Origin of the sequence: Nocardia cyriacigeorgica, assembly GCF_029868385.1 — a bacterium.
Lineage (GTDB): Bacteria > Actinomycetota > Actinomycetes > Mycobacteriales > Mycobacteriaceae > Nocardia > Nocardia cyriacigeorgica_F.
This window is the reverse complement of record NZ_JARWNX010000038.1, coordinates 1-57241: the sequence shown is the minus strand read 5'-3', so window position 1 is coordinate 57241 and position 57241 is coordinate 1. Positions and strand designations below refer to the sequence as shown.

At 67.2% G+C, this 57241-nt stretch carries 54 protein-coding genes and 1 pseudogene (1 of these 55 cut by a window edge); 38 read left to right on the top strand and 17 right to left on the bottom strand.

Going from position 1 to position 57241, the window contains the following annotated elements:
* From QH168_RS08635 to QH168_RS08605, 7 genes are all read left to right on the top strand, one after another.
* Window positions 1–1424, top strand: the 3' portion of a protein-coding gene (locus QH168_RS08635) for an FHA domain-containing protein (RefSeq protein WP_280234004.1). It extends 1081 nt beyond the left edge of the window; the window shows 1424 of its 2505 coding nt (coding positions 1082–2505); its start codon lies beyond the left edge, outside the window; its stop codon occupies window positions 1422–1424.
* Between the two features lie 73 nt (window positions 1425–1497).
* A complete protein-coding gene (locus QH168_RS08630; protein ID WP_280234003.1) occupies window positions 1498–3102 on the top strand; it encodes a hypothetical protein in 1605 nt (534 codons plus the stop codon).
* Between the two features lie 142 nt (window positions 3103–3244).
* Complete coding sequence (gene rplM, locus QH168_RS08625) at window positions 3245–3688, top strand: 50S ribosomal protein L13 (protein ID WP_280234002.1); 444 nt, start codon at window positions 3245–3247, stop codon at window positions 3686–3688.
* On the top strand, window positions 3685–4200 hold the full coding sequence (gene rpsI / locus QH168_RS08620; protein ID WP_280234001.1) for a 30S ribosomal protein S9: 516 nt from the start codon (window positions 3685–3687) through the stop codon (window positions 4198–4200). The genes rplM and rpsI overlap by 4 nt, the downstream gene beginning before the upstream one ends.
* Window positions 4201–4457: 257 nt before the next feature.
* Complete coding sequence (gene glmM, locus QH168_RS08615; protein ID WP_280234000.1) at window positions 4458–5855, top strand: phosphoglucosamine mutase; 1398 nt, start codon at window positions 4458–4460, stop codon at window positions 5853–5855.
* A 390-nt stretch (window positions 5856–6245) separates the two neighbouring features.
* Window positions 6246–6560, top strand: coding sequence for a hypothetical protein (locus QH168_RS08610; protein ID WP_280233999.1), 315 nt, complete (start codon window positions 6246–6248; stop codon window positions 6558–6560).
* Window positions 6557–6757, top strand: a complete 201-nt coding sequence (locus QH168_RS08605) for a DUF6186 family protein (RefSeq protein WP_280233998.1) — start codon at window positions 6557–6559, stop codon at window positions 6755–6757. The genes QH168_RS08610 and QH168_RS08605 overlap by 4 nt, the downstream gene beginning before the upstream one ends.
* A gap of 49 nt (window positions 6758–6806) precedes the next feature.
* Here QH168_RS08605 and QH168_RS08600 read toward each other — a convergent pair whose 3' ends face one another.
* Together QH168_RS08600 and QH168_RS08595 are read right to left on the bottom strand one after the other, a co-directional pair.
* On the bottom strand, window positions 6807–7976 hold the full coding sequence (locus tag QH168_RS08600) for a hypothetical protein (protein ID WP_280233997.1): 1170 nt from the start codon (window positions 7974–7976) through the stop codon (window positions 6807–6809).
* Between the two features lie 169 nt (window positions 7977–8145).
* Window positions 8146–8622, bottom strand: coding sequence for a hypothetical protein (locus tag QH168_RS08595; RefSeq protein ID WP_280233996.1), 477 nt, complete (start codon window positions 8620–8622; stop codon window positions 8146–8148).
* Window positions 8623–9255: 633 nt separating this feature from the next.
* On the opposite strand from QH168_RS08595, the gene QH168_RS08590 reads away from it, so the two are divergent.
* The 6 genes from QH168_RS08590 (at window position 9256) to QH168_RS08565 (ending at window position 13956) form a co-directional block, all read left to right on the top strand.
* The gene (locus QH168_RS08590) at window positions 9256–9834 is read left to right on the top strand and encodes a DUF3558 domain-containing protein (protein WP_280233995.1); all 579 of its coding nucleotides are present in this window, start codon (window positions 9256–9258) and stop codon (window positions 9832–9834) included.
* A gap of 40 nt (window positions 9835–9874) precedes the next feature.
* Complete coding sequence (locus tag QH168_RS08585) at window positions 9875–10318, top strand: hypothetical protein (protein WP_280233994.1); 444 nt, start codon at window positions 9875–9877, stop codon at window positions 10316–10318.
* On the top strand, window positions 10315–11532 hold the full coding sequence (locus tag QH168_RS08580; protein WP_280233993.1) for a hypothetical protein: 1218 nt from the start codon (window positions 10315–10317) through the stop codon (window positions 11530–11532). Before QH168_RS08585 ends, QH168_RS08580 begins: the two co-directional genes overlap by 4 nt.
* Window positions 11533–11776: 244 nt before the next feature.
* Window positions 11777–12556 carry an ESX secretion-associated protein EspG gene (locus tag QH168_RS08575; protein ID WP_280233992.1) on the top strand — a complete coding sequence of 260 codons (780 nt, stop codon included), beginning with the start codon at window positions 11777–11779 and terminating at the stop codon, window positions 12554–12556.
* A gap of 312 nt (window positions 12557–12868) precedes the next feature.
* Window positions 12869–13753 (top strand): helix-turn-helix domain-containing protein, encoded by an 885-nt coding sequence (locus tag QH168_RS08570; RefSeq protein ID WP_280233991.1) that lies wholly within the window; start codon window positions 12869–12871, stop codon window positions 13751–13753.
* Entirely contained in the window at window positions 13750–13956 is a 207-nt protein-coding gene (locus QH168_RS08565; RefSeq protein WP_280233990.1) for a DUF397 domain-containing protein, read from the top strand. The genes QH168_RS08570 and QH168_RS08565 overlap by 4 nt, the downstream gene beginning before the upstream one ends.
* 200 nt (window positions 13957–14156) lie before the next feature.
* Here QH168_RS08565 and QH168_RS08560 read toward each other — a convergent pair whose 3' ends face one another.
* Window positions 14157–15782 carry a serine/threonine-protein kinase gene (locus QH168_RS08560; protein ID WP_280233989.1) on the bottom strand — a complete coding sequence of 542 codons (1626 nt, stop codon included), beginning with the start codon at window positions 15780–15782 and terminating at the stop codon, window positions 14157–14159.
* Between the two features lie 93 nt (window positions 15783–15875).
* On the bottom strand, window positions 15876–17516 hold the full coding sequence (locus tag QH168_RS08555; protein WP_280233988.1) for an ABC-F family ATP-binding cassette domain-containing protein: 1641 nt from the start codon (window positions 17514–17516) through the stop codon (window positions 15876–15878).
* A gap of 145 nt (window positions 17517–17661) precedes the next feature.
* Here QH168_RS08555 and QH168_RS08550 point away from each other — a divergent pair, with 145 nt between their 5' ends.
* From QH168_RS08550 to QH168_RS08530, 5 genes are all read left to right on the top strand, one after another.
* Window positions 17662–17853: a PspC domain-containing protein gene (locus tag QH168_RS08550; protein WP_280233987.1), complete on the top strand. Its 192-nt coding sequence runs from the start codon at window positions 17662–17664 to the stop codon at window positions 17851–17853.
* Window positions 17854–18022: 169 nt separating this feature from the next.
* A complete protein-coding gene (locus tag QH168_RS08545; RefSeq protein WP_280233986.1) occupies window positions 18023–18334 on the top strand; it encodes a DUF6802 family protein in 312 nt (103 codons plus the stop codon).
* A 194-nt stretch (window positions 18335–18528) separates the two neighbouring features.
* Window positions 18529–18849, top strand: coding sequence for a hypothetical protein (locus tag QH168_RS08540; protein ID WP_280233985.1), 321 nt, complete (start codon window positions 18529–18531; stop codon window positions 18847–18849).
* A 56-nt stretch (window positions 18850–18905) separates the two neighbouring features.
* A complete protein-coding gene (locus tag QH168_RS08535; RefSeq protein WP_280233984.1) occupies window positions 18906–20561 on the top strand; it encodes a hypothetical protein in 1656 nt (551 codons plus the stop codon).
* 42 nt (window positions 20562–20603) lie between these two features.
* Window positions 20604–20987: a hypothetical protein gene (locus tag QH168_RS08530; RefSeq protein ID WP_280233983.1), complete on the top strand. Its 384-nt coding sequence runs from the start codon at window positions 20604–20606 to the stop codon at window positions 20985–20987.
* Here the strand turns inward: QH168_RS08530 and QH168_RS08525 are convergent.
* Window positions 20984–22006, bottom strand: a pseudogene (locus tag QH168_RS08525) (IS481 family transposase). The gene QH168_RS08530 and the pseudogene QH168_RS08525 sit on opposite strands and share 4 nt — an antisense overlap.
* Complete coding sequence (locus QH168_RS08520) at window positions 22006–22566, bottom strand: MarR family winged helix-turn-helix transcriptional regulator (protein WP_280233982.1); 561 nt, start codon at window positions 22564–22566, stop codon at window positions 22006–22008. The pseudogene QH168_RS08525 and the gene QH168_RS08520 overlap by 1 nt, the downstream one beginning before the upstream one ends.
* Before the next feature lie 51 nt (window positions 22567–22617).
* Here QH168_RS08520 and QH168_RS08515 point away from each other — a divergent pair, with 51 nt between their 5' ends.
* Window positions 22618–23337, top strand: coding sequence for an SDR family NAD(P)-dependent oxidoreductase (locus QH168_RS08515; protein ID WP_280233981.1), 720 nt, complete (start codon window positions 22618–22620; stop codon window positions 23335–23337).
* A 484-nt stretch (window positions 23338–23821) separates the two neighbouring features.
* Here the strand turns inward: QH168_RS08515 and QH168_RS08510 are convergent, their stop codons facing one another.
* On the bottom strand, window positions 23822–24685 hold the full coding sequence (locus QH168_RS08510) for a chlorophyllase/cutinase-like alpha/beta fold protein (protein WP_280233980.1): 864 nt from the start codon (window positions 24683–24685) through the stop codon (window positions 23822–23824).
* 36 nt (window positions 24686–24721) lie between these two features.
* Here QH168_RS08510 and glmS point away from each other — a divergent pair, with 36 nt between their 5' ends.
* Entirely contained in the window at window positions 24722–26605 is a 1884-nt protein-coding gene (gene glmS, locus QH168_RS08505) for a glutamine--fructose-6-phosphate transaminase (isomerizing) (protein ID WP_280233979.1), read from the top strand.
* Between the two features lie 151 nt (window positions 26606–26756).
* On the opposite strand, the gene QH168_RS08500 is transcribed toward glmS, so the two are convergent.
* The gene (locus QH168_RS08500; RefSeq protein WP_280233978.1) at window positions 26757–27974 is read right to left on the bottom strand and encodes an MFS transporter; all 1218 of its coding nucleotides are present in this window, start codon (window positions 27972–27974) and stop codon (window positions 26757–26759) included.
* A gap of 135 nt (window positions 27975–28109) precedes the next feature.
* On the opposite strand from QH168_RS08500, the gene QH168_RS08495 reads away from it, so the two are divergent.
* The gene (locus QH168_RS08495; RefSeq protein ID WP_280233977.1) at window positions 28110–28592 is read left to right on the top strand and encodes a MarR family winged helix-turn-helix transcriptional regulator; all 483 of its coding nucleotides are present in this window, start codon (window positions 28110–28112) and stop codon (window positions 28590–28592) included.
* 3 nt (window positions 28593–28595) lie between these two features.
* Here the strand turns inward: QH168_RS08495 and QH168_RS08490 are convergent, their stop codons facing one another.
* Window positions 28596–29012: a cupredoxin domain-containing protein gene (locus QH168_RS08490; protein ID WP_280233976.1), complete on the bottom strand. Its 417-nt coding sequence runs from the start codon at window positions 29010–29012 to the stop codon at window positions 28596–28598.
* Window positions 29013–29072: 60 nt separating this feature from the next.
* Here QH168_RS08490 and QH168_RS08485 point away from each other — a divergent pair, with 60 nt between their 5' ends.
* The 7 genes from QH168_RS08485 (at window position 29073) to tsaD (ending at window position 36199) form a co-directional block, all read left to right on the top strand.
* Window positions 29073–30509, top strand: a complete 1437-nt coding sequence (locus QH168_RS08485) for an NAD(P)H-hydrate dehydratase (RefSeq protein WP_280233975.1) — start codon at window positions 29073–29075, stop codon at window positions 30507–30509.
* A 276-nt stretch (window positions 30510–30785) separates the two neighbouring features.
* The gene (alr, locus tag QH168_RS08480; protein ID WP_432421062.1) at window positions 30786–31988 is read left to right on the top strand and encodes an alanine racemase; all 1203 of its coding nucleotides are present in this window, start codon (window positions 30786–30788) and stop codon (window positions 31986–31988) included.
* Window positions 31985–33067, top strand: a complete 1083-nt coding sequence (locus QH168_RS08475) for an alpha/beta fold hydrolase (RefSeq protein ID WP_280233973.1) — start codon at window positions 31985–31987, stop codon at window positions 33065–33067. The genes alr and QH168_RS08475 overlap by 4 nt, the downstream gene beginning before the upstream one ends.
* Window positions 33060–33542: a tRNA (adenosine(37)-N6)-threonylcarbamoyltransferase complex ATPase subunit type 1 TsaE gene (gene tsaE / locus QH168_RS08470; RefSeq protein ID WP_280233972.1), complete on the top strand. Its 483-nt coding sequence runs from the start codon at window positions 33060–33062 to the stop codon at window positions 33540–33542. Before QH168_RS08475 ends, tsaE begins: the two co-directional genes overlap by 8 nt.
* Window positions 33543–33918: 376 nt before the next feature.
* Window positions 33919–34641, top strand: a complete 723-nt coding sequence (tsaB, locus tag QH168_RS08465) for a tRNA (adenosine(37)-N6)-threonylcarbamoyltransferase complex dimerization subunit type 1 TsaB (protein ID WP_280233971.1) — start codon at window positions 33919–33921, stop codon at window positions 34639–34641.
* Between the two features lie 23 nt (window positions 34642–34664).
* Window positions 34665–35159: a ribosomal protein S18-alanine N-acetyltransferase gene (gene rimI / locus QH168_RS08460; RefSeq protein ID WP_432421064.1), complete on the top strand. Its 495-nt coding sequence runs from the start codon at window positions 34665–34667 to the stop codon at window positions 35157–35159.
* Entirely contained in the window at window positions 35156–36199 is a 1044-nt protein-coding gene (gene tsaD / locus QH168_RS08455) for a tRNA (adenosine(37)-N6)-threonylcarbamoyltransferase complex transferase subunit TsaD (protein ID WP_280233969.1), read from the top strand. The genes rimI and tsaD overlap by 4 nt, the downstream gene beginning before the upstream one ends.
* 402 nt (window positions 36200–36601) lie before the next feature.
* On the opposite strand, the gene QH168_RS08450 is transcribed toward tsaD, so the two are convergent.
* On the bottom strand, window positions 36602–38188 hold the full coding sequence (locus QH168_RS08450; protein WP_280233968.1) for an Hsp70 family protein: 1587 nt from the start codon (window positions 38186–38188) through the stop codon (window positions 36602–36604).
* Window positions 38189–38796: 608 nt separating this feature from the next.
* On the opposite strand from QH168_RS08450, the gene groES reads away from it, so the two are divergent.
* Complete coding sequence (gene groES / locus QH168_RS08445) at window positions 38797–39099, top strand: co-chaperone GroES (protein WP_163827378.1); 303 nt, start codon at window positions 38797–38799, stop codon at window positions 39097–39099.
* A 106-nt stretch (window positions 39100–39205) separates the two neighbouring features.
* Complete coding sequence (groL, locus tag QH168_RS08440) at window positions 39206–40816, top strand: chaperonin GroEL (protein WP_280233967.1); 1611 nt, start codon at window positions 39206–39208, stop codon at window positions 40814–40816.
* A 129-nt stretch (window positions 40817–40945) separates the two neighbouring features.
* On the opposite strand, the gene QH168_RS08435 is transcribed toward groL, so the two are convergent.
* The 3 genes from QH168_RS08435 to QH168_RS08425 form a co-directional block, all read right to left on the bottom strand.
* Window positions 40946–41197: an RskA family anti-sigma factor gene (locus tag QH168_RS08435; RefSeq protein ID WP_280233966.1), complete on the bottom strand. Its 252-nt coding sequence runs from the start codon at window positions 41195–41197 to the stop codon at window positions 40946–40948.
* Window position 41198: 1 nt separating this feature from the next.
* A complete protein-coding gene (locus tag QH168_RS08430) occupies window positions 41199–41774 on the bottom strand; it encodes a sigma-70 family RNA polymerase sigma factor (RefSeq protein ID WP_280234120.1) in 576 nt (191 codons plus the stop codon).
* Window positions 41775–42132: 358 nt separating this feature from the next.
* Entirely contained in the window at window positions 42133–42426 is a 294-nt protein-coding gene (locus QH168_RS08425; RefSeq protein WP_163827384.1) for a WhiB family transcriptional regulator, read from the bottom strand.
* A 690-nt stretch (window positions 42427–43116) separates the two neighbouring features.
* Here QH168_RS08425 and QH168_RS08420 point away from each other — a divergent pair.
* From QH168_RS08420 to QH168_RS08410, 3 genes are all read left to right on the top strand, one after another.
* Window positions 43117–44019: a hypothetical protein gene (locus tag QH168_RS08420; RefSeq protein ID WP_280233965.1), complete on the top strand. Its 903-nt coding sequence runs from the start codon at window positions 43117–43119 to the stop codon at window positions 44017–44019.
* Between the two features lie 164 nt (window positions 44020–44183).
* A complete protein-coding gene (locus QH168_RS08415) occupies window positions 44184–44762 on the top strand; it encodes a sigma-70 family RNA polymerase sigma factor (protein WP_280233964.1) in 579 nt (192 codons plus the stop codon).
* Window positions 44755–45858: an anti-sigma-D factor RsdA gene (locus QH168_RS08410; protein ID WP_280233963.1), complete on the top strand. Its 1104-nt coding sequence runs from the start codon at window positions 44755–44757 to the stop codon at window positions 45856–45858. The genes QH168_RS08415 and QH168_RS08410 overlap by 8 nt, the downstream gene beginning before the upstream one ends.
* A gap of 242 nt (window positions 45859–46100) precedes the next feature.
* Here QH168_RS08410 and QH168_RS08405 read toward each other — a convergent pair whose 3' ends face one another.
* Window positions 46101–46514 (bottom strand): DUF5319 domain-containing protein, encoded by a 414-nt coding sequence (locus tag QH168_RS08405; protein WP_036533470.1) that lies wholly within the window; start codon window positions 46512–46514, stop codon window positions 46101–46103.
* A 233-nt stretch (window positions 46515–46747) separates the two neighbouring features.
* Here QH168_RS08405 and guaB point away from each other — a divergent pair, with 233 nt between their 5' ends.
* The gene (gene guaB, locus QH168_RS08400; protein ID WP_280233962.1) at window positions 46748–48292 is read left to right on the top strand and encodes an IMP dehydrogenase; all 1545 of its coding nucleotides are present in this window, start codon (window positions 46748–46750) and stop codon (window positions 48290–48292) included.
* 440 nt (window positions 48293–48732) lie between these two features.
* Entirely contained in the window at window positions 48733–49893 is a 1161-nt protein-coding gene (locus tag QH168_RS08395) for a GuaB3 family IMP dehydrogenase-related protein (protein WP_280233961.1), read from the top strand.
* 7 nt (window positions 49894–49900) lie between these two features.
* Here the strand turns inward: QH168_RS08395 and QH168_RS08390 are convergent, their stop codons facing one another.
* Window positions 49901–50707, bottom strand: coding sequence for an alpha/beta fold hydrolase (locus QH168_RS08390; protein ID WP_280233960.1), 807 nt, complete (start codon window positions 50705–50707; stop codon window positions 49901–49903).
* Window positions 50708–50806: 99 nt separating this feature from the next.
* Between QH168_RS08390 and guaA the strand changes: the two genes are divergently transcribed.
* The gene (gene guaA, locus QH168_RS08385; RefSeq protein ID WP_280233959.1) at window positions 50807–52381 is read left to right on the top strand and encodes a glutamine-hydrolyzing GMP synthase; all 1575 of its coding nucleotides are present in this window, start codon (window positions 50807–50809) and stop codon (window positions 52379–52381) included.
* 8 nt (window positions 52382–52389) lie between these two features.
* Here the strand turns inward: guaA and QH168_RS08380 are convergent, their stop codons facing one another.
* Complete coding sequence (locus tag QH168_RS08380) at window positions 52390–52608, bottom strand: hypothetical protein (protein WP_280233958.1); 219 nt, start codon at window positions 52606–52608, stop codon at window positions 52390–52392.
* Complete coding sequence (locus QH168_RS08375; protein WP_432421061.1) at window positions 52601–54325, bottom strand: PspC domain-containing protein; 1725 nt, start codon at window positions 54323–54325, stop codon at window positions 52601–52603. The genes QH168_RS08380 and QH168_RS08375 overlap by 8 nt, the downstream gene beginning before the upstream one ends.
* A 231-nt stretch (window positions 54326–54556) precedes the next feature.
* Between QH168_RS08375 and QH168_RS08370 the strand changes: the two genes are divergently transcribed.
* Together QH168_RS08370 and QH168_RS08365 are read left to right on the top strand one after the other, a co-directional pair.
* On the top strand, window positions 54557–56092 hold the full coding sequence (locus QH168_RS08370; protein WP_280233956.1) for a PspC domain-containing protein: 1536 nt from the start codon (window positions 54557–54559) through the stop codon (window positions 56090–56092).
* Between the two features lie 163 nt (window positions 56093–56255).
* A complete protein-coding gene (locus QH168_RS08365) occupies window positions 56256–56891 on the top strand; it encodes a response regulator transcription factor (RefSeq protein ID WP_280234119.1) in 636 nt (211 codons plus the stop codon).
* Window positions 56892–57241 lie beyond the last annotated feature (350 nt).

Below are 57241 nucleotides of genomic sequence, written 5' to 3'. Positions count from 1 at the left end.
GTCAGCTCACCGTGCGGCAGGCGCTCGGCTTCGCCGCCGAACTGCGGCTGCCGCCCGATACCTCGAGTGCCGACCGGCAGCAGGTCATCGACGGTGTGCTCAAGGAACTCTCGCTCACCGAGCACGCCGACACCAGGGTGGACCGGCTGTCGGGCGGTCAGCGCAAGCGTGCCTCGGTGGCGCTGGAACTGCTGACCGGTCCGTCGCTGCTGATCCTGGACGAGCCGACCTCGGGTCTGGACCCGGCGCTGGACCGTCAGGTCATGGTGATGCTGCGCGAACTGGCCGATGCGGGCCGTGTCGTCATCGTGGTCACCCACTCGGTGGCCTGCCTGGACATGTGCGATCAGGTCGTGCTGCTGGCGCCGGGCGGTAAGACCGCCTACGCGGGCAACCCCGCCGGTGTGGGCGGTGCGCTCGGGACCAGCGACTGGGCCGAGATCTTCGCCAATGTCGCGGCCAACCCCGATCAGGCGTTCGCGGCGTATCGCTCGCGGCAGGCGTTCATTCCGCCACCACCGCCGCCCGCGCCGATGCGGTACGGGGCGATGGGCAGCCCGCCCCAATCGAGTGGCTGGCGGCAGTTCTCCACTCTGGTGCGGCGCCAGGTCCGATTGATCCTGGCCGACCGCGGCTATCTCGCGTTCCTGGTGATCCTGCCGTTCGTGCTCGGCGTGCTGACGCTGGTGGTTCCCGGTGACAACGGGTTCGGGGCCGGACCGCAGGTGCCGGTTCCCGGACCGAACGGTGAGCAGATATTCGTCCATCAGGGTGGCGGTGAAACCCAGCAGCTGCTGGTCGTCCTCGTGCTCGGCGCCTGCTTCATGGGTTCGACGCTGACGGTGCGTGACCTGGTCGGCGAGCGGACCATCTTCTACCGCGAGCGGGCCGTCGGTCTGCTGCCCTCGGCATACGCCATGGCCAAGATCGTGGTCTTCAGCATCGCCGCGCTGCTGCAATCGGCCGTGCTCATCGGCATTGCGCTGGCAGGTAAGAATCCGCCGGGTGCGGGCGCGCTCATACCGTCCGGCAGCCTCGAGCTGTACTTCGGCGTCGCGCTGACGGCGGTGTCGTGTGTGGTGGTCGGTCTGGCGTTGTCGACCCTGGCGAAATCCAATGAGCAGGTCATGCCGCTGCTGGTGGTGACGATCATGGTGCAGCTGGTGATGGCGGGCGGCATGATCCCGGTGACCGACCGGGTGGTGCTCGAACAGGTGTCGTGGCTGTTCCCGTCGCGGTGGGGTTATGCCGCCGCCGCCTCGACCGTCGATATCAAGACCCTGTTCGCCAATGCCCAGCCCGATAATCTCTGGGAGCACAGTCCGGGCATCTGGTTGCTGAACGTGACCATGCTGCTGGTGGTGACCGCGGTCCTCTCGGCGCTCACCTGGCATCGGCTGCGACTGAAGAAGTCCGCGTCGTGACCGGGCGTGTCCTCGCCGGTAACGGCCGGTCCCCCGGTGCGGCGAGCGTGTCGCGCGCACAACAGGCACACTGATGCCTGTGACGGTGCGAGTAGGGGCGGTACATCTCGGGTGGGATGTGGTGTCCGTGGCCGCAGGCGGTGGGGGCACCCCGATCCGCCCGGTGAAGGTCGATGGAAGCTATACGACTCCGGCGTATCTGCTGGCCGACGCCTCCGGGCGGCTGCATACCGCCGGTGTGGACCGTCAACGTCCCGATCTCGGTATGGCCATCGCCGATGTGCGTGACATCCTCGGACATCAGCAGATCGTCATCGCCGGGGCGACCTGGCCCGCCGAGCTGGTGTTCCGGGCCCGGCTCTACAACCCGCTGGCCTCGGTCGGCAAATACCTGAGCGGTAGACCCGATGTGGTGGCGCTGCCGTATCCGGACGGCTGGCCGGATGAGAAGGTCGACGCCTATTGCGAGCTGGTCGAGCAGCTCGGCGTCACCGTCGAACCGCTGCCGGAATCGGTCGCGCTGTCGGGCTATGTGCGCGCGCTCGGGCTGGTCCGTCCCCCGGATCGGATCAACCGCAGGGGCGTCGGCGCCACCGGCGTGTACTCGGATGGACGCACCATGCTGGTGGTCGCGGTGCACGGCGACGACGAACAGCCCACCGAATCGGTCGACGTCGCGATCTCGCCCGAAGCCACCCGTGACGCGCGCTCCGCCGACGACGCCGTGATCGAGGTCATGGCTGCCGCCCGCGCGATCGGCGCCGATACCTCCACGGTGCTGCTGGCCGGAAACGTGTGCTTCAACGATCCGATCCGGTTTGCCTTCCAGAATCATCTCGGCCAGCGGCTGCACAGCGCGGACCATCCCATGCACGCCCTGGTGCTCGGCGCCGCGCATCTGCTGCTGAGCGAGAGCGACGGAACGGAACCGGACTCCGGCGCCAGGTCTGCCGAGCCCGCGCCGCGGCCCGAACCGGCGCCGCGTCCTGCCGCGCCGCCACGTCAGGAACCGCCACGTCAGATGCCGCAGCAGCCCGCCGCGCAGCGTCCGCCGATGCCGCAGGGGCACGCACCCGAGCCGCCGCGGCCGCAGACCTCGCAGCTGGGAGACCGGCCGCCGATGACCGAGGGCAGGCATCGGCAGAGCGCCGCACCCGGCGACGCCGATATCGCGAGGAGTGGCCAACCCGGTGGACGTCCGACGCCGGATCGCCTCGAGCCGGGCAGCCGATTCACCCGCCCGCCCGAGCCGGTGGAACAGTCCGGTCGGCCACCGGCCGCGCACTCCGGGCCGCCGCCCTACGCGTCGCCCGGCGGGGACCGGGTCGGCGCCTCGGACAGCCAGGCCGACCACCCGGACCGCAAGGCCAAGATGTGGAACAAGATGACGGGCACCGTGTTCGGCGCCCAGGCGGTGGCCGGTGCGGTGGCCCTCGCCGCATTCGCGATGGCGCCCGGTGCCGGCGCGGTCGAACTCGTCGCGGTCGACGCCGGAGTGGCGCCGACGGCCTGTTCGCGCACCCCGGAAGCGGTCCTGGAACCCCAGTCGGGAATCTCGTCGGTACGTGGCACCCCGCATGCCGAATCCGAATGTGGGCAGCCGGGCGTCAACACCCTGCGCTACCTGCTGCCCGGCCCGCCGGGCGCCGCCGACTTCGGGCCGCCGGTCGACATCTGAGCCGGTTTCGCCGCCGCCATACCCGACTGGTATCGTGGCTGGCTGGTGTGTGGCATGCCGAGGCCCGGGTCTCAACCGGCCGCCGGGAACGACCTCGACCGCACACCAGGCCGGCAGCACCGACGACAGACAGGGAAGCACTGTGCCTACGTACAGCCCGAAGGCGGGTGACGTGACCCGTAAGTGGTACGTCATCGACGCCACTGACGTAGTGCTCGGCCGTCTTGCCGTTCAGGCAGCGAATCTGCTGCGTGGCAAGCACAAGCCGACCTACGCTCCGCACGTCGATGGTGGCGATTTCGTCATCATCATCAACGCTGACAAGGTTGCCATCAGCGGCAACAAGAAGCAGGACAAGCTCATCCACCACCACTCCGGACATCCGGGCGGCCTCAAGTCGCGCACTGTCGGTCAGGTGCTGGAGTCGCGGCCCGATCGTCTCGTGGAGAAGGCCGTCAAGGGCATGATCCCGAAGAACAAGCTGGGTAACGCGATCGCGGGCAAGCTGAAGGTGTACGCGGGCCCGAACCATCCGCACACGGCTCAGCAGCCCGTTCCGTTCGAGATCAAGCAGGTGGCCCAGTGACCGCTCCCGAGGAATTCAACGAGGAATACGTCGTCGAGGACACCACCGTCGAGGTGGTCGAGGACGGCGCCGGTTACGAAGAGGCCGGTTTCGAGTCCGATGTGGCCTACGCCCCGGTCGTCATCGACCGTCCGGTGCAGACCGTCGGCCGCCGCAAGGAGGCCGTCGTCCGCGTCCGGCTGCTGCCCGGCACCGGTAACTTCGTGCTCAACGGCCGCACCATCGAGGACTACTTCCCGAACAAGGTGCACCAGCAGCTGGTGAAGTCCCCGCTGGTCACGGTCGAGCGCACCGAGAACTTCGATGTGCACGCCCGCCTGGTCGGCGGCGGCCCGTCGGGTCAGGCCGGCGCGCTGCGCCTGGCCATCGCCCGTGCGCTGATCGAGGTCACCCCCGAGGATCGCCCCGCCCTGAAGCGGGCCGGCTTCCTGACTCGTGACCCGCGCGCCACCGAGCGTAAGAAGTACGGTCTGAAGAAGGCCCGTAAGGCGCCTCAGTACTCGAAGCGCTGATTTTCGCATCGTCGACTGTTCGCTTCCGGCACCGTGCAGGTGCCGGAAGCGGTACTGTCGGCGCGGCACCTGTACGAGAGCAGGCATCCAGCATTGCTGGGCGCCTGCTCTCGTGCTGTATTGGATAGCGGCGTTCGCGGACCTTCCGTGGTCGCGCGGGCTGCCTCCTCCGGGGCCGTCGCGCACGCCGTAGAGATCTGGCTGCTGTGTGCGCGGGGTGGTCGCCGGAGCAGGATTCATCGATCGAGGGACGAGGTATGGGACGTCTGTTCGGCACCGATGGGGTTCGCGGGCTGGCCAACGAGTCGTTGACACCGGAGCTGGCGCTGCGGGTTTCCGGAGCGGCGGCGCAGATTCTGAGCCGCGGTAAGAAGCGGGCGCTTGCCGTCGTCGGGCGAGATCCGCGGGCCAGTGGTGAGATGTTGGAAGCCGCCGTCACGGCGGGGTTGACCGCCGCCGGGGTCGATGTGCTGTCGGTCGGTGTGCTGCCGACCCCTGCCGTCGCCTACCTGACCGGTCTGTACGACGCGTGTCTCGGCGTGATGATCTCCGCCTCGCACAATCCCATGCCGGACAACGGGATCAAGATCTTCGCCGCCGGTGGACACAAGCTCGACGATGCGATCGAAGACCGGATCGAAGCCGTGATGGCCGAGGCCACGGTGCGTCCGACCGGGGCGAGCATCGGGCGGGTGCTCGGTGCGTCCGGCGCCCGCGATCACGGCCTTGCCATACCCGATCAGTACAGCGTCGCCGGAACCCACGAGCGCTACGTCGAGCATCTGGTGGAGGCGACCGGCCAGGAGTTGAACGGGCTCACCGTCGTCGTGGACTGCGCGCACGGCGCGGCGTCGGAAGTCGGTCCGGCCGCATATCGCGAAGCGGGCGCGAACGTCATCGCGATCAATGCCGACCCCGACGGCCTCAATATCAACGACGGCTGCGGCTCCACCCACCTCGACCAGGTACGTCGCGCGGTCGGTGAGCACGGCGCCGACCTCGGCCTCGCCCACGACGGCGACGCCGACCGCTGCCTCGCCATCGACGCCGACGGCAATGTCGTCGACGGCGACGCCATCCTCGCGATCCTCGCGCTCGCCATGCGTGATGCCGGTGAACTCGCCGAGAACACTCTCGTCGCCACCGTCATGAGCAATCTCGGCCTGCACATCGCCATGCGCGAGGCCGGAATCACCATGCGCACCACCGCGGTCGGCGATCGTTACGTTCTCGAGGAGCTGCGCCGCGGCCGATTCACCCTCGGCGGCGAACAGTCCGGCCATGTGGTGTTCCCCGCCCATGGCACCACCGGCGACGGTATCCTCACCGGCCTGAAGCTCATGGCTCGGATGGCCGCTACCGGTCGCACCCTGGCGGAGTTGGCGTCGGTGTTGCAGACCGTTCCGCAGATCCTGGTGAACGTTCCCGTCAGCGATAAGGCCGCCGTCATGGCCGCTACCGACGTCCTCGACGCGGTCGCCGAGGCCGAACGGGTACTCGGTGAGTCCGGTCGAATCCTGCTGCGACCCAGCGGGACCGAACAGCTGGTTCGGGTGATGGTCGAAGCAACCGATCTCGCCCAGGCGCAGCGGTTGGCCGATGATCTGGCCGAACGGGTCGCGGCGGTTCAGCGGGTTTCGGCGCCGTCACACTGAGTGTTGCCGTCGTCTGCCCACCGGTGTCCCGGCATACCCGCGGCGCGATCGCAATGAACATGGCCGTTGTGCCGCATTCCGCTGGTCTGTCGGTCGGTCGGCCGTATCCTCCGACTCATGGCGTATGAGCCGTCGCCCACTCGCCGCCCGATCTTCGGGCGTCGTGCTGTAGCTCTGGTATGCCTGGTCGGGCTGGCCATAGTAGGCACACTTACGCCCCCGTTTCACTGGGCCTCGACCACACTGGTGGTACTCATCGGCCTCACGGCGCTGATCCTGGCTCTTTTTCCGCGCTCGACCGTCCGATTCCCAGCGGTTGACCGGACGGACGGAGGCGATGTGGGCGGCACATCCGACCGCGGGTCGGCGCCGGTATCCGATCGACCCGGCATGTCGACTTCTGAGGCGCCGCGGCCAGAGCGAATAGCGGGCTCGGGTCCCGCTGAACCCGGATCGATCGAGGATGTGCCCAATTCGCTGCGGGCCAAGGCAATGCGCAGGGGAGTGGTGGTCTGGTCGACGTCGCTGGCGGCAATCCTCGCCTGGCAGGTGTACGCCTATGTGCGGCAACCGGATCGGTTGATCGCGCACTACGACTATCCGACGTTGTCGACTTTGCTGGATCCGGTCATGGAACAGGGGCCGCTGCGGTTGGCAGGGTGGTTGGCGTGGCTCGCGGCCGGCTGGTGGTTGGTGCGGCGATGAGCGACAGGACGGTGGTCATCACCGGTTTCGCGATCCTTCTCGGCATCGCGCTCACTCTCACCGTCGTGGCGCACGTACGCCGCGGCAGCCTCGTGCCGCTCGGTGCAGTCGTCGTCCTGGCGCTACGAACAAGGACCGCCCGCCTGCTCATTCTGCCGTTGTGGTTCTGGCTCGGCTGGCACTTCCTGGCGCGCTGACAACGCCCGGACCGGTGCATTCGAGTTGTACCGCTTCGGTGGGCTCGGTTCAGCGGTGCCCGCCGGAGTGATCGTGGGCGCAGGTGTCGGCGCGACGGCCGTTCGCGGCGGCCTGCCCCGCGCCGTGGCCTTCCAGGGCAGCGAACGGTCCGCACTGGTGCGCCGTGATCCAGACATGGACCATCGGGTTGCCCGCACCGGGATTGACCGAGTTGGGCGGGCAGTTGCCCTCGGCGTCGGTGACACCGGCGACCACCGGGCCGTTGTCACCGCGGGTCCAGCAGAGATTGTCGTGGACGTGCCACTGCATCAGCGGCCCGCCGTAATCCACCAGTTCGGGGTCGTCGATCTTCTTGTCGTTGGCGATGTACATGGCCGAGACCAAGGTGCGTTGGGCGCCGTCGACCCGGTAGACCAGCGATTCGGGGTAGGCGGGGTCCAGGAGTCGGTCGTCGCGGATGTAGTCGGAGTTGATGTAGTGCTCGTAGCCGGTGGCCGAATCGCCGATGGAGCGGAAGCCGAGTGCGCCGATGGAGTGGACGTCGGCGAATGCGGGCAGTTGGTCGAGGGTGCTGCGGATCAAGGCGGTCGCGCGCTGCTCCTGGGCCGGGGTCGCGCCAGGGACGCCGGAGACGTCGATCGGGTTCGCCGGATCCCACGGGCGCGGCCAGGTGTCGCCGGTGCTGTGCTCATGTTCACCGCCTGCGTGGGTGTGCTCGCCGCCCGCGGTGTGGGAGTGGTCGCCGTCGCCGTGGCTGTGCACATGTCCGGCGCCGCCGAGCATCGCGGCGACGGCGAGCACACCGGCCAGACCGGCCGCCGTCGCGGCCGGGGCCGTGGGCAGCGCCGCACCCGGACGCACCAGGGCGACGGTCGCACCGGCGATCGCGAGCACACCCAGCGCCGCACAGGTGGTATCGAGGAACTGCGGCGCCTCCGCGCTGTCGAGACCATCGGGCCACGGCAACCCGGCGAACCTGGTGTACCCCCAGACCGCCACCGCGACGAGATTCACGCCGATCACCATGACCGGCACGGCCTTTCGCGCACTCACCGACGCGAGCAGCCCGGCCACACACTGCGCGGCCGCCAGCACGACCATGAGCCGGGCGAGAGTCGCGTGTTCGGTGTGCAGACCCGCGGCGAACAGGTGTAACGCCCCCGCTCCCACCGACGCCGCCCCGCTCAGCAGCAGAAATCCGTTGCGCTCACCGGCCATAGTCGATCTCCTCGTCGTTCTCAGCGGACACTACTGGACAGGCCCGCGATCCCACACCCGTGATTCATGAGGGAACTCTGTGGTTTTCGCGTTCTCAGTGCCTCCAGAACGGCTCGAGGATCGGCGGTTACCGGGGTCCGTCCCGTGTCGACCGATCGTGACCAGCTCGTCAGAACTGGCCGACCAGAAACCCCGTGAACAAGACCAGGAACCCGCCGATCTCGCCGGCGATGAGCGCGAACATGGACAGGCGCAGGGTGATGTCGATATCGCCGTGGAACTGATTGGTGGTGTCGCGCCGGTAGCCGTGCCAGGCATACATGGCGATGGCGCCGACGAAGAACGCCAGCACCACCGCATCGGCCACCAGATTCACCGCCGTCGGCCACGCGCTCAACTCCGTGAACACAGCCAGGAGCAGACCGGCGAAGGCATACATGAGGGCCGCGCGATGCGCGATATCGACATAGACGTGCGCCGCCCCATCGGCGGAGGTGCGCATGCCGTGGTACTTCCAGGTGCCGAGAACCAGCGCGGACAGGAAGATGAACCCGGTGGCGACGAGCGTCAGGCGGGTATCGATACCCAACCCGAAGTCGGTCTGCGCCCCGTGCGCCAGGAGCCGGATACCGTCGATGTCACTCACGAACTCAAACTAGCCGCCGGGTGCGTACGCCGATGAGCAGGGCGCTCGTTCCACCCATCCCTGGACTGACAGCCACCGCCCCTGCTCCGGGCATGCACCGAGTCCTCTCCGAGCACCCGATCCCAGCGATCTCCGACTCCTCGGTGCGCAGTATCCGACCCGCCGTATCCCGACCACTCATGAGACTGCCGTGTGCCTGCTCGATTCTTCGTCGATGCTATTAAGAGGCAGCATGATTCGAGCATCTGATAACCTGAACGCCGGTCGGACAGACTGCTTCGGCGTACGCGACCAGGAGGTGGCCCACGTACCACTTGCCAGTGGGAGAACCCGGATACCCGGGGGCACACGTCGCGAAGACGTGGTTGCCAAAGCCACCTCCCTCGCGTGCCGTAGGGGACTCGGTCGGCGACCTCAAAACTGTTCGAGGCCAGATGCTGCGGCCACGCCATCTCCCCGGCTGCGCGATGTGTCGGGCAGCAGAAGCCGCCGCATCGTAGTTGCTCCGGTAGGTGGGTTGCCAGCTGGACCGGTGCCCGATACCGTCATCGGTAGTTTTCGCGGGGGCGGAGGAGCCGGTCCGGGCCCGGCGGCGGCAGATATCGGGCATCGGCATAGGGGAAGATGAATCTCATGCGTAGGTCGGTGTATGCCGCGGCGGCCGGGGTGAGCGTCGTGTTGGTGCTGGTGGGGTGTGGGTCGTCGACGGAGGGGACGGCTGAGCCTGCTGGGGAGTCGGGTGGTACGTCGGCGGCCAGGCAGACGATCGCGAAGGATGTGCCCAGCGGGTTCGCGCCGTGCACCGATGTCTCGCAGGAGGTGTTGGATTCGGAGGGGCTGCATTCGACGGGCGGCAGGTCTTCCAAGGACGAGATGGATCGGGGTGACATCAAATGGCGCGGGTGTCGCTGGGTGGTATCTGACGGCTATGGCGCAGGCATCAGCACAACGAATCTGACTCTCGACATGATTCGTGAGAAGGCCAATCCCGAGATCCAGGAGGCCACGGTAAGCGGACGCACTGTGCTGTATGCCGCCGACACACCAGGGGATACCACGCAGTGTCGTCTGAATGCTCAGATGGAAGGGGGCAGCCTCGAATTCTCGATCGACAACCCGGCCTCTCGGCGAAAGACCGGAAATCAAACCGGGTGTGAGATCGCGCTGCGGCTTGCGGAGAAGGTTCTTCCCTTGATCCCGGCAGGCGCTTGAGCGTGGCTCCGTTGATGAAAATTTGGGGAGGAAATAGTCCGTGACAAAGGAAAAGCCGATGCAGGACATCATCGACGCAGCCAAGGACGGTCAAGTGTCGGTGTCGTTCAACGAGAGTGTTCGCGTCAACGCCGAAGAATTCGTTTACATCGAGCGCGACTGCCAAGCCATGAAAGACAAGATCCAAGACCTGCAATCCCTCGCTCAGGATATCTCCGGCCGTGAAAAGTGGGGTTTGGGTGAGGGCGTCGAATGGATCAAGACCGGCGGGACGCTGGTGTCATGGTTCCGTGACAAGGCGAAGGCCGATGACGGAGCCAATACTGTGCACGCCATCCTGCAACGACATTACGAAATTGTGGACAGTATCCAGTTGCTCCACCGCACCATAGCTGAGCGGTATCAACAGACCGACAGCTCGTTCGCAGCCGAGTACAACCAGGCGATGGCATCCATCCCGCAGGGCTTGCAGAGGACGTCATGAAAGAATTCGAGGACGAGCGGATCAAGGATCCGGAGAATCCGGGGAGCCAATCGCACGCCACCCTCCGCAGCACTTTCGAGGCCATGGATACGACCGCGGCGAGCCAGGCCAAGGACGACTACGACACCATCGCCAAAGACTGGGCCGACACCGTCGGTGTGTTCGCGGCACGGATCCGCCGTTCCAGCGAATCGGCGTGGGACGGTCCGGCCGCGCAGGCGGCACGGCAGGCGATCTCGGACTATGCAACCGATGCAGTCGAATTGACGCCAGCACTGTCCAAGCTGAGTTGGCGCGTGACCGAGATGGTGAACGCGGTCGGCGACACCAAGAAAAAGATGCCCCAGTACTCCGACGACCCGCAGTCTCCCTTGAATCCAGGGGACTGGTTCGACGGTGATCACGAGGGCGACCTGGAGCGGGAAGCCCAGAATCTGGTCCGAGACACATACACCTTCCAGGCGCGGGTTGCCGACAGAATGATTCCGGTCCTGCCTCAACCGCGGGATCCGGTCGCGGTCGGGTACTTGCCTCCTGGTGATGGCAAGGGCGACGGCGACGGTAATGGCAACGGCAACGGTGGCGGCACTGGTAGCGGAGGTGGTACCGGCGGCGGAGGCACCGGCGAAGATGTAACCACCGAAGAGGAAACGCCCGGTACCGAGGAAGAGACCGGCGAAGAGACCACCGACGATTCGACGACGGACGACACCACAACGCCGTCCTCGACGGATCCGGCGGCCACGACTCCGGCCAGCACCACGCCGAGCAGCACCACGACAGCGAACCCGACGACGTCGGCAGCGTCGACATCGGGATTGCCGAGCGCGGGCGGCGGCTTCCCGGGCTCCGGTGGAGGTTCGGGCGGTCCTTCGGGTTCGACCGGCCTACCCGGTGCCGGTGTTCCAGGTGCCGGACGAAGCATTGCGGGAACACCCGTCCAGACGGGCACACCTATCGCTGCGGGCGCGGCAGGCACTGGCGGTGCGGCCGGTACAGGTGCCGGACGCGGTATGCCGATGATGGGTGCGCCCGGCGCTGGACGCGGCGGCGGTGGGGGCGAGAACGAATCCGACCGCAAGACGCCCGACTACCTCATCAATGAGGAGAACGCTCGGGAACTGCTGGGCGAAGACCCCCGCACGATTCCCGGTGGCGTGCTCGGCGCGGACATCCCCGCTGCCCGTCCCGCAGATGGGCCTCCTCGGACCTGACCCGGAATCGCTGTGTACCGGGCGAGCATGGCTGGCAATGCTCACAGCCAGTCGATGCGGCAAAAGCGGAGCCCGGCACGCAGCACCATGACGGCCGACTGTCCTGTGCACGCAGTCGGTCGGCAAGGGGATGTGCACGTGCGCCCGGCCTCTAAGCCGGTCGACTCGGAGACATCAATCGCACATCCTTCGATGTCTCGATATCGCAAATCGATTGTGGCACTACAGGAACGGATTGACCCGAATGGCGTGGACATGGGAACCGGACACTTTTGCGGCTCTCTGGTTCGATGACGGTAACGACCGGATGCCGCCGCCGCTGCGTTACCGTAGCCGGTTCCCCACCCTCGGCGGTTACGATGCGCATTGCGCCGCCGTCAACGCCCAGTACCGCGGCGATGAGCGTGAACGCATCGACTTGCTCAAACACACCCTCGCGAACTGCGATATGCGGGTGGAGATCTTCTTCGGCTCGAAGGCTCATCGCGGCGGAGACGGTCGTTCCCGCAAGGATTTGCGTATCGTCGGCGCCCGCAACTACTCCTACGGCGCTGTGCTGAGCCAAACCGCCATCGGTGAAGACTTCGGCGACATCCGCGCGCAGTTGATTCGTGCGGATCAGCTTCCCGCTGCTCTCGCCGCGTCGATTCCGCCGTGCTCGCCGGGTCGTGAGCGACCAGCCACCTTCGATCTGCAAGATCTCAAACCCCACTCCGATACCGGATATTTCGGCGATGACGCCCGTAGCAGAGAACGTGAACGATTCGATCGGCTGGCCCTTCGCCCTGCCGATGGAGGAGGCAACGCCATCCTCCGACTCGGAAATTTCCACGCCGCGCACAGCCGTTTCAGAGCCATGCAGTGGTACGACATCACCGGTGACGGTCGGTACCTCGAGCAACGCAACCGCACGCACCTCGATGTTCGTCCCGCTGAGCCGAAGGACTTCACGAGCGCGTTCACCAGGTGGATCGAAGACGGTGTGCGGACGCTGCGTGAGAAGGAAGAGGACGCCTACTTCTGACGGTGCGTGCTGGTCGACCTGTGTTCGGCGCGGCGGGTGTGATCGACGTTCGCGTGTGCACGAGCCTCCTCCTCGGGTGCTGAACTAGTTCTCGGGTAAGCGTTTTCGCTGGTGATCGATGCTGCTACATTGAGATCGGATTCTTCGGGGCGGCATCGGACTGCATCAGCGAACCATCTGTCTCGGGGTTGTGTGATGGATGTGCGGTCGTGTGGTTCTGATCGTGCGAAAGCCCAGCATGTCTCCCGCGGCAGTGCCCATGCTCTACCCGTTTCGCGGGTCGAATGGCCCGCCCTCGATGGGGAGGACTCCATGCAGGACACCGGATCCAACTTGCCGCGACGCCAGCTCGGGAACTATCTGATGGACTGGCGGACACGTGCTGGGCTGAGTCAGCCGCACGCGGCAGAGCTGCTCGGTATCGGATCCAGCAGTTTGTACCGGCTGGAACACGGCCAAAACAACAAGGTCAACCTCGGCCATGTCGAGGCGGCGTGCGAACTCTACGGGGTTCCGGAGAGGCTGGCCGCCGCGTACACCGGGCTTGCGAAGCAGGCGAACGTCAAGAGTTGGTGGCATGAGTTCGGTGATCTGATCCCGAGGGACTTCGATGTGTACTTCGGATTGGAGTCTGCGGCAGTGGGAATCACTACGTTTCAGCCCGAGCTTGTGCCGGGGTTGTTCCAGACAGCCGACTACGTGCGCGCGTTGAACCGCGTGGCGCTTCCGAATGCCAGCGAACAATTGCACGACGCGTGGGTGCAGCTGAAGCTGAGGCGCCAGCACATCGTCACGCGCAAGCGCAGGCCGATCTCCGTCGAAGCCGTCATCGGCGAGAGCGCTCTGCGGAGGATCAACGGCGACTCGAAAGTGATGGCAGCGCAACTGAGGAAGCTCGCCGACATGTCTACGCTTCCCAATGTCGAGCTGCTCGTGCTGCCGTTCAGCGCCGGATTCCCCGCCGGTATGTCGGTCGGCCCATGCGTGATTCTGGACTTCGGCACCACGAGGGCGAGCAGGCCTGTCGACCCGCCGGTCGTCTTCGTCGAAGGAAGTACGGTGGGCAATCTGTATCTGGAGAAGCCGGAAGATGTTGCGTGTTACCGTCGAACGTACGACCGCATCCGTCAGCGATCGCTGGATGCTGTAACCAGCAGGAACCTGCTACGGCAGGTAGCGAAGGAGTACTTGGCGTGACAGCCGTTCCAACATCTGCCGAGTGGTTCACGAGCAGCTACAGCCAGGGCACGGGCGAATGCGTCGAAGTCGCCTTCCTCGATGACAACCGTGTCGGCGTCCGCGACTCCAAAAACCCGGCCGGCGCCGCCCTCACCTTCGCCCCGGCCGAATGGGCAGCCTTCACCACCGGAATCACCACCGGTAGGTTCGCCCGTCCCTGAATGACGTGCGCCTGGCGTAAGCCATCGAGTCTTACGCCAGGGCAGCCCACCGGGTGCAGCGCCGACGATCAGGAGGATGGGGAAGAACAGGCCGAGGAATCGGTCCAGAATTTGCCTTTGAGTTCGTCCCACTCGATGTTCACGTTCTGGCCGAACAATGGAAGCTTCCTGACGCTTCGGCCGCTGTGGCTCGGGGTCGCTCAATCGAGCGGCAGTTTCTTCCACCAATCCAGCAGCTGATCCATGGATGGGTCGTTGCTCGCGCCCAAGCCGTAGGAGTAGACCAGTAAGTTCTCGCGTTCGGGGTCGTTCGGGAACGTGGTCGCGATCCGGGGAGCCGATGTCGGTTCCGCACCGGCCTTGGCGTTGGCGTACTGGGTGCCGTTGTTGTTGAGGTCTTGTTCGACGGGACGAGCGCCGAGGCCACGGATCACCTGCTGGACGTCGGATGCCGACTCGTATCGGAAGATACGGACATCGGGCCAGCGGATATTGTCCTCTGGGATCATGTAGCTGTTGGCGTAGCCGCATTCCCAGTACGCGGTGGGCCTACCCATGTCCGGGGCGGGGTTGTTGATGAAGTACCAGTGCAGTTTGCGGTCGTCACGCATGACCTCCGCATTGCACCCCATACCGTCGAATCCGGTGCCCTGGCCCCATGTTTGGCCCGCCGGGATCTGGCCGGGCGGCAGCAGATCGGGGAAGGCGAGCCGTATCTCCTCGAGGTGACGCTGCTCCGGGGTCTTATCGCGGTTCGCAACCGCCACCCAGGTTCCGATGCCCGCCACCACGGCGATGACGATCATGATGCTGAGGCCGACGATCCAGCCCACGTTCGATCGCGGCGGCCGCATCGGAGGATAGGGGTAGGCGCCGGGTGGCAGATGCCCGTGCGGTGGGTGCGCGGGTGCCGGGTACCCGTTGTGATGTGCCGCGACGGGCCGCGGTGCGACGGGCCTGTGCGCGGCGGGGATGGACGATGCCGCGAACTGCGGGGCGTCGCCGAGCAATGCGCGCCCAGCAGCTTCCGCGAACTCGGTGCAGGAGGTGAACCGGTCGGCGGGACGTTTCGCCATGGCACGGGCCAGCACCGCGTCCAGCGCCGGGGGCAGGTCGGCGCGAGCCGCGGTGACCGGCGGCGGTTGCTGTTGCAGATGCCCTTGGATGACGGTCGCCGGGTGCGTGGAATCGAAGGGCGCGGTGCCGGTCAGCAGCCAATACAGTGTGCAGGCGAGTGAATACTGATCCGATCGGCCGTCCATGGCGGCACCGGTCAGCTGCTCTGGGGAAGCGTAGGCGAGGGTGGCGGTGAAGGAGCCGGTCTGGGTGAGGCGGCTCGCTTCGTCGGCGATACGGGCGATGCCGAAATCGGTGAGATAGACCCGTTCCTGACCGTTCACACCGTTGGCGAGCAGGATATTGGCCGGTTTGACGTCGCGGTGCAGAATGCTTCTGCCGTGCGCGAAGTCGAGCGCTTTGGCCGTCTCGGCGACGATCTGCACGGCCCGATGGGGCGGAAGAGCGCGCGGGTCGACGGCCGCCGCATCGACACCGTCGATGTACTGCATCGAAATCCACAGCCTGCCGTCATCGGCGCCGCGGTCGTAGACGGTGACGATATTCGGATGCTCGAGCTGCGCCACCAGATCCGCTTCGCGCTCGAAACGAGCCCGCAGTTCCTTATCGGTGAACAATTCCTGGTTCAGCAATTTCAGGGCGATCCGGCGCGGAAGCCGAGGATGTCGCGCCAGATACACCGCGCCCATGCCACCTCGACCCAATTGGCGGTCGATCGTGTAACCGGCGAAGATCTCACCGTCGCGCATCGTGCTTGCCTTCCCCCGGGCTCGTTCCGTCAACCGGCTCGATCCTAGGGCGTGCCCCACGGGTGCGGGCGGATGGCTGCCGACCCGCAGCCCTCACGCTTCGGACAGCCGCCCGTCGGCCAGGTGCCAGCGGCGGGTGGCGCGGACCGAATCCAGCATCCGGCGGTCATGGGTGATCAGCAGCATCGTGCCGGTGAACGATTCGATGGCCTCTTCGAGCTGTTCGATGGCAGGCAGGTCGAGGTGGTTGGTCGGTTCGTCCAGGACCAGCAGGTTGACGCCACGAGCCTGGAGCAGCGCCAATGCGGCCCGGGTGCGTTCACCGGGCGACAGGGTCGCGCACGGGCGCTGGACATGCTGGCCGCGCAGGCCGAACTTGGCGAGCAGGGTGCGGACATCGGCGTCGGGCCAATCGGGCATCTCGGTGCCGAAGGTGTGCGCGAGAGCCGATTCGCCGCGGAACAGTCCGCGGGCCTGATCCACCTCGCCGACCTCGACGCCGGAGCCGAGCGTCGCGGTTCCACTGTCCGGCAACAGTTTTCCGAGCAGCAGAGCCAGCAGGGTGGATTTGCCCGCACCGTTCGCGCCGGTCAGCACGATACGGTCGGCCCAATCGACCTGGGTGGTGATGGGTCCGAGCGTGAAATCGCCGCGACACACCTGTGCCTCGGACAAGGTGGCGACCACCGAGCCGCTGCGTGGGGCGGCGGCGATCGTCATCCGCAACTCCCACTCCTTACGCGGCTCCTCGACTACCTCGAGCCGTTCGATCCGGCGTTGCGTCTGCCTGGCCTTGGCCGCCTGCTTCTCGGTGGACTCGGCGCGCATCTTGCGCCCGGCCTTGTCCGAATCGCCGCGAGCCTTGCGGCGGGCATTGCGCACACCGTGTTCGAGCCAGTTGCGCTGCATCTGCGCCCTGGATTCCAGGTTCGCCTTGGTATCGGCGAATTCCTCGTACGCTTCACGCGCATGCCTGCGGGCGATCTCGCGTTCGGCCAGGAACGCCTCGTATCCGCCGTCGTAGACATCCACCCGCTGCTGCGGTAGATCCAGTTCGACGATCCGGTTCACGGTGCGGGCCAGGAACTCTCGGTCATGGCTGATCACCATCAGCGGGACGCGAACCCCTGTCACGAACTGCTCGAGGCGGGCGAGACCGTCCAGGTCGAGGTCATTGGTCGGCTCGTCCAGCAACAGAATGTCGAAGCGGGACAACAACACCGAGGCCAGCCCGGCGCGCGCGGCCTGACCGCCGGACAGGCCGGTCATCGGGGTATCGAGGCCGCTGGCCAGACTGTCGGCCAGGCCCAGTTCTCGGGCCACCTCCAGCGCACGCTGATCCAGATCGGCGCCGCCGAGCGCCAGCCAGCGGTCCAGGGCCGGTGAATACTCGTCGTCACCGCCGTCCGCGAGGCGTTCCGCCGCGTCGTCCATGACCCGCTGGGCCGCCGCGACGCCTGTTCGGCGGCCGAGGAATTCGAGCACCGTCTCGCCCGGTATGCGTTCGGGCTCCTGCGCGAGATAGCCGATGGTGGCGTCCGGCGGGCTGAGCGTGATGGTGCCGTCCGCGGCCCTGCGGTCGGCGAGCATACGCAGCAACGTCGATTTGCCCGCGCCGTTCACGCCGACCAGACCGATCACATCGCCGGGAGCGAGGGTCAGGTCCAGGCCGCTGAACAAGGTGCGTTCGCCGTGTTCGGCGGACAGGCCGCGCGCGTGCAGAGTGGTGCTCACCTGCACGAGTGTGCCCTGTGTCGGTGGACACCCTGAGTCCGGGCCCAGCGGAAATCAGGGTGGGTATCAGCAGCGTGACCGATGCCGCGGTGCCGGAATTCGCGGACAGTGGATGTCGTAGCGATCGACACCGAGGAGAGTTCCCATGACCGCACCCGCACGCCGTTTCACCCGCTCCACCAGCGATAAGTGGATCGCCGGAGTCTGCGGCGGCATCGCCGAATACTTCGGGTGGAACGCAGGCGTCGTCCGCCTGCTCTTCGTCCTGTCCTGCCTGCTGCCGGGCCCGCAATTCCTGCTCTACCTCGTGCTGTGGATCATCATCCCGAAGAAGTAGGGGCAATTCGGGTGTCGGTGGACTGCGCGCCGACACCTCGGGCACGTGCGCTCTCGACCTCCCTGCCGGTCAACACACTCGACGCCGACCGCACCCGGATGACAGGATGGTGCGGTCTGCCATTCGGCTGTAGACCGCGCGCCACACGAGTCCCGATTCAGGAGGAGCCATGATCAGCTCGGGTGAATTCCCCGGCCTGGATCTGCCCGACATCGACGCATCCTCGTCCCTGGACGGCCTAGGCCCTGTAGAACTCAACAGCCCCACCCAGGACATCAACGGCGACGGCATCCTCGACTCCATCACCACCACCGACGACGACGCCATGCACGTCTGGACCGACACCGACCTCGACGGCTACGCCGACCACGTCACCGTCGTGGAGGACGACGGTGACTACGCGGCGTGGGAGTACCACCGGAATCCGGATGGGTCGGGGGAGTGGAGGAAGACGGATGAGGGGCGGTTGGGGGAGAAGTAGGGGGTTGCTCGCCTGCGCTTGGCTCCACCGAGGCGAGCCCAGTAGATTTCCTGCATGCGATCCCGTCCCGAACCGGGCGAGATCCGATGGAACCGAACCCGGGTCGAGTGCGTCGAAACCTAGTAGACAGCACTCGACCCGAGCATGGTTCGGCGTCGTGAACGAGGTGGAGCAGGGATGGAGGGGACTGGTCGATGACGACGAATTCGGGGTCGACGGTCGGTGTCAAGACCGGCGAGTTGGGGAAGCTGGGGAACGACCTGCGGAGTTCCGCCGCCGCGGTCAAAGACCAGGTCAAGAAGGTCGCGGACAATATGATCGGTCCGACCGAGGTCGGGAGGAATTACAGCCAGGAGGGGAAGGATATCCAGACCGGCCTGGAGGCTGTCAGGAAATGGCTGGAGGACTGGGCTGAAGCCGGGACAATCTCGGGCGACACAATTGGCGCATCGGTTGTGAACTATTCCAATGTGGATGAACAGAACGCCACCGATACAACGAAGGCGGGGGGCTGATCGGCATGGCATCAAACAATCCTTCCCGGGTCTCCGACGGAGACAGTATTGCCGGAATGTATGATATTGCTGCTAAAAGTCTTCAGTATTTCGAGAAGTTTGAGCCGCTCTATAAGCGGGCCTTCGATGAACTTCCAGCCGGAGTTCCCGAATACGGAAGAATTTGTCAAAGATTCGATGAACAGCGCGATACGGACGAGGGGAAGATCCGTAGTGCGGCCGATGGGCTCAAGCAGGCCCTTGACGGCGCGCGGGAACAGCACACCGCTCAGGCTGGGTACCTTCAGACGCTCCCATCGATTTGGGAGGGGGAAGCGGCAACGACTGCTTCGGGGATGATCGGTGAGCAGCTGTCTATGGCTCAAACCGACATGAACGCCGCTCAGAAAGTATGGGAAGCGCTCGACAAGGCGCCAGAGGGGCTGCGGTCCATCATCAAGGACAAGTCGAATGCCGTTCTCGATATCCTTGAAGAGGGTCTTTACGTCATGATCGACGGAAAGACTCCCGAAGATGTCGATGCCATCGTTGCCGGATCTGACATGGGGGTGTCGCAAGGGTGGACCGGCGATGGTTTGGTCAATAAGCTTTTGAATATTTTCCCGGAGTTCTCGGACGGCCCGATCGACTCGATGCAGGTAGCTTTGACGGGTTTTGCTGGTGGTGGGTTTCTTATCCCCGGAACTGCGCTTCACGATAAAATGGAAAACCGGTGTATCGAATGGCTGAACGACATATTTTACGATGAGTACCCCGCGAAGGTAAACGCGTTTATTACTGCGTGCGATAACGCTGACAGGGATGTCAAGGTTATCTATGAAGCGATAAAGGCTCCGTTCGGGGACCTCACCGAAAAACCTTATCCTTGCCCGACCGCCACGCCGAAGGCGAGTGAGCCGAGTCCCAGTCCCAGTCCCAGTCCCAGCCCGAGTCCGAGTCCGAGTCCAAGTCCAAGCCCGAGTCCCAGCCCAAGCCCGAGCACAACCGACGACGACACCGAGTCGGATGATGAAGACTCAACAACAGACTCCATTCTGGGCGGACTCGCCGCGTTGGCGGATGTGGCGACCGAGCTGTCTCCATTGATTACCACCGTTGCCTCCGCAGTCGGGGATGGTTTGAGTTCGCTGGCCGGCGCGGTCACTGAGGGTATCGACGGCGCGTTGCAGCAGTTGCAGACAAGTGCGTCGGGACTGGTGGACGCCGACGGCGACGGTGTACCCGATAACGACAAGGACGGGGACGGGAAGCCGGACGAAGATGAGGGGCTCGACCTCGCGGGTAAGCAGGTCAAGCTGGAAATGGGCCCCGACGGTCAGATGAAGATGGTGGTTACGGAACCTGACGGTACAACCACCGACTACAAGGTTGAACTCAACGAGCAGGGTATACCGGTCGTCGTCGGCGAAGAGAACAAGGACGACAGTGAGAAGCCGGAAGGGGAGCAGGGCGAGGGCTCCGAGCAGAACCAGGGGCAGTCGGGAGGCACTATGCCGCGCGGCGTGCCCGGTGGCAAACAGGAAGAGGACGGCGAGCACAAGCCCCAGGACTATCCGCAGCCCGAGGCCGAGGGCGGTGTGGACACCGGGTTTATCCCCGAGCCGCTTCCTGTCCCGGAGCCGGTGCCGCCCATCCAGCCTGTGCCTCCGCAACCGGTGCCGCCGGAGCCGTTCGATACCGGCGCCGAACTTTCAGAGGCTGGCCCATTGTGACGCACTTCCCAGCGAAGTGGCTGATGTTCGAGGAGAATCGGTGTGGTGAACTACGGGGCGGAAATTGAACGAATTGTCGAAGAGAGCCGCTGGCGATCAACCAAACTGCGGGAAGAGATAGCTGAGATCAACCAGCGCACGGCACAGAGGAGTCGCGCGTTAGCTGAGAAGTCTGCCAGCGAGATGCGTCAGTTCTGGGAAGACCACGGGGAAGAAATCCAGAGGGCGCAGGAACAAGCCGAGGCCGAAGCCGAGAATGAGCGGCTGGCTGCCGAGGAACGGGAGCGGCAAGAGGCCGAGGCTCGGGAGCAGCGGGACGCTATTGCTCGGTCGATGGCGGCGCGGCGGTCGAAGGATGTGGTTGCGCCGGTTGATGAGGATGACGAGGAAGCCCAGTACTACCAGCGGAAGAGTTGGTTGGTCTAGCTGGTTGGTCGGTAGGTGTATGAGGGCAGGACCTTGGTGACACCTTCCTGCAAGCGTGAGGCCGGCGGTCGGCCCGCCTGTGCCTGAGTGGGGGCGGTGATAGTTGTAGTGGATATTCCAGACCGCGATCGCTGCTGATCGGGCTTCCTCGCTGGTGAAGTCCCGGGCGTAAAGTAGTTCCTCGGACAGGATCCGTTGGTAGCGTTCAACTTTCCCGTTGTGGCGCGGGGTGTAGGGCTTGGTCTTCTGGTGCCGGGACTGGTTACAAACGATCCGTGCGAAGTCGCTGGAGCGGTAGCACGCTCCGTTGTCGGTGACGACGCGATGAATGTGTGTGATGCCGTGGGCGGCGAACCAGGCCTTCGCGCGGGTCAGGAACGCCGCTGCGGTCGCCCCCTTCTCGTCGAGTAGTGGCTCGGTGTAGGAGAGCCGGGAGTATCCGTCGATTGCCGAGTGCAGGTAGATGTACCCGCGCTTCGCGCCAGCTGATTTGGCGCGACCGACGGTCTTGGCCTGGTCGCTGTCGCGGCCATGGATGCGCCTGCCGCCACCGTCGGGGATCCGACCGACCTTCTTCACCTCCAGGTGCACCATGTGCCCGGGCCAGCGGACGGTGATCTTGCCTGGCTTGCGGTTGTTTGTCACCGCCCCGGTCGATGAAGCGGCGTTTTCCGAGACCGAGTCTGGTCAGATGCCGAGTCACTGTTCGGCGGTTGATCTCGCAGCCCAAGGCGGCAAGCTCATCAGTTATGCGTTGGGCAGACCGCTTGGGCTCGCGCCGGCCAGGTCTCGATCTGCTTGATGACCTCTGCTGGCGTCGCGTGAGGTCTCCAGCGTGGCGTCGAAGGCCGATCGAGGAGCCCGTCCTCGCCGTGTCGTCGCCATCGGTTCACCCACTTCGAAGCACAGGATCGCGAGATGCCCATTTCGGCGGCAACGTGTGCGATGGGGCGGGTCTTGCACCGCTCCACGAGGCGACGTCGGCCTGCGGCGGTCAGCGGCGCGTTTCGATGGGGCATCAGTCCTTCTTTCCGGCGTCGGGATACCCGACATGTCCGGGCTGATGTTGTTCTCCCAGAATGGCTGAAAGATGTTGCAGGAGTGTGCGCAGTGTGTGTTCGAGGTGGACCTGATCGTCGGTGGATATCCCGTCGAGTAGCTCGCATTCACGCTCCAGAACAGCGGCTACGAGGTCGTCGACTGTCGCGTGCCCGGCAGGAGTGAGTTCGACGTCGACCATTCGTGAATCACGGCGTCTTGTTCGCTTGACAAGTCCTTGCGCTTCCGCGCGATCCACGCGTTGGGTTATCGCCCCCGCAGTGATGAGGGAGGTGGTGGCCAGCTCACGGGTCGTCATCCGATACGGGCTGCCGTGGCGACGCAGCGTGGACAGCAGGTCGAGAGTGGCCATGTCCGCCCGCCGGCCGCGCAGTAGGCGGGCGCGGTCATCCCCCAGGAGTTTGGCGATGTGCCAAATGCGGGTCACAATTCCGATGGATCGTACCGGGGCGTCCGGCAGTTCCCGCACCCATGCCTCGGCGATCGCGTCTACAGGGTCGTTTGGTGTTGCGCCTTTCACCGGCCCTCCTGTTAGTCTCGTTTAGACCTAAACGTAGCAGGAGGAAAACGAATGCGCACTGTCGTCGTCACTGGTGGAGGCACAGGTATCGGCCGGGGGATTGCTACTCGATTCGCATCCGATGGATGTGACGTCATCATCACAGGCCGCCGCGGGGATGTCCTGAGGAAGGCGGCGGACGAGATCAGCGGCTCGGTCAAAGCGATCACCCTCGACGGGGCCGACCCTGAACAGACCGCCTCCATGGCGCGAGACATCGGTGCCGTCGATGTGCTGGTCAACAACGCGGGCGGCAATACCGATTTCGACAGGAAGGATCCCAGTGACCTGAGTGAAGTCGCCGAAGCATGGCGTCAAAACCTGGACAGCAACCTCATCACCGCGGTCTTGATGACGACAGCGTTGCTTCCTACCATGCCAAGGGGGTCGACCGTGATCACCATTGGATCCATCGCCGCTGACAAAGGGGCCGGCTCCTACGGAGCTGCCAAAGCAGCCGTCGCATCGTGGAACGTCGACCTAGCTCGACACGTCGGTGCCCGAGACATCACCGCCAACATCATCTCGCCCGGCTACATCGATGACACGGAGTTCTTCCGAGGCAACCTCACCGACGAACGCAGAGCATCACTTCTTGAAGCAACCATGACCAAGAGAGTGGGACGGCCCACCGATATCGCCGCTGCCGTCCACTTCCTTGCTTCACCCGGCGCACGCCAGATCACTGGACAGACCATCGCCGTTAACGGAGGTGAATGGACAACTCGCTAATCGCCGGCCCCTCCCGCTGTCCATCGCCGTCACGAACGTCCTGCCCCGCAACGGGTAGGCGGCGTTCGTAGAGAACGCCGGGGTGAGTGGCACATCAGTTGGGCAGCCCGAGTAGGTTGGGGCGGCTTTGGTGTCGGTCCGCCGAAGTACGCCCGTCGCGGCGGCAACGGCCCGGCAGTGTCGCCTGCTGCACCAGCACGCTGGTGTGCCACTGGAGGTGGCGGTCTGGCTGACGTGTGGGGCTTGATGTAAGCCGGCTGCGGGAGGCGAGTCGCGAGGTTGGGGTGGATCAGGGTGGGGTAGTGAGGATTTGGTCGGCGTTGGCATGTGGGCGACTTGGCGGCGGCGCGTCGTCGGGGCCGTATCGTCGCGCCGGGTGATCGTCGCGTGGGGGTGATTGTCAGGCTCGGCTGAGGGGTGGATCCGAGGCTGCGATTTCCGTGGCCGCGGATCGGTTCACCAATGCGGCGGGGCGCGGATCGGCTTACTTGCGCAGTAGCGATACCAGCTGGCCCAGCTTCGCCGGGCTCGGCTTGTCGACCGGCACCTCGGCGGCGGTGGGGTCGATGAGGTGGGTGTGGGGGATGGAGGTTTCGGGGTCGGCGAAGGGGGCGTAGGTTTTGTCGCCCTGCACTGTGGCGAGCAGATAGCCGGTGAGTAGGGCTCGGGTGGTTCGGGTGGTTTTGTGCTCGTGTTTGCCTGCGCCGAGTAGGGCCATCAGGCGGCGGCCTTCGGCCAGGCCGTCGGCGGAGGCCTTGTCGATCGTGCGCAGCAGCATCGGGCCGCCCCAGGCTGCGGCCAGGGGGATGGCGTTGGAGTTGGTGGAGCGGAGGTCGGTGGCGCCCGCGAGGATGAGAGCGGGGGTGTCGATGTCGGCGGCGATGGGTTCGGCTGCGGGGGCCGTTGGAGCCGGGAAGAGGGCGGCTACGGCGGCTACGCGGCGCTGGGCTGCGGCGATGACGGCCGCACCGGCACCCATGCCGTGGCCGGCCAGCACCAGGCGGTCGGGGTGGACGCTGATATCGCCGTCGCCGAGGCGGACGCCCGCGCAGATGTCGAGGGTGGTGAGCAGGTCGGTGGCCAGACCCAGGTGGGAGGGGATGGGGCCGCGTTCGGTGTCGGGGGCGGCGGTGACGAAACCCCAGGACGCCAGGTGTTCGAGCAGGGTCCGGTAGTGGTCGGAGCCGGTCATCCAACCGTGGCCGAACGCGATCGCGGGTAGGTTTCTCCCGGATTCGGGGGTGTACACGACGCCGGGCTGGCCCGCGATGGCCAGGTTGCCGCGCAGCACCCGATGCGGGCCGCGGCTGGTCAGGGTGCTCAGGAGGGATTTCACAGACGCCGACACGACGTGAACGTTATCCGATAAGTACTCTGGTGAGCCATGTGCGGAATCGTGGGGTACGTCGGGTACCGGGATGCTCTCGGCGTCGTCGTCGACGCATTGCGCCGCATGGAATATCGCGGATACGACTCGGCCGGTGTCGCGATCCTCGACGGCGCGGGCGCGATCGCGGTGGAACGCAAGGCCGGTCGCCTCGCGAATCTGGAGGCTGAGCTGGGCGAAGCCGGTGCGGGCGCGTTCGCCGGCAGCACCGGTATGGGGCACACCCGCTGGGCAACGCACGGTGCGCCGACCGACCGCAACGCCCATCCGCATCGGGACGAGGCGGGCGCCGTCGCCGTGGTGCACAACGGCATCATCGAGAATTTCGCGCCGCTGCGTCGCGAACTCGAGGAAGCCGGTGTCGAGCTGCGCAGCGACACCGACACCGAGGTGGCGGTGCATCTGGTGGCCCGCGCCTACGCGCAGGGGCCGACCGCGGGCGATTTCGAGGCGAGCGCGCTGGCGGTGCTGCGCCGCCTCGAGGGTGCGTTCACGCTGGTCTTCACCCACGCCGAACATCCGGACAAGATCATCGCCGCGCGGCGATCCACCCCGCTGGTGGTGGGTGTGGGCAAGGGCGAGATGTTCATCGCCTCGGATGTGACGGCGTTCATCGAGCACACCCGCGAGGCGGTGGAACTCGGCCAGGACCAGGCCGTGGTGATCACCACCGACAGCTACCGGGTCACCGACTTCGCCGGTAACGACGCGGGCTCGCGCACCAGGCCGTTCACCATCGACTGGGATCTGGCCGCCGCCGAAAAGGGCGGGCACGACTACTTCATGCTCAAGGAGATCGAGGAGCAGCCCGCCGCGGTCGCCGAAACCCTGATGGGGCATTTCGACACCAGCCACGGCGGCTCCGGGCGCATCGTGCTCGATGAGCAGCGCCTGGCCGATCAGGAGCTGCGTGACGTCGACAAGGTCTTCGTCGTCGCCTGCGGCAGCGCCTACCATTCCGGTCTGCTGGCCAAGTACGCGATCGAGCACTGGACCAGACTGCCCGTCGAGGTGGAGCTGGCCAGTGAATTCCGCTACCGCGACCCGGTGCTGGACCGCTCCACGCTGGTGGTGGCGGTATCGCAATCGGGTGAAACCGCCGACACGCTTGAGGCAGTGCGCCACGCCAAGGAGCAGAAGGCGCGCGTGCTGGCGATCTGCAATACCAATGGCGCCCAGATTCCCCGTGAATCCGATGCGGTGCTCTACACACGGGCCGGGCCGGAGATCGGCGTCGCCTCCACCAAGGCGTTCCTGGCCCAGGTGACCGCCAATTACCTGGTGGGGCTGGCCTTGGCGCAGGCGCGCGGGACCAAATACCCCGACGAGGTGGCCCGCGAGTTCGCCGAACTGGAGGCCATGCCGAAGCTGGTCTCGCGAGTGCTGGAGACGGCGCCGCAGGTGCGTGCGATCGCACGTGAGCTGGCGCAGGTGCCGACGGTGCTGTTCCTCGGTCGCCATGTGGGCTATCCGGTGGCGCTCGAGGGTGCGCTCAAGCTCAAAGAGCTGGCGTATATGCATGCGGAGGGATTCGCGGCGGGTGAACTCAAGCACGGTCCGATCGCCCTGATCGAGGACGGGCTGCCGGTGATCGTGGTGATGCCCTCGCCGAAGGGCCGCGCGGTGCTGCATTCGAAGCTGCTGAGCAATATCCGCGAGATTCAGGCGCGTGGTGCGCGCACGATCGTCATCGCGGAGGAGGGCGACGATACGGTGCGGCCCTTCGCCGACGATCTGATCGAGATCCCGTCCGCGCCGACGCTGTTCCAGCCGCTGCTGTCGACGATCCCGCTCCAGATCTTCGCCGCCGAGGTGGCGCAGGCACGCGGATACGACGTCGACAAGCCACGCAACCTGGCGAAATCGGTCACGGTCGAATAAGACAGCCACCGACCCAGGCCCTCCATCACCCGAGTCGGTGGCCCACTCCCGCGCCTACTCGCCACCCCTACACCCAGCCGAAGGCGTCGAGTGGCACCTGGCTGCGGATCGCGCGAGTAGGCCCCGCACTGAGGTGCCACTCGCGGCCGAGTCAGGCGGCTGTTGGGGTGCTTTCGGTTGGTTGTGGTGTCGTGATCGGGGTGTGGTTGTGCACTGGGGTCGGGGTTTGGCGGCGTTCCAGCGTCGCCGAGGTGATGGCCAGCCCAAGGGCGCTCGCGGCGAGCAGCGCGCCCACCCAGTTGGGTGCGGTGTAACCGAAGCCCGCGGAGATGGCGAGTCCGCCGAGCCACGCCGCCAGGGCGTTGCCCAGGTTGAATGCGCCGATATTGATCGCGGAGGCCAGGGTCGGTGCGCCCGCGGCCTGATCGAGCACGCGCTTCTGCAACGGTGGGACGGTGGCGAAGCCGAGCGCCCCGATGAGTACCACGGTGACGGCGGCGAGCGGTTTGCTGTGCGCGGTGAGGGTGAAGACTGCGAGAACCGCGGCGAGTAGCCCGAGCGCGATGTAGAGCATCGGCATCAGATGACGATCGGCATAACGTCCGCCGATCAGATTGCCCGCGAACATGCCGAGTCCGAACAGGACGAGCAGCCAGGTCACCGAGCTGTCGGCGTATCCGGTGACCTCGGTCATCATCGGCGCGAGATAGGTGATCGCGGCGAACACACCACCGAAGCCGAGGACTGTCATGGCCATGGCGAGCAACACCTGCGGATTGGCCAGCGCCGAGAATTCCGACCGCAGCCGGGCCTCTCGCGGTGCGGGCTGTTCGGGGATCAGCGCGGCGACGCCGACCGCCCCGATGACGCCGATCACGGCCACCAGCGCGAAGGTGAGTCGCCAACCGAACTGCTGGCCGAGCAGCGTGCCGAGCGGTACACCGACGACGGTCGCGGCGGTGAGCCCGGTGAACATGATCGCGATGGCGCCCGCCTTGCGTTCGGCGGCCACCAGACTGCCCGCGACGACCGCGCCGATGCCGAAGAACGCGCCGTGCGCCAACGAGGCGACGATCCGACCGGTCAGCATGAGCGCGAAGCTCGGCGCCACCGCCGACAGCAGATTTCCGGCGATCAGCAGCAGCAATGATCCGAGCAGCATGCGTTTGCGAGAGACGCGGGTGCCGAGACCGGTCATGACCGGCGCACCCGCGACGACGCCGAGTGCGTATCCGGTGACCAGCAGGCCCGCGGTGGGGATGGACACCGCGTAATCGGCCGCGATATCGGGCAGCAGTCCGACGATGACGAATTCGGTGGTGCCGATGGCGAACGCCCCGAGGGTGAGGGCGAGCAGGGCGAGCGGCATGGGTAGCGCCTCCACTTGATGTTGCGTGTGATCTTTACACGCGTAGACAATAATTGCATAGGCATTTAATTGCAAGCGCGGGCTATTTCGGTAGTCATCTATCCTGGGCAGGAGAGTTCCGAGGGAAGGACCACCATGACCGCCGATGCCGCCCTCACCGGCCTCGCCGACGGCTGGTACGCGCTGTCGCTGCTGCACGACCGGATCGAGGCGCATATCGAACGCGCCCTACAGGCCGGTCACGATCTGAGTGTGCGCGAATACTCGCTGTTGGTCGTGCTGTCCCGGCAGCACGATGGACCGGGCGGACATCTGCGGATGCATCAGGTGGCCGAGGCCGTCGTCTTGAGTCAGAGCGCCACCACGCGGCTGGTCTCGCGGCTGGAGGACCGGGGCCTGCTCCAGCGCTACCTGTGCCCTGACGATCGCCGCGGCATCTACACCGACGTCACGCCGCAGGGACTCGAGCTGCTCGAACATGCCCGCCCGACCCATGACGACGCGCTGACGAGCGCATTGCAGCAGGCCGCCGCGAACCCGGAACTGGCGCCGCTGGTGTCGGCGGTCGAGGCGTTGAACGCGGGGAGCCCGCGCACTCGCGACTATCGTCCCGTCTGAGAGCTACGCGACGGTGATGGTGCCCCGCATATCCGGGTGGATGGGGCACAGGTACCGGAAGGAGCCGGCCGTGGTGAAGGTGTGGCTCCACTCGCCCTCGGTGAACAGCGGGCTGTTGATGCCCATCGCCTTGTCGCCGATGCCCTGCACGCCGTGTACCGCGCTGTCCTCGAACTTCCAGGTAACGGTGTCGCCGACCGAAATGGTGAGGTCGGCGGGGGAGAAGGTCATATCGTCGACGGTGACGACGAAGGTCTGCGCCCGCCCGTCGTCGGCGGCCGGAGCCGAGGTGGCGGCCGAGGTTGCGGTGGTCGTCGGTGCGGCGCCGGAATCGTCGTCGGAGCCGCATCCGGACAGCAGCGCCGCCAGAACGAATCCTGCGGTGAGGACGGAGATGGCGTGACGACGGGGCGTTGGCATGAAGGCCAAGCGTAGTCTGCTGACGTCACGGCCCGAGCAACCAGTGGAGGTGCGTGTCCGATGTCCTCGCAGCGTGGTTATTTCACCGTCGACGCGGTCCGGGCGGCCGAGGCGGAACTGTTCACCAGGGTCGCCGCGGGTGTGCCGATGCGGCGCGCGGCCTATGGGTTGGCGACCGTGGTCGCGGGGGAACTGCGCACCCGCACCGGGGGTGTGGCCGGGCGGTCGGTGACGCTGCTGGTCGGATCTGGTGACAACGGCGGTGATGCGTTGTGGGCCGGGTACTTCCTGCGACGGCGCGGGGTCGCGGTCGGCGCGGTGCTGTTGAACCCGGATCGTGCCCATGCGGAAGGCCTTGCCGCCCTGCGGAAAGCCGGAGGTCGGGTGCGCTCGGAGGTCGGTGCTCCCGATCTGGTGATCGATGGGATCGTCGGGATTTCCGGGCGTGGTTCGTTGCGACCGGACGCGGCGGAGATCGTGTCCGGGATCGAGGCGCCGATCGTGGCGGCGGATCTGCCGAGCGGAGTCGACCCCGATACCGGCGCGGTGCACGGGCCCGCGGTGCGCGCGCAGGTGACGGTGAGCTTCGGCGCCCTCAAACCGGTGCACGCACTGGCGGCCGCATGGTGTGGGCGAATCGAGCTGGTGCCCATCGGATTACAGCTCCCCGCCCCGGATCTCGCCGCGCTGGAACCACGCGATATCGGTGCGCGATGGCCGGTGCCCGGCGCGGCCGACGACAAGTACAGCCAAGGTGTCACCGGGATCTGCGCGGGTAGCGCGGCGTATCCGGGCGCGGCGGTGCTGTGTACCGGCGCCGCGGTCGCCGCGACGTCCGGCATGGTGCGCTACGCGGGAACCGGTGCGGGGGATGTGGTCGCGGCATACCCGGAGGTCGTCGCCGCCCGCAATATCGCCTCGACCGGCCGGGTCCAAGCGTGGGTGTTCGGGCCCGGTGCCGGTACCGATGACGGTGCGTGGGCCCGGCTGACCCAGATCCTGTCGACCGACCTGCCGGTGGTCGTCGATGCCGATGGCCTGACCCTGCTCGCCGAGCACCCCGCCATGGTGCGCGACCGCACCGCGCCGACGGTGCTGACGCCGCACGCCGGAGAGTTCGCCCGCCTCACCGGGCAGCCGCTCGGTGACGATCGAGTCGCGGCCGTCCGCGAACTGGCCGAGTCGTGGGGCGCGACGGTACTGCTCAAAGGGCGCGCCACCTTGATCGCCGCACCCGGCGGTCCCGTCCTGGTGAACGAGGCGGGCGGTTCGTGGGCGTCCACCGCTGGTGCCGGTGACGTGCTGTCTGGTGTGATCGGCGCGCTGCTCGCCGCAGGACGGGAACCCGCCTGGTCCGCCGCCGCGGCCGCCCGCGTCCACGCCCTCGCCGCCAACCTCGCCGCCGCCGAAGGCCCCGCCGCCGCACCGATCTCCGCATCTCCGCTGCTGCACCGCCTCCGCCCTGCGATCCGCACGCTGCGCGCTCTCGCCGGGTGAGTGTTCGGGATCGCCAGCACGGCAACGTCGTTGGCCAGGTAGCTCCGGTGGAGCGACCGGACCTGTGCGCCTTCGCCGATTCGACGCACGGACAGCTGTGGCTGACTCGCTGCGCCGGTGTGCAACCGGTAGGTCGCGTGCTGTGGGTGGCCCGCCTGCTGCGGAAGGTATGTCGTACGGCCGTCGCAGCGGCGGGCCGAACGAACGAGGTCGTCGACGCACCGCTATACGTATGTCGCCGGTCGCCGAAGAATCCGTAGTTGTAGCTTCAAGTCGATGATTGCGTCCCGACGAATCTCAGGTGGTCGATCACCGTCGGCGACCGCGTTGGTGGCAGGATCGGGAATCGTGAATGCGCAAGTGGAGACGGTTGTCGATCTGGATGCCATCGCTCATAACGTGCGGATCCTGCGTGAACACGCCGGCGATGCGGCGGTGATGACGGTGGTGAAGGCCGACGGCTACAACCATGGCGCGGTCGAGGTCGGTCGGGCGGCGCTGGCGGCGGGGGCGGCCGAACTGGGCGTCACCACCATCAGCGAGGCGGTGCAGCTGCGCGCGGCGGGGATCACCGCCCCGATCCTGTGCTGGCTCAACAACTCCGACGCCGATTACGGTGCGGGGATCGCCGCCGATATCGAGATCGGTGTCTCCTCGATATCGCAGTTGCGGGCGGTGGAGGCGGCGGCGCGGCGGCTCGGGCGTACAGCGACCCTCACCCTCAAGGTCGATACCGGGCTCAACCGCAATGGCGTCTCGGTCACCGAATACCGTGACGTCCTCACCGCGCTGCGCCCGCTGCTCGATGAGCAGGTGCTGCGATTGCGGGCGATCTTCTCCCATCTGGCCCACGCCGACGAGCCGCACCATCCCACCATCGACGTCCAGCGCGACCGCTTCGTCGACGCCATCGCCACCGCCAAGGAATACGGTCTGGTGCCCGAGGTGACGCACTTGGCCAACTCGGCCGCCACCCTGACCCGCCCCGACCTCGCCTTCGATATGGTGCGGCCCGGTATCGCGATGTACGGCCTGTCGCCGGTCCCCGAACTCGGCGATTTCGGGCTACGCCCCGCGATGACCTTCCAGGCGGAGGTCTCGCTGATCAAGCGCGTCGCCGCCGGTGAGGGTGTGTCCTACGGGCATGAATGGATCGCACCGCACGACACCACCGTCGCGCTCATCCCGGCCGGATACGCCGACGGCGTCGCACGCCGTCTGGGCGGGCGCTGCCAGGTGTGGGTACGTGGCGCACGCCGCCCGAGCATCGGGCGGGTGTGTATGGACCAGCTGGTCATCGACCTCGGCGACAACCTCGACGGCGTCACCGAAGGCGATACCGCGATCCTGTTCGGCACCGGAGAATCCGGCGAACCACACGCCCAGGACTGGGCCGACCTACTCGACACCATCCACTACGAAGTGGTGTGTTCACCCCGCGGCCGTGTGGTGCGCCGCTTCCGTGGCGGTCCGCGGTGAGCCGCCGCCGGGTGACCGTCCTGCGCGGCGGTATGGCGACAGCGGGCCTGGTCGGAGCGTTGGCGGGCGTGCACGCGCTGCGTCGCGCCGGGGCGCGGGTGCTGGTACCGGTGAGCCGCGACCCCTACCGCGGTGAGGATTTCTCGCTCATCGACGCCGACCCCGCCGGCGAGGTCGCCGCCGACGACGGCGTGCTGCTCGCCACCAGGGAATGCGGTCCCGCCGACGCGCCGGTCACCGTGGTATTCGTGCACGGCTTCTGCAACACCATGGAGTCGTTCCACTTCCAGCGCCGCCACCTCGAACAACGCTGGGGCACGCAGGTGCGGATGGTGCTGTTCGACCTGCGCGGTCACGGGCGTTCGGGAACTCCGGCGACCGAGACCTGCACCGTCGGCCAGCTCGGCCGTGATCTGGTGCGCGTCATCGAGGCGAAGGCACCGCACGGCCCGCTGGTGCTGGTCGGGCATTCGCTGGGCGGAATGGCGGTCCTCGCGGCGGCGGCGCAGTTCCCCGAGCTGTTCGGGCGTCGGGTGGCTGGTGTCGCGCTGCTGTCGACGGCGGCGGCCGAGGTGGCGAGCGCGGGTATCGGGCAGTTGTTGCGCAATCCGGCGCTCGACGGGTTCCGTATGGCGGTGCACACCGCGCCCGCGCTGGTGCAGACCGGGCGGGTGACGGCCAAACATGTGATCACGCCGATCTTGCATGTCAGCTCGTTCCATGGACCGGTGAGCCCGACACTGTCGCGGTTCGCCACGCTGATGATCGACCGCACCCCCGTCGAGACGATCGTCAAATTCCTGAAGGCGATCGAACTGCACGACGAGTCGGCCGCGCTGCCGGTGCTCGCCGATATCCCGGTGCTGATCATGGGCGGCAAACACGATCTGGTCATCCCGTTCCGCAACTCGCGTGCCCTGGCCCGCGAGCTACCCGGCGCCGAACTCGTCGCACTGCCGGACGCCGCGCATATGCCGCAACTGCAATTCCCCGAGCTGATCGACGCCGCCCTCGACCGGCTGCTGCTGCGGGCGGGCGTCGTCTCCGAGACCGAGGCACCGGAGGTGACCGGTGACTGAACCACACCGTCGAGTCCTGCCCACCGTGGACGACACCGAGGCGCTCGGCCGGGAACTGGCCGCTGGCCTCACCGCGGGCGATCTCGTGGTGCTCGACGGTCCGCTCGGTGCGGGCAAGACCGCGCTGACCCGAGGGATCGCCGCCGGACTCGGGGTACAGGGGCGGGTCAGCTCGCCGACGTTCATCATCGCCCGCAGACATCGCGCGGGTGAGCGCCGCGACGCCGCGCCGGTGGCGCTGGTGCACGTCGATGCCTACCGCCTCGGCGGTGGACTGGACGAACTCGACGCCCTCGATCTGGACACCGATCTGCACGATGCCGTGGTGGTCGTCGAATGGGGCGGCGGTGTCGTGGAACATCTGTCCGACCGGCATCTGCGGGTGCGGCTGGCCCGCGATCCCGAATCGGAGGTGCGCACCGCGACCTGGGAATGGGTTGAACGCCAAGACGATCCGGCCGCGGATCAGGTATAGCGTCGCCGTTACGCGAGCCAGGTGTCGACTCATCGAGAGGAGCAGCTCTCGCTGTGGCCCCTGAGACCACCGCGCCCGGCCGCCGCATGTGCCATGTGCTCGGGCCGTTCTCGAGTGCGCCCTGCTGCCTCGGGCTGCGGCCCGGCCACTGACGCCGGGCGGGCGTGTCCCGACTCGGCTCCGGCCGTGCCCACCGGCGCCGGCTGCGTCGGTGGGGCGTACCTGCGCCAGTCACGACCACCCGCCACACCATCCGAGGTGGCCCCGCAACGCTGTGACGTGGGCAACCTCGCGCGGTAGGAGTGCGCACGCATCTCGGCCGCGACCCTCATGGCTGCGCGGCGCGTGGGGACCAACCGGTATCGTTGGGCCAATCATGCTTGTACTTGCTGTCGACACCGCGACGCCCGCCGTTACAGCGGGATTGGTGGAATTGGAGCAGTCCGCGGCCGGTGCGCAGGCACCGGCCGACGTGCGCACCATCGCCGTCCGGGTGCGGGTCGACGCCCGCGCCCACGCCGAGGTGCTCACCCCGCAGATCCTCGAATGCCTCACCGAGGCAGGCCGTTCCAGGACCGATATCGCGGCCGTAGTGGTCGGTATCGGTCCTGGCCCGTTCACCGGATTGCGGGTCGGTATGGCGACGGCGGCCGCCTTCGGCGACGCGCTCGGCATCCCGGTGTACGGCGTGTGCAGCCTGGACGCGATCGCCGCCGACGGCGCCCGCGATCTGGCCCCCGGCGCGGAGCTGCTCGTGGTCACCGACGCCCGCCGCCGCGAGGTGTATTCCGCGCGCTATCGCGAGGACGTGCCGTGGGCGCAGGGCGGTATCGGCAGCCGCGTCGCGGGCCCGGACGTCGGCAAACCGGGTGAGCTGGACGCCGAGCAGGCGACCGTCATCGCGGGATCGGCGTCCCATGTGGATCTGTTCGACCTGCCGGTCCTTCCGGTGGAGACCCCGTCACCGGCCGGACTCGTACGCGTCGCCGCACCCGCGGTGCTGGCACGCGCCGTGCCCGAACCGCTGGTCCCGCTGTATCTGCGCAGGCCCGACGCGGTCGAGAAGAGCTACCGCACCCTCGATCGGACGGGGGCGTAGGCGTGGGCATCCGCATCGAACTCATGACCGTCGGGGATATCGACCGCTGCGTGGAACTCGAGCAGCTGCTGTTCCCCGAGGACGATCCGTGGCATGCGGTCTCGTTCCGGTCGGAGCTGGCGGCGCGGCACAACCGCTACATCACCGCCCGCGACGACGACGGCCGCATGGTCGGCTACGCCGGAATCGCGCTGCTCGGTGACGCCGAACACCCGGAGGCCGAGGTGCACACCATCGGCGTCGACCCGCAATGCCATCGCGGCGGTATCGGCACCAAACTGCTCGAAGCGCTGCTCACCGAGGCCGGACGCCGCGGCGGGCCGGTATTCCTCGAGGTCCGCACCGACAATGCCGCCGCCATCGCGCTCTACGCCAAGCACGGCTTCCACATCATCGGGCTGCGCAAGAACTACTACCACCCCAGCGGCGCTGACGCGTACACGATGCGCAGGCCCGCCCTGTCGTCGATGACCACCGAGTGGGGCGAGGCAAACCGACCGGACGAGGTGCTGTCGTGATCGTCATGGGTATCGAGAGTTCCTGCGACGAGACCGGTGTCGGCATCGTCCGGCGCCATCCGGACGGCAGTTGTGAGCTGCTGGCCGACGAGGTCGCCTCCAGCGTGGATCAGCACGCCCGCTTCGGTGGTGTGGTGCCCGAGATCGCCTCGCGCGCGCATCTGGAGGCCATCGTGCCCGCGATGCGGCGCGCGTTGTCGTCGGCGGGCATCGTCGCGCCGGACGCGCTCGCGGTCACCATCGGCCCCGGTCTCGCCGGTGCGCTGCTGGTCGGTGTCGCCGCAGCCAAGGCGTACGCGGCGGCGTGGGATGTGCCGTTCTACGCGCTCAACCATCTCGGCGGACATGTCGCGGTGGACACCCTGGAACACGGTCCGATGCCGCCGTGTGTCGCGTTGCTGGTTTCGGGTGGGCATACGCACCTGCTACACGTCACGGATCTGGCCGAGCCGATCGTCGAGTTGGGCAGCACCGTCGACGACGCGGCGGGTGAGGCCTTCGACAAGGTCGCACGGTTGCTCGGGCTCGGTTTTCCGGGCGGCCCGGCGCTCGATGCGGCCGCGGCTTCCGGTGATCCGAAGGCGATCGCCTTCCCGCGCGGTATGACCGGCCCGCGCGATCCGCGCTACGACTTCTCCTTCTCCGGGTTGAAGACCGCGGTGGCCCGCTATGTCGAGGCCGCGCAGCGCGACGGGGTGGCCGCCGCGGATCTGCCGATCCCGGATATCGCCGCTTCGTTCCAGGAGGCGGTGGCCGATGTGCTCACCATGAAGGCGGTGCGCGCCGCGCAGGACGTGGGTGTGGGCACGCTGGTGCTCGGTGGCGGTGCGACGGCCAATTCCCGCATCCGGTCGCTGGCCGAAGAACGTTGTGCCGCAGCCGGTCTGGAGTTGCGCGTGCCCAAGCCGCGCTTGTGCACCGATAACGGTGTGATGATCGCGGCGCTCGGTGCGCATGTGATCGCGGGTGGCGCGCAGCCCTCGCCGCTGACCGTGGCGACCGATCCCGGCCTGCCGGTCTCGGTCAGCCAGATCTCCTGAGCCGGGTCACGACCGGGACGATCGCTGTCCAACCGGTGAACGCGGTCGATTCGCTGCTTGGCCGGGGTGACCGGTGGTTGTTCGGCTGGTGGCGACGGATGGTTGTTCGACTGGCGATGGCCGGTGGTTGTTCGGCTGGCGGTGGCCGGTGGTTGTCTGGCCGGTAGTGGCTGGTGGTTGTCTGGCCGCTGGCGACCGGTGGTTGTCCGGCTGGCGGTGGCCGGTGGCTGTTGACCGGTGGTGGCCGGTGGTTGTCCGGCCGCTGGCGACCGATGGCTGTTTGACCGGTGGCGACCGCTCGCTGTCCGACCAGCGAGTGACCGAACCGCTGTGCATCCGGTGAACGACGGTTGGCGTGTCCGCTGGACGGTCCGCAGTCCCGCTCCCGAGCGGTGGCTTCGGTCAGTCCGTGGGTGCGATCGGGGCGCCGTCCGACGAACCGGTGCCGACGCGGGGGATCGGCACGCGTCCCTGGGCGGGCGCTTGAGGTGATGAGCTGCTCGGTCGGGAGGTGTTCGGCGCCGCACCGGGTGTCGGTGTGCCGCTGGTGGTGGGTTCCGATTCCGAATCGCCTTCCCGGCCCGTGTCCGGCGCGGTACCCGACGTGGGCGGTGCGGTGGTGGTCGGCGGGAACAGGGGGCCGAGCAGTTCCGGCAGTTCCGGGAACGGGATCGGCGGCAGGTTCGGATCGGGGCGCAGTGTCGGCTGCGTCGAGGAGGTCTGCGGTGTGGTGGGTGTGATGCCGGTGGTGGTCGGCACCTCGTCCGGGGTGCTCGGTGCGACGGTGGTGCCGGTGGGCCGGATCGGCGCCTCGCCGACGCCGCCGGTGGTGGCGGAGCCGGGAACGGCGGGCGGGTAGGACGTCATCGTCGGGGGCAGCTCGGTGCTGCTGGTGGTGCCCGCGGGGGAGACGTCCTCACCGGAGGTCGGCGCGAGCGCCTTCACCCCGTAGCCGATGACGAGCCCGACCACGACGATCGCGCCCGCCAGTGTGCCGACGACCTTGGTGAAGGTGCCGACCGGCGCGTCCGAGCCGAGGGCCGCGACCGGGCCGGTGGCGGGCTGGGCGTCATCGGCGACCAGGGCGGCGCCCTTGGCGATGACCGCGTCGGGATCCGGCATGGTGAGCACCGGAATGTCGAATTCGTGGTGCAACGTGTCGACGACGGCGGGAACATTGGCGCCGCCGCCGATCACCGCGACCGCTTCCGGGCGCTCGGACGCGCGCCCGAAGGTCACCGCGGTGAACGCGGCCAGTTCGCGCAGCTGATCGGCGATCAGTTCTTCGAAGTCGGTGCGGGTCAGCTTGAGTGGCCGTCCGGCGACATGGTCGATGGTGACCGCTGGCGCGATGGACAGGTGTTCCTTCGCCGCGCGGCCGCGGTTGGTGAGCATGCTCCGGTTGGGCCGGGTGCCGCGGCGGGCGTAGTGGGCGTCGACCAGATGGTGGTAGATGAGTTCGTCGATGGCGTTGCCGCTGACGGTGGTGGTGCGCGCCGAATGCAGGACGGTGCCGTCGGCCTGGGTGGCGACGGTGACGGTGACACCGGAGGCGCCGACATCGACCAGCGCGACGGTGCGATACCGGTCGACGAGGCCGGTGTGGCGCAGATAGGCGAGGGCGGCGGTGGCCTCGGGGACCAGCTGGAGATCGTGCTGCTTACCGGTGGCCGACCGGATGGCCTGCGCCTGCGCCTTGCTGCGGTAGGCGACGGCAACCGCCGTGGGCGGGCGACTGAGGGCGGCGTCGAGGCTGTAGGCGTGCGTGCCCGCGTATCGAGCCCCTACCGCGCCCGTATCGTGCGGATGGGTGGCGGGCAGCTGGGTGGTCATCAGTTCGATCGATGACGCGACGAGATCGCCGAGATCGGAGTGCGCCTCCGCCGACACGACGCGGTAGTCGAAGCTCTGGGCCCCATTGGTCGCGGTGGCGACGAGCGCCGAGCACACCACCTCGTTCCCGGCCGAGATACCGAGGGATGTTCGCATGTTCACCTCCCTTCGAGCGGATGGTCCTGGTGTCGGGCGACCATCTCGAATGGACTCCCGGTACGGGCGTGGGTCACGATCGCACCGGGTTCGCTATCCGGACCGTCTCGTTGCCGGGTGAGCGCGGGGACGGTGCGTGGATCAGGTGTTGCTTGGGATCTCTGTGTAGCTGGCCGGATCGTTCGTGACGACCTGTCGTTCGGCAGGACGCCGGTTCGTGATGAACGCGGCGGCCGCCCAGCGACCGTCGTCAATACTGTCACAATCCGTTATCCGAACGTTACAGATTTTGTGAAGTAATAGGAAGCCCTCGGAGCTGGGGGCGTGCCGGATACGAAGATCGGCCCTGCGCTGCGGCGATCGTCATCGGCCTCGATCCGGTCCGATACCAGGAATTGGCACCTCCCGCCCTTGAGCGCTGGCACTCGCATGTATAGAGTGCTAGTGGCGCTGGGTGATGTGTGTGCCAGTGCCGAGTTCGACTACTGAGCAGGTCCCGGCACCCGCGACGACGGGGCTACGCGCAGGGTCGCACGACGTGACCGAACCGATGGTCCGGGACAACAGTCCCGGACGACCGTAAATCCCCTGAAAGTGGAGGGCTCAACGTGGCGAGCGTGAACATCAAGCCGCTCGAGGACAAGATCCTCGTCCAGGCCAACGAGGCCGAGACGACGACGGCCTCCGGCCTGGTCATCCCGGACACGGCGAAGGAAAAGCCGCAGGAGGGCACCGTTGTCGCCGTCGGCCCCGGCCGGTGGGACGAAGATGGCGACAAGCGCATCCCGCTGGATGTCCAGGAGGGCGACACCGTCATCTACAGCAAGTACGGCGGCACCGAGATCAAGTACCAGGGTGAGGAATACCTGATCCTGTCCGCGCGCGACGTGCTGGCTGTCGTCAGCAAGTAAGTCATCGCTGCGCATGGCGTTCCGCCCCGGTGTCGTTGTTCTGACCCCGGGGCGGAGTACGTTGCGCGCACCGTGACAGCGCACCGAAACACAGGAGCGAACACATATGGCAAAGCAGATCGAGTTCGACGAGAAGGCTCGCCGGGCTCTCGAGCGCGGTGTCGACAAGCTCGCCGACGCGGTCAAGGTCACCCTCGGTCCGCGCGGTCGGCACGTCGTGCTCGCCAAGGCATTCGGCGGCCCGACCGTGACCAACGACGGTGTCACCATCGCGCGTGACATCGACCTCGAGGACCCGTTCGAGAACCTCGGCGCCCAGCTGGTCAAGAGCGTCGCCACCAAGACCAACGACGTCGCGGGCGACGGCACCACCACCGCCACCGTGCTGGCACAGGCCATGGTGCGCGCCGGACTCAAGAACATCGCCGCGGGCGCCAACCCGATCGGCATCGGCTCCGGCATCGCCAAGGCCGCCGACGCGGTCTCCGAGGCCCTGCTGGCCCTTGCCACCCCGGTCTCCGGTGAGCAGGCCATCGCGCAGGTCGCCACCGTCTCCTCGCGCGACGAGGAAATCGGCGAGATGGTCGGCAAGGCGCTGACCACCGTCGGCAAGGACGGCGTCGTCACCGTCGAGGAGTCCTCGACGTTGCAGACCGAACTCGTGGTCACCGAGGGCGTGCAGTTCGACAAGGGCTATCTCTCGCCCTACTTCGTCACCGACACCGATGCTCAGCAGGCCGTGTTCGAGGACGCCTACATCCTGCTGCACCGGGAGAAGATCAGCTCGCTGCCCGATTTCCTCCCGCTGCTGGAGAAGATCGCCGAATCCGGTAAGCCGGTGCTGATCATCGCCGAGGACGTCGAGGGCGAGGCGCTGTCCACCCTCGTGGTCAACGCGATCCGCAAGACGATCAAGGCCGTCGCGGTCAAGGCGCCGTTCTTCGGTGATCGCCGCAAGGCGTTCCTCGACGACCTCGCCGTCGTCACCGCGGGCACCGTCATCAACCCCGACCTCGGCATCAACCTGCGTGAGGCCGGTCTCGAGGTGCTCGGCAGCGCGCGTCGCGTCGTCGTCACCAAGGACGAGACCACCATCATCGACGGTGCGGGCACCGCCGAGGACATCGCGGCCCGCGGCGCCCAGCTGCGTCGCGAGATCGAGGCCACCGATTCCGATTGGGATCGGGAGAAGCTCGAGGAGCGGCTGGCCAAACTGGCCGGTGGCGTCGCGGTGATCAAGGTCGGCGCGGCCACCGAGACCGCGCTCAAGGAGCGCAAGTACCGGGTCGAGGACGCGGTCAGCGCGGCCAAGGCCGCGGTCGAGGAGGGCATCGTGCCCGGCGGCGGTACCGCGCTGGTGCAGGCCGGAACCAAGCTGGTCGAACTGCGCGACTCGCTCTCGGGCGACGAAGCGGTCGGCGTCGAGGTCGTGCGGCAGGCCCTGCGCGCGCCGCTGTTCTGGATCGCCACCAACGCGGGCGTCGACGGTTCGGTCGTGGTCAGCAAGGTCACCGAGGGCAAGGAGGGCTTCAACGCCGCCACCCTCAGCTATGGCGATCTGCTCACCGACGGCGTCGTCGACCCGGTGAAGGTGACCCGTTCCGCGGTGATCAACGCCGCGTCGGTGGCGCGGATGGTGCTCACCACCGAGAGCGCTGTCGTGGACAAGCCGGTCTCGGACGAGGGCGACCAGCACGGACACGGCCACAGCCACTGAGGCGCTGATCGGCCTTCGGGTCGAATCATCGAGCGGACCGTTCATGTTCCACCGCGGACGTGAACGGTCCGTTCGTCATTCGGCCATCGAGGGCCGGAACGCGGGGAATCTCGGGAGAATCCGGTCGGGTCAGGAGGCGACCGGCGGCTGCTCCGCGGAAATCGCGGTGAGCAGCCGCTCGCGCAGCGCCGTCGGCGGCGTAACAGCCGTCGCGACGGCGAGCGCGGCGAGGGCATCTCTGGTCAGATGCACCTCGGTGATGAACTCGGCACGGCGAGCAGGGTCTTCACTGTCGAGCAGTTCTTGTACCGCTTGATGGTCTTCGTCGTCGATCGATCCGAGCGCGACGGTGTGCGCGAGATCGATCTGGCGTTCGTACATCTCACGTCACCCCCAAACTTTTCTTCAGTCGTGTCAGGCCGTCCCGGATTCGGGACTTAACGGTCGGTAACCCTACGCCGAGATGGCTGGCCACCTCTGCGTAGGTTCGCCCGCCGTAGTAGGCGAGCGAGATGGCTTCCCGCTGTGTTTCGGTCAGTGTGCCGAGGCTGTCCAGCACTGCCCGCTGTTCGAACTTGCGCTCGACTTCCTCGGTGACCTCGTCGAATTCATTACCGAGAACCCGTATCCCGTAGGCGACTTCGCGCTGGGTATGGGCCTGCTCGGCCCGCACCCGGTCGACGGCGCGGCGATGTGCCAACGTCATCAGCCAGGTGGCGGCCGAACCCTTGTCCGGATCGAAACTCGCCGCCGTTCGCCAGACCTGGAGATAGACCTCTTGTGCGGTCTCCTCCGCGTAGCCCGGATCGTGCAGGACGCGCAACACCAAGCCGTAGACGCGCGCACACGTTCGGTCGTACAACTCGGCGAAGGCTTCCTGGTCGGACTGGCCACACCTGTGGAGAAGCGCGGCGAGTTCGATGCTTTCAGCTGCGCGTGCCGAGACCGCAGACTCCACACTGAGTGGAAAGGCTTCTCCACGGAACGAGTCGCCCTCTGCGGCCGACGGCCGCGTTGTCACAACGCTCCATTCTGTGTCATCGGTCACTACCGTAGCGTGCCGCTATGGGGATTGCTCGGCAGGGGCCCTGTGAAACAGCGTGCGTTTCGACGCCGACAGGCGCGCCCGGTGGTGACCGGGGGCCTGACGGGCGTTGTCGTGCGTGCGAGCCGAACCACTGTGTGCCAGTGCGCGGCTCGAACCCATGGTGCTGGTCGGCAGTTGTCGCTAGGGATTCGGCGCCCTGCGCGGTGCGGATGGGAAGGGATTCACAATCCCTCGCGAACTCGGGCGCGCCATGGTGACCAGCGGCTTCTCAGACCGCCATCCGGCGCCGGTTACGCCGGGCGTGGGTCTCGCGCTCGGTTTCGGACATACCGCCCCAGATACCGTAGGGTTCGCTGACTTTGAGCGCATGGCTGCGGCACTGCATCAGCACCGGGCAGCTGTGGCAGATCTCCTTGGCGCGCATCTCGCGCGCGGTACGGGCCCGGCCGCGCTCGCCATCGGGATGGAAGAACACCGCGGAGTCCACACCGCGGCAGGATCCGCGCATCTGCCAATCCCAGACGTCGGCGTTCGGCCCGGGAAGGTGGGTGGGCATGGGCATGTGTGAACTCCTCGAGGTGCGAGCTCGTCGGCATTGTCGAGCAGGTGTGATCTGCAACGGCCGCCCGGCGCGGATTTTCGTCCGGCCGAGCGCATTCCGGCCACGGTCCGGCGTATGTCGTCCGAGAGCCCGCCAATGATGGTCGCTGCATTTTCGCGCGGCGCCGTCCGTGGCGATGAGCTACGTTAGGTGCCGCCGCGAAATTCCGTCAATAGTTCGGCGCAGCGGTTTCGCAAATGTTCGGGGGCCAAATTTAACCTGTTCGCTGTTTACTTTTAACGCTGCTTCCGGAGATAATGGCCGGTTGGCCCGGCGGCGGTGTGCCGTCACGCCGTCATCGTCGGTGAATCCGCCCAGGTAGCGCCCCGGATTTCGGGTACTGAGCCGGCGGTGGGGGAGTGAGTCGACGCGGAGTGGCGGTGGTCGGGTTCGCCGGCCGGTGGGAGACCGGCTCGAGGAGATGGCGATAACGGGGCGCGCGGGTTAATTGCGCGAAACGCATATGAATTCGTGGGGCGCACACGCGACGATTGCCCGGGGCGAGTTTTACCTGATGGAAACATGATGTGCGTATCTCCGCATTCATCCCGGCATGTGGTGTCGACAAAGAAATGCTGTGCGGTTGCTCGCCCGCCTGGCCTTTCGCCTCGGATGCGGCGCTCCCGGCGGTAGCCGAGATAGAGTGCGGCCGTGTTCGTCCCGGTTCCCCGCCCAGATGGCCGTTGCGCACTGCTGCTCGACGCGGCCTTCGGCGCCCATCCGGCATCGGCCGCTGCCGAGTTGCCGCCCGCGCGTAACGCGCGCGAAGCCTGGTTGCGCGCGGTCGCACTCGGCGGTCGGGGCCGCTACGCCGCCGCCCGCGGCGAACTCGACCGCCTCACGGTCCACCATGCCGACCCCGTACTCGCGGCCCTCACCGCCGCCACCCGCGGCTCGCTATTGCGTCAGCTCGGCTGGCACGCCGCGGCGGCACGCCATGACGGGGCGGCGGCGGCGTTGGCGTTGCCCGGCCTGCGCACCACCCACCCGGACGAGCGATCCGCGGACCGCGACGACCACAGCGTCCCCGACCACCTCGACGCCGCGTGTGACGCCCTGACCGGTCTGGCCGCCGATGCGCTCGGCACCGGACGGACCGACCTCGCCACCCGACTGCTCGGCCGGGTGCGGCTGCTGCTCGGCGAGGCCGCCGATGCGCCCGATCCGCGCAGGCTGCGGCTCGCGATCCGATTGCACTGGGTCAGCGCCGAGACCGCGCTCGCTGCCGGACACCTGCCCGACGCCGTGCCGTATGCCGAGACCGCGCTCGCACTGGCCGAGCAAGGGCCCTCGACGCGGCATCGGGTGAAGTCGCGGCTGCTCGTCGCGGCGACGACGGCGGCCAACGGTGGGAATGCGAGCGAGCTCGCCGAGACGGTGGCCGCCGAATGCCGAGAGCACGGCCTGCTGCCGTTGCGTTGGGCCTGCGCCATGTTGCGGACCGGGCTGCCCGGACGTGATATCGATCGCAATGCGGCCGAGCGCGAGGCCGCCGAATGCGCGAGCGCCATTGCACGGCTCGGCGGGCGCTTCCGTCCGGCCGATGCCCACTGAGGGTTCACCCGTCCCCGGATCGACCCCGGTCGATGGTCGGTTGATGACGCAGTTACGTGGTTCGCCAACGGGTATCGCTATTGTTAGATCCGTTCCGCTACACCTGCGGAAGCATCGGTCGGTACCCGACCGTGCCACTTGTAACGCCAGGAAATTCTCTGACGATGTCGAACACGGGCGAAGAGTTGGACCTCGCCGTCACTGCCGCTGCGCAGGGCGACAGATCCGCTTTAGCTCAGGTACTGGAGTTGATCCGCCCGCTGGTGATGCGTTATTGCCGGGCAAGGATCGGAGCGGCGGAGCGTGGATCACTCTCCGCGGACGACGTTGCGCAGGAGGTCTGTCTGGCGGTCATGACAGCTCTGCCCAGGTATCAGGACCAGGGCAGGCCGTTCATGGCCTTCGTATACGGAATCGCTTCGCACAAGGTCGCCGACGCTCATCGCAACGCCTCACGTAACAAGGCGGAGGCGATGGCCGAAGTACCAGATGTCATATCCACCGACCACGGGCCGGAGCAGCGAGCTCTCGAATCCGAAACGAGCAGGCAGATGAACCGTCTACTTGCCACGCTTCCGGAGAAGCATCGAGAGATCCTGATCCTGCGTTTGGTCATGGGTTTGTCAGCAGAAGAAACCGCGACCGCCGTGGGCAGTACGGCGGGAGCGATACGAGTCGCCCAGCACAGGGCACTCGCGAAATTGAAGTCACAAGTGGCGAGGGCAGGTGAAATGTATGGCTAGGGATGGCGGACGCGGTCGGGGTGACTGGAGGGCGCGACGTGGATCGCGGGACAGCGGTCCCTACGCCGAGGGGTCCACTGGCGACAACGCTCCGGTCGACATCGCGGCGGTACGCCGCGACGACGCGCTGATCGATGCCATCGCCAGCGACGGGCCGGTACAGACCGACAGCACCGAAGAGTTCCAGTTGGCGGCCTTGCTGGCCGACTGGCGGGCAGAGATCGTCACACCACCGATTCCGGAGGCACCGGATCTCGACACGGTGGTCGCTGCGGTCAATCAGGAAATCGGCGCACGCCAGGCGCGCGTCGGTGCCAGGACGACCAACCGGCTGCGGCTGGTGCGTCCGATCGCCGGTGCCGCCGCCGGGTTGGCGCTGGTGTTCGGCGGTATGACGGCCTTCTCCTATAACGCCGAGCCCGGTGATCCGCTGTGGCGGTTCAAGGAGGTCGTGTTCAGCGAGCAGGCCCAATCGACCGTGGTGCAGCGCGCCGACGACGATCTGGCCGCGGCGCAGGAATTGATCGATCAGGGCAATCCCGAGCGTGCGCGGGCACGTCTGGAGCAGGCGTCGACCAATGCGACCAAGGTCGACGATCCGGCCAAGCGCGCCGATCTGATGGATCGCTGGCAGCGGTTGCTGAACGATCTGCGTGGTCTGTCGCCGGAGGCGGCCGCTCAGCTGGAGCAGTCGCGTCCAGGTGAGCCGCGACCGGGTTCGACCACCGAACCGGGTGCTGCTACCGGGACCACTAAGCCCGGCGAGACGACTCGCCCTGGTGGCGGTGACAACACCGGAAGCACCGCGCCGACGATCATGGGTGTGGATCCGTCGGTGTCGGCCACCAAGCCGCCGGTGACCACGGCTCCCGATACGACCGTGCCGACGACGCCACCGACCACCGAACCGCAGGACACCGGCGTTCCGCCGACCGTCGAACCGACGACGCCACCGGAGACCACGCCCCCGCCGGTGACGCCGACCACCGTGTCGCAGTCGACGATCATCGAACCGCCGGTGATCACCACCGTCCCCGATTCGGCGCCGACCGGTGGCAACACCGGCGCGCCGGGTACGGGCGGGAGCACGGGATAGCCGATCGCGCCGCGATGCGGGCACGACTGTAGGGCTTGGAGCGGGATCCGAAGACGGGTGGAACCGATCGCCGAGAGGCGGTCGGTAATTTTTTGCGGCCGGTATTCCAGGCCGTGGGAATCGCGGTGATATACCGCACATCATGATCTCGCGCACGTGCCGAAGCGGCGCTCATGGCCTCCGCGTGAAGTTTTCGCGCGGCGAACCGGCGGTCGGACCGAGTGTGGCCGACGGAGAGGGGATCAGCTGTCGAAACCGTCGAAGCCGTCGCCGTGGAACGCCTCGTTCATCGAAGCGTCGGCGTAGCCCCGACAGTAGTCCCAGGTGACGTAGGCCTCAGGAGTCGGATCGTAGGCAGGCTCATGCGGGCGGACCGTGCCGTCGACCAGTAGCTGAAGCAGGTTGGCGCGCAGCATGTCCCAGTCGTGGTAGTGATCCTGCCGGCAATCCTCACAGCTGACCACCAGGCCTCGGATGCCACGATGGCCGAGTAGTGCTTCGTATACCGCGAGGTCGGCGAGATCTTCCTCGACCGCGAGGCGCTCATGAGGATCCAGCGGTTCGCCCGGCTCGATGGCATCGAGCGCGGCCGACGGGTCGGAGGGGTCTCCGGCGAATGGATCCGGCGGCAAGCCAGGTGGTAGATGGTCACGCACATCCCCACGGTACGCAGAACAGGGTGGTCTGCGCCAGCTATGCGCGCCGCCAGTTTCGGTAACAGCCTCACTCGAGGCGGCTTCCACCGGACAGATACCATAGGTGAAACGCGCCGACGCGTACCCGACACCCGTCGGCGGTGTCAGATCCGCACAGTCCATCCCATGAAACAGTCCGCACGGCCATCTCGGCCTTTCGCGGCACTGTCGACGTCCAGGAGGGGTCGATCCGAATGAGTAATCCCGTAACGGGCGAACGTAGCGCTGTCCGCCCTCATACGGGTGGTGACGATCCGAACAAGATCGCCATGCTCGGCCTCACGTTCGACGATGTGCTGCTGCTGCCAGCGGCGTCGGATCTCATTCCCAGTTCGGTGGAGACCTCGAGTCAGCTGACCAGGGAGATCCGCCTGCGTACCCCGCTGTGCAGTTCGGCGATGGACACCGTCACCGAGGCCAGGATGGCGATCGCCATGGCGCGGGCGGGCGGTATGGGCGTACTGCACCGCAATCTGTCGGTGGCCGATCAGGCGAGCCAGGTGGAGACGGTCAAACGGTCCGAGGCGGGCATGGTGACCGATCCGGTGACCTGTCGCCCCACCGACACCCTTGCCGAGGTGGACGCGATGTGCGCGCGGTTCCGCATCTCGGGTCTGCCGGTGGTGGACGAGACCGGCGCGCTGGTCGGCATCATCACCAACCGCGATATGCGCTTCGAGGTGGACCAGGATCGCCGGGTCGCCGATGTGATGACCAAGGCGCCGCTGATCACCGCCCAGGAGGGCGTGACGGCGGAGGCGGCGCTCGGCCTGCTGCGCAGGCACAAGATCGAGAAGCTGCCGATCGTCGACGGTCAGGGCACGCTGCGCGGCCTGATCACCGTGAAGGACTTCGTCAAGACCGATCAGTACCCCAATGCCACCAAGGACCGTGACGGCCGCCTGCTGGTCGGCGCCGCGGTCGGCGTCGGCGATGACGCCTGGTCGCGTGCGATGACCCTGGCCGATGCCGGTGTGGACGTGCTGGTGGTCGACACCGCACACGGCCATCAGGCGCAGGTGCTGCACATGGTCACCAAGGTCAAGGCCGAGGTCGGCGACCGCATCCAGGTGGTCGGCGGCAATATCGCCACCCGGGCCGGGGCGCAGGCCCTGGTCGAGGCGGGCGCGGACGCGGTGAAGGTCGGGGTCGGCCCCGGCTCGATCTGCACCACCCGCGTGGTCGCCGGTGTCGGCGCCCCACAGATCACCGCCATTCTGGAGGCGGTCGCGGTGTGCAAGCCCGCCGGTGTTCCGGTCATCGCCGACGGTGGCATCCAGTTCTCCGGTGATATCGCCAAGGCCATCGCGGCGGGCGCGTCCACCGTGATGCTCGGTTCGCTGCTTGCGGGCACCGCCGAATCGCCCGGTGAGCTGATCCTGGTCGGCGGTAAGCAGTTCAAGAGCTACCGCGGTATGGGATCGCTCGGCGCCATGCAGGGCCGTGGCCAGGCCAAGTCCTTCTCCAAGGACCGCTACTTCCAGGACGACGTCCTCGCCGAGGACAAGTTGGTCCCGGAGGGCATCGAGGGCAGGGTGCCGTTCCGCGGCCCGGTCAACCAGGTGATCCACCAGCTGGTCGGCGGTCTGCGCGCGGCCATGGGTTACACCGGTTCCCAGTCCGTCGCACATCTGCAAGAAGCCCAGTTCGTGCAGATCACCGCGGCCGGTCTGAAGGAAAGCCACCCGCACGACATCACCATGACGGTGGAGGCGCCGAACTACACCGGCCGCGGCTGACCGGAGCACGTGGCACCACCGGCATGGATTCGGCGCGGGCTCGGTGCGCCGAATCCAGTTCTTCCGGGTGGTACCCGACCCCGCGGCCATCGGCTCTGCGACCGACCCGGTCCGGCATGCGAACCCGGCCGGCATGCCCTCGACCGTCCGCCGGGCAGCGATGGGTATCGTTCGTTATCGGTGACGGCGCAGCGGTGCCGTAAGCACCACAAACAGAATTCAACCCTTGGGTGAGTCCCAACGGGCGCGAACTCGCGACATCGAAGCGTCGCGGGTCCACATCGGAGGGGCGACCTCGAGGAGCCCCGTTCGCGGCCCGGCTTGTGTTTCCGCGGCCGCTGCGTACCCCGAAGGCAAGCAGCGGTCGCGTAAACACAAGCCAAAGGGGGGCCGCGAACACGCGGTGCCGCAGGCACCGCAATTAGACACAGGAGCTAGCAGTGCGCGACATGGTCGAGATCGGGATGGGCCGGACGGCTCGGCGTACCTATGAGCTGGACGATATCGATATCGTGCCCTCGCGTCGGACCCGCTCGGCCAAGCAGGTGTCGCTGGCGTGGCAGCTGGACGCCTACCGGTTCGAGATCCCGTTCCTCACTCATCCGACCGATGCGCTGGTGTCGCCGGAGTTCGCGATCGAACTCGGCAGGCTCGGCGGTCTCGGTGTCATCAACGGTGAGGGGCTGTGGGCTCGGCACGCGGATGTGTCGGCCAAGATCGATCAGCTGCTCGAACTGGTGGCCAAGGGCGGCTACGAGCGGGCCATCGCGTTCTTGCAGGAGTTGCACGCCGCGCCCATGCAGCCGGATCTGCTGGCCGCCGCGGTGGCGCAGGTGCGGGCCGCCGGTGTGACGACCGCGGTGCGGGTGAGCCCGCAGAACGCCCAGACGTTGACTCCGGCGCTGGTGCAGGCCGGTATCGACCTGCTGGTGGTGCACGGCACGATCATTTCCGCCGAGCATGTCGGCGACGGTGAGCCGCTGAACCTCAAGACCTTCATCGCCGAACTGGACGTTCCGGTGGTGGCCGGTGGTGTGAGCGATCACCGGACGGCACTGCATCTGATGCGCACCGGTGCGGCGGGCGTCATCGTCGGATACGGCTCCTATCCGGGCGCCACCACCACCGGTGAGGTGCTCGGTATCGGTGTCCCGATGGCGACCGCCATCGCTGACGCCGCCGCTGCGCGTCGCGACTATCTGGACGAAACCGGTGGCCGCTACGTGCATGTCATCGCCGATGGCGATATCGCGGCCTCCGGTCAGCTGGCCAAGGCGATCGCCTGCGGCGCGGACGCGGCCATGATCGGCGTGCCGTTGGCGACGGCGGCCGAGGCGCCGGGACGCGGCTGGTACTGGCCGTCGGCGGCGGCGCATCCGTCGGTGCCGCGCGGTTCGCTGCTGCATGTGGATGATCCGTGGGATCTGGGTGGCGATGGCGAGGATTCCGTGCGGCCGAGCCTGGAGCGGGTGTTGTTCGGCCCGTCCGATGATCCGTTCGGTTCGCTCAACCTCGTCGGCGGGCTGCGTCGTTCGATGGCGAAGGCCGGGTATTCGGATCTGAAGGAGTTCCAGAAGGTCGGGCTCAGCGTTCGCGCCTGACCGCGTCTCAGCGTCCTCTGGTGGCCGTGTTGACCGCACGGCCGCGCAGGAACTGCCGGATCGCATGATTGACCGGATCCGGATGGGTCATCGTCACCGCAAGCCGTGCGCCGTCGATCTCGACGAAGGTCGAACCGGGAATCGACTCGGCGAGCAGCTTTCCACGCTCACGGGCGATACCGCTGTGGCTGGCGTGCACGACGAGGGCGGGACAGCTGATCTCGGAGAGCCGCTCCAGGACCGAATCCCGGCCCAGTAGACAGCCCGCGGCGACCTCGATGCCGTGCCGGTCGTGCGCGAGCCATCGTTCGGTCCACACCCTGCGGTGCCGGTCGTGATCGCCGATGAGCCAGTGCGCCAGGCGTTGCACCGCGCGCGGCCGGGATCCGTCGTCGTACCATTCGGCCAGGAAACGCTGTGTGGCCGTTGACTGTTCGGGCGTCGTCCCGTGGGCCTCGGTGCTGATCAGGATCAACGCCGAGACCCGCTCGGGTGCGATGAGCGCGGTGCGCAATGCGGTGAACCCGCCCTGGGCGGTGCCGCCGACCACGGCGCGTTCGGCGCCGAGATGATCGAGCACGGTCAGCGCGTCCCGTGCGGCGGTCCAGTAGGTGAACGGCAGGCCCTGATCCCTGGTGCGGCCGTGCCCGCGCGCATCCCAGGTGACGATGCGGAACTCGGGGGCCAGCGCGTCCATCTGTTCGGCGAACATGGTGCGGTCCATGAAGAATTCGTGCGCCAGCAGAACCAGCGGGCCGTTGCCTCCGGTGTCCTCGTAGTGGATGTCGGCATCGATCGCGCGGGCGAATGGCACGAGGTCGAGGATAGTCAGCCGTCGGTTGGTGCGTCGGGCGATTCGCCCGCGGTGCGGGCTGCGGTCGGAGCGGTGGTGGTCGAGCTCTAAACTGTTCGGGTGGCAGATTCGCAGAGACCCGTCCTCGTCGTCGACTTCGGTGCGCAGTACGCGCAGCTGATCGCCCGTCGAGTCCGCGAAGCGAGTGTCTACTCCGAGGTGATCCCGCATACGGTCTCGGTCGAGGAGATCGCCGAACGGCAGCCGCTGGCCGTCATCCTGTCGGGCGGACCGTCGAGCGTGTACGCCGACGGCGCGCCGCAGCTGGACGCGCGGCTGTTCGACCTCGGGCTGCCGGTGTTCGGCATCTGCTACGGCTTCCAGGCGATGGCGCAGGCGCTCGGCGGCACGGTGGCCCACACCGGCACCCGCGAGTACGGCCGGACCGAACTCAATATCGACGGTGGTGTGCTGCACGGCGGTCTGCCGACCATTCAGCCGGTGTGGATGAGCCACGGTGACGCCGTCACCGACGCTCCCGCCGGTTTCGAGGTCACCGGCACCACCGCGGGGGCGCCGGTCGCCGCGTTCGAGGACCCGGCCCGCCGTCTTGCCGGTGTGCAGTACCACCCTGAGGTGCTGCACTCCCCGCACGGCCAGCAGGTGCTCAGCCGCTTCCTGCACGAGATCGCCGGTATTCCATCCACCTGGACACCGGCCAATATCGCCGAATCGCTGATCGAGCGAGTGCGTGAACAGGTCGGCGATGCGCACGCCATCTGCGGGCTGTCGGGCGGTGTGGACAGCGCGGTAGCGGGTGCGCTGGTGCAGCGCGCCATCGGCGACCGGCTGACCTGTGTTTTCGTCGACCACGGACTGTTGCGCTCGGGTGAGCGTGAGCAGGTGCAGCAGGATTTCGTCGCCGCGACTGGTGCCAGGCTGGTCACCGTCGACGCGGTGGATCAGTTCCTCGGCGAGCTGAAGGGCGTCACCGACCCGGAGGAAAAGCGCAAGATCATCGGGCGGGAGTTCATCCGGTCCTTCGAGGACGCGGTATCCGAAGTCGTCGGTGCGCACAGCAGCGCCGACGGTGTGGTGCCCGAGGTCGAATTCCTGGTGCAGGGCACGCTGTACCCCGATGTGGTCGAGTCCGGTGGTGGCACCGGCACGGCCAATATCAAATCGCATCACAATGTCGGCGGCCTGCCGGAGGATCTGGAATTCGAGCTGGTCGAGCCGCTGCGGCTGCTGTTCAAGGATGAGGTCCGCGCGGTCGGCCGCGAACTCGGCCTGCCCGAGGAGATCATCTCCCGGCAGCCGTTCCCCGGTCCGGGCCTTGCCATCCGCATCGTCGGCGAGGTGACCGAGGACCGGCTGCGCACACTGCGTCAGGCCGACGCCATCGCCCGTGAGGAACTCACCGCGGCCGGGTTGGATCGTCAGATCTGGCAGTGCCCGGTGGTGCTGCTGGCCGATGTCCGCAGCGTCGGCGTACAGGGCGACGGCCGCACCTACGGTCATCCGATCGTGCTGCGCCCGGTGTCCAGCGAGGACGCCATGACCGCCGACTGGACCCGCCTGCCCTATGAGGTGCTCGAGCGCATCTCCACCCGGATCACCAATGAGGTGGCCGAGGTCAACCGGGTGGTGCTGGATGTGACGAGCAAGCCGCCGGGCACCATCGAGTGGGAGTGATCCCGGCCCTACCGGCGTTTACGTGGGGAGAGCACGAGCAGTAGCCCGACGACGATGGCCGCGACCACCACGATCCAGCCCACCGAGATGAGATCGGTCGCGGGCCAGGACACCGGCCCGAGCAGGGCCCATACGCTCAGCGCGAGGGCCAGCAGCCCCACGATGAGCAGGGAGAACGACGGGCCGCGGCGGGTGCCGTTCTTGTTGTCGGTGTAGGTGTCAGCCACGACGCACCTCCGCGCTTCCCGCTCGGACATCGATGTTCAGATCGAGCACCGGCGCATCGCCGCCGGGCCCGATGAGGCCTTCGGGGCATTGGGCCTCGCCCATTCGCACCGAGCATTCGGCGCGGACGTTCATATTCTCCGGTACCAGCACGATCGCCTCACCCATCTGCACCGACACATCGACGCTGCGGTTCTCGGTGAGCCCGAGTTCGCGCAGATCCAGCGTGCCCGAACCCATCGTGACACTGTATTCCGGTTTCAGATCACCGACCGCCGCCGGAGTCCAGACCCGCTCACCCATGGTGGCGCCGCTGAAATCGACCGGTCCGATCATCGTGGCCAGCAGTACGAATCCGGCCAGCGGCGCGGTCACCACCAGCAGCCCGTAGCCGCGTCGCAGGAAGGCGCCGAGGATCAGGCCGAGCCCGACCACACCGAGCGCCACCGCGGCGATCCGGCCCGGCGTCATCCAATCCATACCGGCCGCGGCCAGCGCACCCGCGCCCGCCGCCGCCAGAATGGCCAGCCCGAGCACCACCGGGGTCAGCCGGGAGCGCGGCTTCTTCGGTTCGGGCACGACCACGGTCTGCGCGGGTGCCGGTTCGGGAAGGTCCCAGGCCAGCGGCGCCACTCCGAGCGGATCCCAGGAGGGCGGCGTCGGGCTCGGGGCCAGCGGGCCGCTGCCGAGAGTGCGCGGCGTTGCCGGGTTCAGGGCCTTGGAGAGCTGTGGTTTCGCGGTTGCGGTGGACGGGGTGCCTGGCTTCGGTGTGTCCGTGCCGGGTGTCGCTGGTGGATCCGAGACTTGGGGATCGGCGCGCAGGATATCGGTCGGCGCCGAATCAGCGGGGCGGTCGTTGCCTGATGCGCCGGTGACTTCGGCGCCCGGACCGGTGGCGTCGCCGTGCGGCTCGCCCGAGGAAGTCGCGCTGTCGGTGCCGCTCGCGCCGAGAACCTCGGTGGTCCGGGTGTCCGCCAGGACTTCGGTCGGGCGGTCGTTCTCCAGCACCTCGGTGCTGTGCTGATCGGACTGTGCCGCCAGGGGACCGGCCGGTGCGTCGGTTGCTGACGAGTCCGCCGACGGTGCCGCGGCCTGCGGGGATGCACCGCGCGCACCCTTGTCGAGATCCGGGATGTACTGCTCGGGCAGTTTCGTATACGGCGTGTACGGGCCGTAGCTGGGGGACTCGAAGGTGTCCTGACCGGTCCACAGCGGTGCCGTGGCCTGCGGGAACGCGGTGCCCGGATACCCGGTTCCGGTGATGCCGTCCACCTCGCCGTATCCCGGTGTCGGCGGTTCCGGTGTGCGCATGTACAGCATCCACCAGCCCGCCAGCATGAAGGCCAGCCCGATCACACCCGATCCGCCGAGCCCGACTCCGATCGGCCCCACCGCGCTCACCGCGATGGCCAGCGCAACGACCAGCACGATCGTCTTGGTCTGCGACTGCGAGCTGTGGCCCTTGCCGATCAGCGATTCGGCCGCCGAGGTCTCGTCGCCGTCCGCGCTGCACAGCAGCCAGGCCAGCAGATAGAGCACGATCCCGGTGCCGCCGAAGATCGTCGACACCACGAATGCCACCCGGATCAGCACCGGATCGACGTTGTATCGCCTGCCGAACCCGGCCGCGACCCCCGCGATCGGTCCGCGCCGCGGCAACCGAACCGGGCGGGTCCGCCACATGTGCTGAAGCTGATCGCCGAAGCTCGTCCTAGTCATGCCATCCATCGTCGGCCCAGACGGGCACCACCCGCATCGGGGTTCACCCTGAAAAACCTCCTGAACCGCATGGACGGGCCGCGATCCGGTTTCAGCGACCACTCGGCCCGCATATGCCGCGATTCCCTGCGCCGAGATCACCGCGGTCAACCTTGCGGCGCTGGTCGACGGGTGTAACTCAGGGTGTTTCCCGATGGCTGGGTGTCGGCCGGGCGTGCCACTATCGGAAGTATGTATCCGTCTGTTCCGGCGCTCGATGCGCGTGGGTTCGATGCCGCACCCGTGGCGGCGAAGGGACGGCTGGTGCGCCGTTCGGGCGGACGGATCGTCGGCGGGGTCGCGGGCGGGATCGCCGATCATCTCGGAGTCGACGTCTTCAAGGTGCGCATAGCGTTCGTCCTGCTGTCCGCGCTCGCGGGTGCGGGGATCGTCGCCTACGCGATGCTGTGGATCTTCACACCCGGCGGCGCCGACGATCTGCGTCCATCGGGGCAGGAGCGGCGGCAGGCGATCGGGCTGGCGCTGCTCGGATTCGGGTTGTCGATCGCCATGTCGGCGCTGTTCAGCGGAACCGCCGCCCGGATCATCGTGCCGTTGATCGCGGTGGCCGTCGGTGCGGCGCTGGTGTGGCGCGAATACGATGCCGACGGCCCACGGTCGCTGCTCGGACTGCCCGCGAAGCCGACGATGGTCACCTGGTCGCGCATCGTCGCCGGTATCACGTTGATCGTGGCCGGGCTCGCGGTGGTGGTGCTCGCCCGCATCGATATCGGTTCGCTCGGTTCGGCATTGCTGGCGGTGGCGGTCACACTGCTGGGCGCAGGGCTGCTGTCGGTGCCGCTGTGGCTGCGGATGATGCGAGCGCTGAACGCCGAACGCGCCGCCCGCATCCGCAACGAGGAACGCGAGGAGATCGCCTCGCATCTGCACGATTCGGTATTGCAGACGCTGGCGCTCATCCAACGTCAGGCCGAGGACCCGCACGAGGTGGTCCGGTTGGCCCGCAGCCAGGAACGCGAACTACGCAAATGGTTGTTCGAGGATTCCGCACCCGCACAGTCCAGCCTCGCCGCCGCACTGCGCACCATCGCCGGTGAGGTGGAGGATCAGCACGGGGTGAAGGTCACGCCGGTGACCGTCGGTGATGTCTCGATGGATATCGCCGACACCGGATCCGGCCTGCCGAAGGAACATTTCACCGCACTTCTCGGCGCCAGCCGGGAGGCACTGGTCAACGCGGCCAAACACGCCGACGTCCCCGGCATCGACCTGTTCGCCGAGACCGAACCGCATCAGGTGAGTGTTTTCGTGCGCGATCGCGGCGTGGGATTCGACGTCGACGCGGTGCCGGCGGACCGTCAGGGCTTGGCGAAATCCATTCGCGGGCGGGTGGAACGGCGCGGCGGACAGGTGGAGATCGTATCCAGCCCTGGGCGCGGTACCGAAGTGCGGATCATCATGCCGCGCACCGACTCCGGTGCCGAGGCCGAAGCGGAGGCAGATGCGGGCGAGGACTCCGCCGAGGGCGTGCGCGGTTCGGATGCGACCGCAGATCCGGGTGGCGTCGGTGCGGAGGCGGAGACCGCGCAGCGAGACGGCCCGGCGTCTGGTGCGTCGATGGCGGTGACGTCGTTCGGCCCACCCTCGAACGGCCGAGGCCAAATCTCGACGGGCCAGGCGCACGAGACGAATTCTCATACCGCCGAACCGGTCGGAACCGGAATCCGGTACGGCCGAGGCAAACGAGACGAGCACGGCACACAGTGACGATGCGGCGACCGGTCGATCGCGCACATTGTTCGAGCCGATCGGCGCCGACGCCCGATCCGGCCGGTGGGTGGCCGTTGTGGTACCGATGGAACTGTTCCGGGCAACCGGGACGCAGTGGCGACGGCGGATAGGGCTGTCCGGTGAGGAGAAGTAGGTGGCGGTGAAGGTCTTTCTCGTCGACGATCACGCCGTATTCCGTTCCGGGGTGCGGGCGGAGTTGGGTCGGGAAGCCGATATGGAGGTGGTCGGCGAAGCGGGCGGAGTCGCCGAGGCCGTCGCCGGTATCAACAGGACCCGCCCCGATGTCGTGCTGCTCGATGTGCACATGCCCGACGGCGGCGGTGTCGCGGTGCTGTCCGGAATCGAGGACGGCCCGGTCTGCCTGGCATTGAGCGTGTCCGACGCCGCCGAAGACGTGATCGCGGTGATCCGGGCCGGTGCCCGCGGCTACGTCACCAAGACCATCTCCGGCGCCGAACTGGCCGACGGCATCCGCCGGGTCGCCGGCGGTGACGCCGTGTTCAGCCCGCGGCTCGCCGGTTTCGTGCTCGATTCGTTCACCGGGAAATCACCGGCACCGGAACCACCGCTGGACCCGGAACTGGATTCACTGACCCCGCGTGAACTCGAGGTGCTACGCCTGCTCGCCCGCGGCTACACCTACCGCGAGATCGCCGAAACCCTGTTCATCTCGGTGAAAACCGTGGAAACCCACGCCTCCAATGTGCTCCGCAAAACTCAGCAGTCCAACCGGAACGCCCTCACGCGCTGGGCGCACCGCAGGCGAATCGATTGATTGTGTTGTGTTGCTGTGTTTGATTTGCGCCGCCTGCGGCGTCGCGGTTCGCGGGCCGGTTGGGTCTCGGCTGTCCGGTGGCGGGGGGGGGGGGCGGGGTGGGGCGCGGGAGGGGGGTGGCGGGCGGGGGCGGGGGCCGGGCCCCCTTGGGGCCGCGCGTCTCCGTGGCCGCTCCTTGCGTGCGGTTGCCCCCGCGGCGGCGGCGCCCGGAGACGGGCCGCGAACTTTGGGGCTCGGTCTCGCTTCGCTCGAAAATTGAGGTGTGACCAGCCGTTGTATCGGTGCGGTTTCGGTGGGGTGGGGGTCTTTACGCAACCGCGACTCACGTCATCGCGACTTACATCACCGCG

Excerpts from the sequence above, each read along its gene's own strand:
- QH168_RS08630 (WP_280234003.1), top strand. The coding sequence starts at position 1,498 with ATGCCTGTGACGGTGCGAGTAGGGGCGGTACATCTCGGGTGGGATGTG.
- glmM (WP_280234000.1), top strand. The coding sequence starts at position 4,458 with ATGGGACGTCTGTTCGGCACCGATGGGGTTCGCGGGCTGGCCAACGAG.
- QH168_RS08610 (WP_280233999.1), top strand. The coding sequence starts at position 6,246 with ATGTCGACTTCTGAGGCGCCGCGGCCAGAGCGAATAGCGGGCTCGGGT.
- QH168_RS08605 (WP_280233998.1), top strand. The coding sequence starts at position 6,557 with ATGAGCGACAGGACGGTGGTCATCACCGGTTTCGCGATCCTTCTCGGC.
- QH168_RS08600 (WP_280233997.1), bottom strand. The coding sequence starts at position 7,976 with ATGGCCGGTGAGCGCAACGGATTTCTGCTGCTGAGCGGGGCGGCGTCG.
- QH168_RS08590 (WP_280233995.1), top strand. The coding sequence starts at position 9,256 with ATGCGTAGGTCGGTGTATGCCGCGGCGGCCGGGGTGAGCGTCGTGTTG.
- QH168_RS08580 (WP_280233993.1), top strand. The coding sequence starts at position 10,315 with ATGAAAGAATTCGAGGACGAGCGGATCAAGGATCCGGAGAATCCGGGG.
- QH168_RS08575 (WP_280233992.1), top strand. The coding sequence starts at position 11,777 with ATGGCGTGGACATGGGAACCGGACACTTTTGCGGCTCTCTGGTTCGAT.
- QH168_RS08570 (WP_280233991.1), top strand. The coding sequence starts at position 12,869 with ATGCAGGACACCGGATCCAACTTGCCGCGACGCCAGCTCGGGAACTAT.
- QH168_RS08560 (WP_280233989.1), bottom strand. The coding sequence starts at position 15,782 with ATGCGCGACGGTGAGATCTTCGCCGGTTACACGATCGACCGCCAATTG.
- QH168_RS08550 (WP_280233987.1), top strand. The coding sequence starts at position 17,662 with ATGACCGCACCCGCACGCCGTTTCACCCGCTCCACCAGCGATAAGTGG.
- QH168_RS08545 (WP_280233986.1), top strand. The coding sequence starts at position 18,023 with ATGATCAGCTCGGGTGAATTCCCCGGCCTGGATCTGCCCGACATCGAC.
- QH168_RS08540 (WP_280233985.1), top strand. The coding sequence starts at position 18,529 with ATGACGACGAATTCGGGGTCGACGGTCGGTGTCAAGACCGGCGAGTTG.
- QH168_RS08535 (WP_280233984.1), top strand. The coding sequence starts at position 18,906 with ATGTATGATATTGCTGCTAAAAGTCTTCAGTATTTCGAGAAGTTTGAG.
- QH168_RS08515 (WP_280233981.1), top strand. The coding sequence starts at position 22,618 with ATGCGCACTGTCGTCGTCACTGGTGGAGGCACAGGTATCGGCCGGGGG.
- glmS (WP_280233979.1), top strand. The coding sequence starts at position 24,722 with ATGTGCGGAATCGTGGGGTACGTCGGGTACCGGGATGCTCTCGGCGTC.
- QH168_RS08500 (WP_280233978.1), bottom strand. The coding sequence starts at position 27,974 with ATGCCGCTCGCCCTGCTCGCCCTCACCCTCGGGGCGTTCGCCATCGGC.
- QH168_RS08495 (WP_280233977.1), top strand. The coding sequence starts at position 28,110 with ATGACCGCCGATGCCGCCCTCACCGGCCTCGCCGACGGCTGGTACGCG.
- QH168_RS08490 (WP_280233976.1), bottom strand. The coding sequence starts at position 29,012 with ATGCCAACGCCCCGTCGTCACGCCATCTCCGTCCTCACCGCAGGATTC.
- QH168_RS08485 (WP_280233975.1), top strand. The coding sequence starts at position 29,073 with ATGTCCTCGCAGCGTGGTTATTTCACCGTCGACGCGGTCCGGGCGGCC.
- alr (WP_432421062.1), top strand. The coding sequence starts at position 30,786 with ATGATTGCGTCCCGACGAATCTCAGGTGGTCGATCACCGTCGGCGACC.
- tsaB (WP_280233971.1), top strand. The coding sequence starts at position 33,919 with ATGCTTGTACTTGCTGTCGACACCGCGACGCCCGCCGTTACAGCGGGA.
- rimI (WP_432421064.1), top strand. The coding sequence starts at position 34,665 with ATGACCGTCGGGGATATCGACCGCTGCGTGGAACTCGAGCAGCTGCTG.
- QH168_RS08450 (WP_280233968.1), bottom strand. The coding sequence starts at position 38,188 with ATGCGAACATCCCTCGGTATCTCGGCCGGGAACGAGGTGGTGTGCTCG.
- groL (WP_280233967.1), top strand. The coding sequence starts at position 39,206 with ATGGCAAAGCAGATCGAGTTCGACGAGAAGGCTCGCCGGGCTCTCGAG.
- QH168_RS08435 (WP_280233966.1), bottom strand. The coding sequence starts at position 41,197 with ATGTACGAACGCCAGATCGATCTCGCGCACACCGTCGCGCTCGGATCG.
- QH168_RS08425 (WP_163827384.1), bottom strand. The coding sequence starts at position 42,426 with ATGCCCATGCCCACCCACCTTCCCGGGCCGAACGCCGACGTCTGGGAT.
- QH168_RS08415 (WP_280233964.1), top strand. The coding sequence starts at position 44,184 with ATGTCGAACACGGGCGAAGAGTTGGACCTCGCCGTCACTGCCGCTGCG.
- QH168_RS08410 (WP_280233963.1), top strand. The coding sequence starts at position 44,755 with ATGGCTAGGGATGGCGGACGCGGTCGGGGTGACTGGAGGGCGCGACGT.
- guaB (WP_280233962.1), top strand. The coding sequence starts at position 46,748 with ATGAGTAATCCCGTAACGGGCGAACGTAGCGCTGTCCGCCCTCATACG.
- QH168_RS08375 (WP_432421061.1), bottom strand. The coding sequence starts at position 54,325 with ATGACTAGGACGAGCTTCGGCGATCAGCTTCAGCACATGTGGCGGACC.
- QH168_RS08370 (WP_280233956.1), top strand. The coding sequence starts at position 54,557 with ATGTATCCGTCTGTTCCGGCGCTCGATGCGCGTGGGTTCGATGCCGCA.